At 67.5% G+C, this 57,671-nt stretch carries 53 protein-coding genes and 1 pseudogene (1 of these 54 running past the window's edge); 30 read left to right on the top strand and 24 right to left on the bottom strand.

Annotated elements, in window-relative coordinates; translation table 11 throughout:
* The 5 genes from uvrC to acnA form a co-directional block, all read left to right on the top strand.
* Positions 1-664, top strand: partial view of an excinuclease ABC subunit UvrC gene (gene uvrC, locus U9983_RS02810; RefSeq protein WP_322752510.1) — the 3' end only. The gene continues 1,571 nt to the left of window position 1, outside the view; only the last 664 of its 2,235 coding nucleotides appear in the window; its start codon lies beyond the left edge, outside the window; the stop codon is at positions 662-664.
* Positions 661-1,533, top strand: coding sequence for an RNase adapter RapZ (rapZ, locus tag U9983_RS02805; RefSeq protein WP_322752509.1), 873 nt, complete (start codon positions 661-663; stop codon positions 1,531-1,533). Before uvrC ends, rapZ begins: the two co-directional genes overlap by 4 nt.
* Entirely contained in the window at positions 1,530-2,705 is a 1,176-nt protein-coding gene (locus U9983_RS02800) for a uridine diphosphate-N-acetylglucosamine-binding protein YvcK (protein WP_322752508.1), read from the top strand. Before rapZ ends, U9983_RS02800 begins: the two co-directional genes overlap by 4 nt.
* The gene (gene whiA, locus U9983_RS02795; RefSeq protein ID WP_322752507.1) at positions 2,702-3,697 is read left to right on the top strand and encodes a DNA-binding protein WhiA; all 996 of its coding nucleotides are present in this window, start codon (positions 2,702-2,704) and stop codon (positions 3,695-3,697) included. Before U9983_RS02800 ends, whiA begins: the two co-directional genes overlap by 4 nt.
* Before the next feature lie 217 nt (positions 3,698-3,914).
* A complete protein-coding gene (gene acnA, locus U9983_RS02790) occupies positions 3,915-6,602 on the top strand; it encodes an aconitate hydratase AcnA (RefSeq protein ID WP_322752506.1) in 2,688 nt (895 codons plus the stop codon).
* A gap of 442 nt (positions 6,603-7,044) precedes the next feature.
* Here the strand turns inward: acnA and U9983_RS02785 are convergent, their stop codons facing one another.
* From U9983_RS02785 to U9983_RS02775, 3 genes are all read right to left on the bottom strand, one after another.
* Positions 7,045-7,242 (bottom strand): hypothetical protein, encoded by a 198-nt coding sequence (locus tag U9983_RS02785; protein WP_322752505.1) that lies wholly within the window; start codon positions 7,240-7,242, stop codon positions 7,045-7,047.
* Positions 7,211-7,582, bottom strand: coding sequence for a DUF427 domain-containing protein (locus tag U9983_RS02780; protein WP_322752504.1), 372 nt, complete (start codon positions 7,580-7,582; stop codon positions 7,211-7,213). The genes U9983_RS02785 and U9983_RS02780 overlap by 32 nt, the downstream gene beginning before the upstream one ends.
* A 99-nt stretch (positions 7,583-7,681) precedes the next feature.
* Positions 7,682-8,482 carry an SDR family NAD(P)-dependent oxidoreductase gene (locus U9983_RS02775; RefSeq protein WP_322752503.1) on the bottom strand — a complete coding sequence of 267 codons (801 nt, stop codon included), beginning with the start codon at positions 8,480-8,482 and terminating at the stop codon, positions 7,682-7,684.
* Positions 8,483-8,704: 222 nt separating this feature from the next.
* On the opposite strand from U9983_RS02775, the gene U9983_RS02770 reads away from it, so the two are divergent.
* Positions 8,705-9,634: an AraC family transcriptional regulator gene (locus tag U9983_RS02770; protein WP_322752502.1), complete on the top strand. Its 930-nt coding sequence runs from the start codon at positions 8,705-8,707 to the stop codon at positions 9,632-9,634.
* Here the strand turns inward: U9983_RS02770 and U9983_RS27655 are convergent.
* Positions 9,600-9,848: a hypothetical protein gene (locus U9983_RS27655; RefSeq protein ID WP_416211260.1), complete on the bottom strand. Its 249-nt coding sequence runs from the start codon at positions 9,846-9,848 to the stop codon at positions 9,600-9,602. The two genes, U9983_RS02770 and U9983_RS27655, sit on opposite strands and share 35 nt — an antisense overlap.
* Between U9983_RS27655 and U9983_RS27650 the strand changes: the two genes are divergently transcribed.
* Together U9983_RS27650 and U9983_RS02760 are read left to right on the top strand one after the other, a co-directional pair.
* Positions 9,747-10,004 (top strand): Mu transposase C-terminal domain-containing protein, encoded by a 258-nt coding sequence (locus tag U9983_RS27650; RefSeq protein ID WP_416211258.1) that lies wholly within the window; start codon positions 9,747-9,749, stop codon positions 10,002-10,004. The two genes, U9983_RS27655 and U9983_RS27650, sit on opposite strands and share 102 nt — an antisense overlap.
* Positions 9,932-10,273 carry a hypothetical protein gene (locus U9983_RS02760; RefSeq protein ID WP_322752501.1) on the top strand — a complete coding sequence of 114 codons (342 nt, stop codon included), beginning with the start codon at positions 9,932-9,934 and terminating at the stop codon, positions 10,271-10,273. Before U9983_RS27650 ends, U9983_RS02760 begins: the two co-directional genes overlap by 73 nt.
* 62 nt (positions 10,274-10,335) lie before the next feature.
* Here U9983_RS02760 and U9983_RS02755 read toward each other — a convergent pair whose 3' ends face one another.
* Together U9983_RS02755 and U9983_RS02750 are read right to left on the bottom strand one after the other, a co-directional pair.
* Positions 10,336-10,722: a type II toxin-antitoxin system VapC family toxin gene (locus U9983_RS02755; RefSeq protein WP_322752500.1), complete on the bottom strand. Its 387-nt coding sequence runs from the start codon at positions 10,720-10,722 to the stop codon at positions 10,336-10,338.
* A complete protein-coding gene (locus U9983_RS02750) occupies positions 10,719-10,991 on the bottom strand; it encodes a type II toxin-antitoxin system CcdA family antitoxin (protein ID WP_322752499.1) in 273 nt (90 codons plus the stop codon). The genes U9983_RS02755 and U9983_RS02750 overlap by 4 nt, the downstream gene beginning before the upstream one ends.
* 436 nt (positions 10,992-11,427) lie before the next feature.
* Between U9983_RS02750 and U9983_RS02745 the strand changes: the two genes are divergently transcribed.
* The 13 genes from U9983_RS02745 to U9983_RS02685 all read left to right on the top strand — a co-directional run bounded on the left by U9983_RS02745 (position 11,428) and on the right by U9983_RS02685 (position 26,407).
* Positions 11,428-12,519 (top strand): C40 family peptidase, encoded by a 1,092-nt coding sequence (locus tag U9983_RS02745; RefSeq protein WP_322752498.1) that lies wholly within the window; start codon positions 11,428-11,430, stop codon positions 12,517-12,519.
* Between the two features lie 80 nt (positions 12,520-12,599).
* Entirely contained in the window at positions 12,600-13,253 is a 654-nt protein-coding gene (locus U9983_RS02740; protein ID WP_322752497.1) for a CDP-alcohol phosphatidyltransferase family protein, read from the top strand.
* Positions 13,254-13,264: 11 nt separating this feature from the next.
* A complete protein-coding gene (locus U9983_RS02735) occupies positions 13,265-15,862 on the top strand; it encodes a mannose-1-phosphate guanyltransferase (RefSeq protein WP_322752526.1) in 2,598 nt (865 codons plus the stop codon).
* Positions 15,863-15,905: 43 nt separating this feature from the next.
* Positions 15,906-16,286, top strand: coding sequence for a glycine cleavage system protein GcvH (gene gcvH, locus U9983_RS02730; RefSeq protein WP_322752496.1), 381 nt, complete (start codon positions 15,906-15,908; stop codon positions 16,284-16,286).
* Positions 16,287-16,569: 283 nt separating this feature from the next.
* Complete coding sequence (locus U9983_RS02725) at positions 16,570-17,121, top strand: FHA domain-containing protein (RefSeq protein WP_322750289.1); 552 nt, start codon at positions 16,570-16,572, stop codon at positions 17,119-17,121.
* Positions 17,122-17,137: 16 nt separating this feature from the next.
* Entirely contained in the window at positions 17,138-17,902 is a 765-nt protein-coding gene (locus U9983_RS02720; RefSeq protein WP_322752495.1) for a MerR family transcriptional regulator, read from the top strand.
* A 223-nt stretch (positions 17,903-18,125) separates the two neighbouring features.
* Positions 18,126-18,611 carry a bifunctional nuclease family protein gene (locus tag U9983_RS02715; protein ID WP_322750286.1) on the top strand — a complete coding sequence of 162 codons (486 nt, stop codon included), beginning with the start codon at positions 18,126-18,128 and terminating at the stop codon, positions 18,609-18,611.
* Between the two features lie 311 nt (positions 18,612-18,922).
* Positions 18,923-19,489, top strand: coding sequence for a MerR family transcriptional regulator (locus tag U9983_RS02710; RefSeq protein WP_322750285.1), 567 nt, complete (start codon positions 18,923-18,925; stop codon positions 19,487-19,489).
* Positions 19,490-19,741: 252 nt separating this feature from the next.
* Positions 19,742-22,804 (top strand): FtsK/SpoIIIE domain-containing protein, encoded by a 3,063-nt coding sequence (locus U9983_RS02705; protein ID WP_322752494.1) that lies wholly within the window; start codon positions 19,742-19,744, stop codon positions 22,802-22,804.
* Positions 22,805-22,923: 119 nt separating this feature from the next.
* A complete protein-coding gene (locus tag U9983_RS02700; RefSeq protein WP_322752493.1) occupies positions 22,924-23,847 on the top strand; it encodes a hypothetical protein in 924 nt (307 codons plus the stop codon).
* Between the two features lie 58 nt (positions 23,848-23,905).
* On the top strand, positions 23,906-24,169 hold the full coding sequence (locus tag U9983_RS02695) for a hypothetical protein (RefSeq protein ID WP_322750282.1): 264 nt from the start codon (positions 23,906-23,908) through the stop codon (positions 24,167-24,169).
* A gap of 400 nt (positions 24,170-24,569) precedes the next feature.
* Positions 24,570-26,075: a trehalose-6-phosphate synthase gene (locus tag U9983_RS02690; protein WP_322752525.1), complete on the top strand. Its 1,506-nt coding sequence runs from the start codon at positions 24,570-24,572 to the stop codon at positions 26,073-26,075.
* A 137-nt stretch (positions 26,076-26,212) separates the two neighbouring features.
* On the top strand, positions 26,213-26,407 hold the full coding sequence (locus tag U9983_RS02685) for a hypothetical protein (protein WP_322752492.1): 195 nt from the start codon (positions 26,213-26,215) through the stop codon (positions 26,405-26,407).
* A 21-nt stretch (positions 26,408-26,428) separates the two neighbouring features.
* Here the strand turns inward: U9983_RS02685 and U9983_RS02680 are convergent, their stop codons facing one another.
* The 3 genes from U9983_RS02680 to U9983_RS02670 all read right to left on the bottom strand — a co-directional run bounded on the left by U9983_RS02680 (position 26,429) and on the right by U9983_RS02670 (position 29,237).
* The gene (locus U9983_RS02680) at positions 26,429-26,956 is read right to left on the bottom strand and encodes a histidine phosphatase family protein (RefSeq protein WP_322750288.1); all 528 of its coding nucleotides are present in this window, start codon (positions 26,954-26,956) and stop codon (positions 26,429-26,431) included.
* A gap of 398 nt (positions 26,957-27,354) precedes the next feature.
* On the bottom strand, positions 27,355-27,723 hold the full coding sequence (locus tag U9983_RS02675; RefSeq protein ID WP_322750279.1) for a WhiB family transcriptional regulator: 369 nt from the start codon (positions 27,721-27,723) through the stop codon (positions 27,355-27,357).
* A gap of 605 nt (positions 27,724-28,328) precedes the next feature.
* Positions 28,329-29,237: a C40 family peptidase gene (locus tag U9983_RS02670; RefSeq protein ID WP_322752491.1), complete on the bottom strand. Its 909-nt coding sequence runs from the start codon at positions 29,235-29,237 to the stop codon at positions 28,329-28,331.
* A 764-nt stretch (positions 29,238-30,001) separates the two neighbouring features.
* Here U9983_RS02670 and U9983_RS02665 point away from each other — a divergent pair.
* Positions 30,002-32,209 carry a bifunctional polysaccharide deacetylase/glycosyltransferase family 2 protein gene (locus tag U9983_RS02665; protein ID WP_322752490.1) on the top strand — a complete coding sequence of 736 codons (2,208 nt, stop codon included), beginning with the start codon at positions 30,002-30,004 and terminating at the stop codon, positions 32,207-32,209.
* Between the two features lie 233 nt (positions 32,210-32,442).
* On the opposite strand, the gene U9983_RS02660 is transcribed toward U9983_RS02665, so the two are convergent.
* Positions 32,443-33,315 carry an SAM-dependent methyltransferase gene (locus tag U9983_RS02660; protein ID WP_322752489.1) on the bottom strand — a complete coding sequence of 291 codons (873 nt, stop codon included), beginning with the start codon at positions 33,313-33,315 and terminating at the stop codon, positions 32,443-32,445.
* 175 nt (positions 33,316-33,490) lie between these two features.
* Between U9983_RS02660 and U9983_RS02655 the strand changes: the two genes are divergently transcribed.
* Both U9983_RS02655 and U9983_RS02650 read left to right on the top strand, forming a co-directional pair.
* The gene (locus tag U9983_RS02655; RefSeq protein WP_322752488.1) at positions 33,491-34,243 is read left to right on the top strand and encodes a hypothetical protein; all 753 of its coding nucleotides are present in this window, start codon (positions 33,491-33,493) and stop codon (positions 34,241-34,243) included.
* Between the two features lie 144 nt (positions 34,244-34,387).
* On the top strand, positions 34,388-35,356 hold the full coding sequence (locus U9983_RS02650; protein ID WP_416211257.1) for an alpha/beta hydrolase family esterase: 969 nt from the start codon (positions 34,388-34,390) through the stop codon (positions 35,354-35,356).
* A 92-nt stretch (positions 35,357-35,448) separates the two neighbouring features.
* On the opposite strand, the gene U9983_RS02645 is transcribed toward U9983_RS02650, so the two are convergent.
* A complete protein-coding gene (locus tag U9983_RS02645) occupies positions 35,449-39,282 on the bottom strand; it encodes a HAMP domain-containing protein (protein ID WP_322752524.1) in 3,834 nt (1,277 codons plus the stop codon).
* Positions 39,283-39,645: 363 nt separating this feature from the next.
* Between U9983_RS02645 and U9983_RS02640 the strand changes: the two genes are divergently transcribed.
* On the top strand, positions 39,646-41,943 hold the full coding sequence (locus U9983_RS02640) for a SpoIIE family protein phosphatase (RefSeq protein ID WP_322752486.1): 2,298 nt from the start codon (positions 39,646-39,648) through the stop codon (positions 41,941-41,943).
* Positions 41,944-42,075: 132 nt separating this feature from the next.
* Here the strand turns inward: U9983_RS02640 and U9983_RS02635 are convergent, their stop codons facing one another.
* A complete protein-coding gene (locus U9983_RS02635; RefSeq protein WP_322752485.1) occupies positions 42,076-43,617 on the bottom strand; it encodes a S53 family peptidase in 1,542 nt (513 codons plus the stop codon).
* A gap of 322 nt (positions 43,618-43,939) precedes the next feature.
* Positions 43,940-44,854: a methyltransferase gene (locus U9983_RS02630; protein WP_322752484.1), complete on the bottom strand. Its 915-nt coding sequence runs from the start codon at positions 44,852-44,854 to the stop codon at positions 43,940-43,942.
* A 181-nt stretch (positions 44,855-45,035) separates the two neighbouring features.
* On the opposite strand from U9983_RS02630, the gene U9983_RS02625 reads away from it, so the two are divergent.
* Complete coding sequence (locus U9983_RS02625; protein WP_322752483.1) at positions 45,036-46,136, top strand: helix-turn-helix transcriptional regulator; 1,101 nt, start codon at positions 45,036-45,038, stop codon at positions 46,134-46,136.
* Between the two features lie 504 nt (positions 46,137-46,640).
* Here U9983_RS02625 and U9983_RS02620 read toward each other — a convergent pair.
* From U9983_RS02620 to U9983_RS02610, 3 genes and pseudogenes are all read right to left on the bottom strand, one after another.
* A complete protein-coding gene (locus tag U9983_RS02620; RefSeq protein WP_322752482.1) occupies positions 46,641-46,955 on the bottom strand; it encodes a GlsB/YeaQ/YmgE family stress response membrane protein in 315 nt (104 codons plus the stop codon).
* Positions 46,956-47,059: 104 nt separating this feature from the next.
* Positions 47,060-47,314, bottom strand: a complete 255-nt coding sequence (locus tag U9983_RS02615) for a hypothetical protein (RefSeq protein WP_322752481.1) — start codon at positions 47,312-47,314, stop codon at positions 47,060-47,062.
* Between the two features lie 347 nt (positions 47,315-47,661).
* Positions 47,662-48,000: pseudogene (locus tag U9983_RS02610) on the bottom strand (IS5/IS1182 family transposase); the annotation flags it as partial.
* A 598-nt stretch (positions 48,001-48,598) separates the two neighbouring features.
* Here U9983_RS02610 and U9983_RS02605 point away from each other — a divergent pair.
* Positions 48,599-49,669, top strand: a complete 1,071-nt coding sequence (locus tag U9983_RS02605; protein WP_322752480.1) for a WD40 repeat domain-containing protein — start codon at positions 48,599-48,601, stop codon at positions 49,667-49,669.
* Positions 49,670-49,900: 231 nt separating this feature from the next.
* Here U9983_RS02605 and U9983_RS02600 read toward each other — a convergent pair whose 3' ends face one another.
* The 8 genes from U9983_RS02600 to U9983_RS27645 all read right to left on the bottom strand — a co-directional run bounded on the left by U9983_RS02600 (position 49,901) and on the right by U9983_RS27645 (position 56,062).
* On the bottom strand, positions 49,901-50,026 hold the full coding sequence (locus tag U9983_RS02600) for a hypothetical protein (protein ID WP_322752479.1): 126 nt from the start codon (positions 50,024-50,026) through the stop codon (positions 49,901-49,903).
* 272 nt (positions 50,027-50,298) lie between these two features.
* A complete protein-coding gene (locus tag U9983_RS02590) occupies positions 50,299-50,889 on the bottom strand; it encodes a maleylpyruvate isomerase family mycothiol-dependent enzyme (RefSeq protein WP_322752478.1) in 591 nt (196 codons plus the stop codon).
* On the bottom strand, positions 50,876-51,373 hold the full coding sequence (locus tag U9983_RS02585) for an SRPBCC family protein (RefSeq protein WP_322752477.1): 498 nt from the start codon (positions 51,371-51,373) through the stop codon (positions 50,876-50,878). The genes U9983_RS02590 and U9983_RS02585 overlap by 14 nt, the downstream gene beginning before the upstream one ends.
* On the bottom strand, positions 51,370-51,750 hold the full coding sequence (locus U9983_RS02580; protein WP_322752476.1) for a metalloregulator ArsR/SmtB family transcription factor: 381 nt from the start codon (positions 51,748-51,750) through the stop codon (positions 51,370-51,372). Before U9983_RS02580 ends, U9983_RS02585 begins: the two co-directional genes overlap by 4 nt.
* A 195-nt stretch (positions 51,751-51,945) precedes the next feature.
* Positions 51,946-52,938, bottom strand: coding sequence for a tyrosine-type recombinase/integrase (locus U9983_RS02575; protein ID WP_322752475.1), 993 nt, complete (start codon positions 52,936-52,938; stop codon positions 51,946-51,948).
* A 228-nt stretch (positions 52,939-53,166) separates the two neighbouring features.
* Positions 53,167-53,796, bottom strand: a complete 630-nt coding sequence (locus U9983_RS02570; protein ID WP_322752474.1) for a hypothetical protein — start codon at positions 53,794-53,796, stop codon at positions 53,167-53,169.
* A 293-nt stretch (positions 53,797-54,089) separates the two neighbouring features.
* Complete coding sequence (gene rox / locus U9983_RS02565; protein WP_322752473.1) at positions 54,090-55,517, bottom strand: rifampin monooxygenase; 1,428 nt, start codon at positions 55,515-55,517, stop codon at positions 54,090-54,092.
* Positions 55,518-55,948: 431 nt separating this feature from the next.
* On the bottom strand, positions 55,949-56,062 hold the full coding sequence (locus U9983_RS27645) for a hypothetical protein (protein ID WP_416211256.1): 114 nt from the start codon (positions 56,060-56,062) through the stop codon (positions 55,949-55,951).
* A gap of 446 nt (positions 56,063-56,508) precedes the next feature.
* Between U9983_RS27645 and U9983_RS02555 the strand changes: the two genes are divergently transcribed.
* The 3 genes from U9983_RS02555 to U9983_RS02545 form a co-directional block, all read left to right on the top strand.
* Positions 56,509-56,778, top strand: coding sequence for a hypothetical protein (locus U9983_RS02555; RefSeq protein ID WP_322752471.1), 270 nt, complete (start codon positions 56,509-56,511; stop codon positions 56,776-56,778).
* Complete coding sequence (locus tag U9983_RS02550; protein WP_322752470.1) at positions 56,775-57,134, top strand: type II toxin-antitoxin system PemK/MazF family toxin; 360 nt, start codon at positions 56,775-56,777, stop codon at positions 57,132-57,134. The genes U9983_RS02555 and U9983_RS02550 overlap by 4 nt, the downstream gene beginning before the upstream one ends.
* 164 nt (positions 57,135-57,298) lie before the next feature.
* Positions 57,299-57,671 (top strand): ferredoxin family protein (locus tag U9983_RS02545; RefSeq protein ID WP_322752469.1); only part of this gene is annotated, 373 nt, incomplete at its 3' end.

The raw sequence follows: 57,671 nt of genomic DNA, 5'->3' as shown, positions 1-57,671 counted from the left end.
TACGGGTCGTCCCCGGCGCTTCGCCTACCCGCCCAACCTGGTTGTCGTCGACGGCGGCCCGCCACAGGTCGCCGCAGCCCGCCGGGCCCTGGACGCACTCGGTATCGAGCGCGGCCCCGGCGGCATCGCCCTGTGCGGCCTTGCCAAGCGGCTGGAAGAGGTATGGCTACCCGGTGAGGATGATCCGGTGATTCTGCCCCGGACCAGTGAGGCCCTGTACCTGCTGCAGCGGATCCGGGACGAGGCACACCGGTTCGCGATCGCCTACCACCGCCAGAAGCGCTCCAAAGCGATGGTCCGCTCGCTTCTCGACGACGTGCCGGGGCTCGGCGAGACACGTCGAAAGACGCTGCTGGCGACGTTCGGCTCCGTTGCCCGGATACGGCGGGCGACGGTTGAGCAGATAGCCGAGGTCCCGGGCATCGGCCGGCGGACGGCCCAGGCCGTGGTGGACGCGCTCGCGGCGACCGGCCCGGGAGCGGCAGGCGCCACCCCGCCCGCGGTCGACCCGTCCACGGGGGAGATTCTTGCGGCTGACGAAACCGCGCCGGTGCCGCCACCCGCGGTGTCCGAGCGCGGATCAGGGCCATCGGGTTCCGCCACCGAGGCCGCCACCGGGCAAGCCGGTTCCGACGCCACATCAACCTGGGGTGTTCCCACATGACCACCGCCGCGCCGCTTGACCTCGCCATCATCACCGGACTGTCCGGAGCGGGCCGCAGTACCGCGGCCAAGTGCCTGGAGGATCTCGGCTGGTTCGTCGTCGACAACCTGCCACCGGCGTTGCTGGCCACCATGACCGAACTCGGACTGCGGTCACAGGGGGCGGTCAACCGCATCGCGGTGGTCGTCGACGTCCGCGGCCGGGCGTTCTTCTCCGATCTGCGGGCGACGCTGGACACGCTCAACGCCCGCGGCATGCAGCCACGCGTGCTCTTCCTGGAAGCGGCGGACGAGACGCTGGTCCGCAGGTTCGACCACGTCCGGCGGCCGCATCCGCTGCAGGGCGAGGGCAGGGTGGTCGACGGAATCAGCCGTGAACGCGCCTTGCTCGCGGAGCTGCGCGGCGAGTCGGACCTGGTGCTCGATACCACCGATCTCAACGTCCACGAGTTGCGGGCCAAGATCGACGCCGCCTTCGGCCAACCGGGTGGAAACCGGTTGACCGCGACGGTGGTCTCCTTCGGCTACAAGTACGGCCTGCCGCTGGACGCGGACCTGGTTGCCGACTGTCGGTTCCTGCCGAACCCGCACTGGGTGGAGGCGCTACGACCGTTCACGGGCCGTGATCCAGATGTTCGTGACTACGTCCTCGCCCAGCCCGGGGCGATGGAGTTCATCAACCAGTACGCGGTGTTGCTGCGACTGGTGGGGGAGGGGTATGTGCGTGAGGGCAAGCGGTATCTGACGCTCGCGATCGGATGCACCGGCGGTAAACATCGCAGTGTAGCCATGGCCGAGCAGCTCGCCTCCCGGCTCGCCGGCGACGGCGTCGGCGTCCGGGTCGTTCACCGTGATCTGGGGCGGGAGTGACAGGTACCGGTCCCGCGGTGGTGGCCTTCGGCGGTGGCCACGGCCTGGCCGCCTCGTTGCGGGCGCTGCGGCGCATCACCCGCCACCTCACCGCGGTTGTGACTGTAGGTGACGACGGTGGATCTTCGGGTCGGCTCCGCACGGAGCTGGGAGCGCTGCCCATGGGTGATCTGCGGATGGCGCTGGCCGCGCTCGCCGGTACCGACAGCTGGTCGACCACCTGGGCGGAGCTGTTCCAGCACCGGTTCGGCGGAGGAGGGCCGCTGGCCGGTCATGCCGTCGGCAATCTGGTGCTCAGCGCGCTCGCCGAGCGCCAGAGCTCTGCGGTGGACGCCCTCGATCTTGCTGCCCGGCTGCTGGGAGCCGCCGGGCGGGTGCTGCCGCTGTCGGACACGGGCATCGACATCGTTGCGGAGGTGGCCGGTCTCGACCCCCGTCAGCCGGCGGCCGTCGTCGAGGTCCGCGGCCAGGCTGCGGTGGCCACCACCTCCGGCCGGGTCCGCAGCCTCCGGCTCGAGCCCGTGACGCCCGCGGCGTGCCGGCCTGCGCTCGAAGCCGTCGAGCGGGCCGAATGGGTGGTGTTCGGCCCGGGTTCGCTCTACACCAGCGTGCTGCCTCACCTGCTGGTGCCCGAGATGACCGGCTGCCTTCTCCGTTCACCGGCTCGCCGCGTCATGGTCCTGAACCTGGCGCCGCAACCCGGTGAGACCGCCGGCTATCCGCCCGAAGCGCATCTGCGGGTCATCGAAACGCACGCGCCGGGGCTGCTGTTCGACGTCGTGATCGCTGACCGCGACGCGGTCGGTGAGCCGGGCGTACTCGCCCGTGCCGCCGCCGACCTGGGGGCTCGTCTGTACCTCGTACCGGTCGCCTACCCCGGCGAGCCACATCATGACCCCCGACGGCTCGCCGTCGCGTTCGAGGCGGTGTTCGCGAACATGGCCGGGAACATGGCCGGGAACGTGGCCGGGAACGTGGCCGGGGCCGGGAACGGCCTCAGGCCAGGCGCCCGGTCGGGTCCGGCCACGGGGGCCACGGACGACACGGTGGTTTCAGACGATGCTGCGCGCCGTGATGCTGTGCGCCGCAACGCCGCGACCGCCGGGTCCGCCCGTGAAGGTGTCTTCCCCGCTCATGAAGGTGCCGTCTCCGCTCATGAAGGTGAGGAATGATTCGTGTGGCCGCAATGACCGCCACCGTCAAGGACGAGCTCAGCCGGTTGCGGGTGGCGAAGCCATGTTGTCGCAGGGCGGAAATGGCCGCGCTGTTGCGCTTCGGTGGCGGGCTGCACATTGTGCGTGGCCGTATCGTCGTCGAGGCCGAACTCGACGCGGGTGCCACCGCTCGGCGGCTGCGCCGCGAGATCGCAGAGGTGTTCGGCTTCCCGTCGGGCATCGCGGTGCTCGCCGCGGGTGGGCTGCGCCGTTCCGTGCGGTACATCGTCCGGGTGGAGCGTGACGGCGAACAGCTGGCGCGGTCGACCGGACTGCTCGACCAGCGGGGTCGCCCGGTGCGAGGGTTGCCACCACAAGTGGTGACGGGTGCTTCCTGTGATGCTGCGGCTGCGTGGCGTGGGGCGTTCCTGGCCCATGGCTCACTGACCGAGCCAGGCCGCTCATGCTCCCTGGAGATCACTTCGCCGGGGCCGGAGGCTGCGCTCGCGCTGGTCGGCGCAGCCCGTCGACTCGGTGTCGCGGCCAAGAGCCGCGAGGTGCGCGGGGTGGACCGGGTGGTGATCCGCGATGGCGACGCGATCAGCGTGCTGCTGACGAAGATCGGCGCGCATGACAGCCTGCTGGCCTGGGAGGATCGGCGGATGCGCCGCGAGGTGCGGGCGACCGCGAACCGGCTGGCGAATTTCGACGACGCCAACCTGCGCCGTTCGGCGCGCGCGGCGGTCGCGGCCGGCGCCCGGGTCCAGGCGGCGTTGAGGATCCTGGGAGATGACGCACCCGGGCATCTGCTCGCGGCCGGACGGCTGCGCCTTGAGCATGCCCAGGCATCCCTGGAGGAGCTGGGTGCGCTCGCGGAGCCGCCGCTGACCAAGGATGCGGTCGCCGGTCGCATCCGGCGGCTGCTGGCGTTGGCCGACAAGAGGGCGCATGCGCTCGGGCTGCCGAACACCGAGGCGAGCGTCTCGCCGGATCTCCTTGAGAACGCCTGAGCGATTACGTGACGGTCGCTCTCAGTTATATGGAGCATTCGGGGTGGCGCCGGCCTGTCGCCACACTTCGGGAGCCTCGCGCACGGCGACTGATCTTCTGGTATATCCTTAGCAATACTAAGTAAATAGGATATTACTGGTCCCGGCCCTGGCGGGTCGGGTAATTCCTGGAACGAACACCAGGATGGTCCGCGAGGGAACGCGGCGAGGAGGAGATATGGACAGCTTCGGCAGCACAGGTCATCTCAAGGTGGGTGACCGTAGGTATACAATCCGTCGGCTGGACGCGGTTTCCGGAGCTGACCGGTTGCCGTACAGTCTGCGCATCCTGCTGGAGAACCTGCTGCGGACCGAGGACGGCGCCAACATCACCGCCGACCACGTCACCGCGCTCGCGTCCTGGGACCCGGCCGCCACGCCGAGCCAGGAGATCCAGTTCACGCCGGCCCGCGTGATCATGCAGGATTTCACCGGGGTGCCGTGCGTGGTCGACCTCGCCGCCATGCGCGAGGCCATGGCCGCTCTCGGCGGTGATCCGACAAAGATCAACCCGCTGGCGCCGGCGGAGCTGGTGATCGACCACTCGATCATCGCGGACGTCTTCGGCCGGGCTGACGCCTTCGCCCTCAACACCGAGCTGGAGTTCGCCCGCAACCGCGAGCGCTACCAGTTCCTGCGGTGGGGCCAGGCCGCGTTCGACAACTTCACGGTCGTCCCCCCGAACACCGGGATCGTCCACCAGGTCAACCTGGAGTACCTCGCCCGGGTGATCTTCACCCGGGCGACCGCCGACGGCGTGCTCGCCTACCCCGACACCCTGGTCGGCACGGACAGCCACACCACCATGATCAACGGTCTGGGCGTGCTCGGCTGGGGTGTCGGCGGCATCGAGGCGGAGGCCGCCATGCTCGGCCAGCCGGTGAGCATGCTCATCCCGACGGTCGTCGGGTTCAAGCTCACCGGTGAGCTGCCGCCCGGAACCACCGCGACCGACCTCGTCCTCACCATCACCGAGATGCTGCGCACGCACGGTGTCGTGGGCCGTTTCGTCGAGTTCTACGGCGAGGGCCTGGGCAACGTCCCGCTGGCCAACCGGGCCACGATCGGCAACATGAGCCCCGAGTACGGCTCGACCTGCGCCATCTTCCCGGTGGATGCGGAGACCCTGGCCTACCTGCGGCTGACCGGCCGTCCCAGCGAGCAGGTCGACCTCGTCGAGGCGTACACCAAGGAGCAGGGCCTCTGGCACGACCCGAGTCGCGAGCCGGTCTACACGACCACCCTCACCCTCGATCTCTCCACGATCGAGCCGTCGCTGGCCGGCCCGAAGCGCCCGCAGGACCGGGTCCCCCTGCGCACCGCCAAGGCTGCGTTCCGCACCGCGCTCGCCGACTATGCCGGTCCGGCAAAGGCAGCTGCGGGTACTTCTGGTGATCTCGAAGGACGCCCGTCCAACCCGACCCCGGTGACCCTCGCGGACGGCACCAGCTTCTCACTCGACCACGGCGCGGTCGCGATCGCGGCCATCACCTCGTGCACGAACACGTCCAACCCGCAGGTGATGGTGGGCGCGGCCATCCTCGCCCGCAACGCCGTCGACCGGGGCCTGACCCGCAAGCCCTGGGTCAAGACCACCCTGGCCCCGGGTTCCAAGGTCGTCATGGACTACTACGAGCGCGCCGGGCTCACCCCCTACCTGGACAAGCTCGGGTTCAACCTGGTCGGCTACGGGTGCACCACCTGCATCGGCAACTCCGGCCCCCTCCAGGAGGAGATCAGCCAGGGGGTGAACGCCGGCGACCTGGCGGTGGTCAGCGTGCTGTCGGGTAACCGTAACTTCGAGGGTCGGATCAACCCGGACGTCAAGATGAACTACCTGGCGTCCCCGCCGCTGGTCGTGGCCTACGCCCTCGCCGGCACGATGGACATCGACCTGGTCAACGACCCGCTGGGCACCGACACGGCGGGCAACCCGGTCTACCTGCGCGACATCTGGCCGAGCGAGGCCGAGGTGGCCGCGGTGGTCGGCGACGCGATCCGCTCGGAGATGTTCACCGAGGACTACGGCGACCTGTCCGGCGACAAGCAGTGGCAGTCGCTGCCGACCGGTGACGGAGGCGAAGTGTCCCAGACGTTTCACTGGGCACCTGACTCGACCTACGTGCGTCACCCACCGTACTTCGAGGGGATGGCGGCGACGCCGGCGCCGCGCCCGGACATCGTCGGCGCCCGCGTGCTGGCGCTGCTCGGCGACTCGGTGACCACCGACCACATCTCGCCCGCCGGATCCATCAAGCGGGAGTCACCCGCGGGCCGCTACCTCGTGGAGCACGGGGTGGAGCCGACGGACTTCAACTCCTACGGGTCCCGGCGCGGCAACCACGAGGTGATGATCCGCGGGACGTTCGCCAACATCCGGCTGCGCAACATGCTGGCTCCCGGCACCGAGGGCGGGGTCACCCGGCACCTGCCCGACGGCGAGCAGCTGGCGATCTACGACGCGGCGCAGAAGTACGCCGCCGACGGAGTGCCGCTGGTGGTCCTCGCCGGCAAGGAGTACGGTTCGGGTTCGTCGCGTGACTGGGCGGCCAAGGGTACGGCCCTGCTCGGCGTCCGAGCGGTCATCGCCGAGTCCTACGAGCGGATCCACCGCTCCAACCTGATCGGGATGGGCGTCCTGCCGCTGCAGTTCCCGACCGGGCAGTCCGCGGCGTCGCTCGGCCTGACCGGCGAGGAGACGTTCACCATCGTCGGGCTCGCCGGCGTCGACGAGAAGACCCCGACGCTGCTCGTCCAGGCCGACGACAAGCGGTTCGACGCAGTCGTCCGCATCGACACGCCGGGGGAGGGCGAGTACTACCGCAACGGCGGCATCCTGCCCTACGTCCTGCGGTCACTGCTCTAAATCGAAACGATCTTTCGAGCGACGATCTTTCGAGCTTTGTGCGATCAACAACGGCCGTTTCGGCACACAAAGCTCGAAAGATCGCTATCAACGATCGCCGGACGGCGCACCAGGAGCGCGGTCGGCCGGGGGGCCTAGCGGGACTGGCCGTTCGGATGAGCCCGGTCCGGCGGATCTTGGGTGACCGGGGCGGGGGCGAGCAGGTGAGCCTGGATGACCTGTGGGAGTCGATTCTCCTGCCGGAAATTCCAGGCGGGCTGCGGGAGCTGCGCGATCCCGACGTCCACGACGATGAGGAAGACTGATGGCCGAGCACCCCGCCCAGCCCTACGCCTACGACGTGGCGTTCTCCTAACCGACGACATGCTCCACACCGTCCCACGCCGCCACGCCACCACGCCGCCACGCCGCCGGTGAGCCAGTCGAAGCAATCCAGCCCGACCTAATCATCCCGGCTGGGAATGTCCAGGGCGAGGATCTCCGCGGCCCGACCCGCGGTCTCGTACAGCATCCGCCACAGGGTCTTCTCCCGCAGCGGGACGTCCCGACAGGTCAGCAGCCGTTCGACCGCCGGCCGGGGGCCGCCCCGCGGTGCCCGGTACCCCGTGTCAGCGCCCCTGTTGCAGAACGCCGTCGACATACGTATCCGTCCTGCGGAAGGCGATGAGGCCGGCAATCGGCTGACCGTCGGGCAGTGGCGCCGGGTACGACCACGCATGGTCCCGGTACAGCTGACCGTTGACCCGTACCGACCAGTACTCGGCGGTGCCCTTGTGTGGGCAGTGGGTGATCGTGTCGCTCGGTTCGAGCAGCTCCATCCGTACGTGCGCCTTGGGTAGGTAGTAACGCACCGGCGCACCGGTTTCGAGGAGGAGCCGGGGACCGCTCGACTCGGCGATGGTGACACCGTCGAGGTCGATGCGCAGGTGTCCGGGGTTCGGCAACGGTTCGATCCGGATGTGTTGTCCTTCGTTGTCCATGTCAGACCTCACTGTTCATCGGGGGCTGGTCATGTCGGGTGGCCGGTCCTCGGCTTGGTAGACGGCGGGTCAGTTGACGGCGGGTCAGTTGACGGCGGGTCAGTTGACGGTGGGGGTGAATCCGCCGTCGATACGGAGGTTGGCACCGTTGATGGAGGCGCCGAGCGGGCTGGCGACGATGGCGACCAGGGCAGCGATCTCCTCCGGGCCGGCCAGCCGGGCGGCGGGGCTGGCCAGCGGGCCGTCGATCAGCGTGCGGGTGGCCGCCTCGACGTCGTCGAGTCCGTGGTTCTTGGCGAAGTTCTGGGCGAATTCCCGGAACCCGTCAGTCAGCGTCGGGCCGGGGCTGATGGTGTTCGCGGTGATCCCGGTGCCGGCGAGTTCCTTGGCCAGGCTCACCGTGAGGTTGGCCAGCGCCGCTTTGGCGGCGCTGTAGGCGGCCCGGGTGGGTAGCGGATTGGGGTTGGCTGCGCTGCCAATCTGGATGACGCGGCCCCATGTGCTGTCCCGCATCTGCGGTGTCAGTGCCCGGATCAGGCGTACGGCGGAGACGACGTTGGTGTCGTACAGGGTGAGCCAGTTGGCCGGAGTTGCCCCGGTCCAGCCGGCGTCTTGTGCCGTACCGGCGTTGTTGACCAGGATGTCGATGCCACCGAAGGCAGCGGTGGCATCGGCTGCGGCCTGCGCCGCGGCGGCATCGTCGGACAGGTCGCCCAGCACCACCGCCGCCGTGCCACCGGCGGTGACGACGGCGTCCGCGGTGGCCTGCGCCCGTCCGGCGTCTCGGCCGTGCACGACGACGGCGACCCCTTCCCGGGCCAGGCCCAGCGCGATGGCTCGGCCGATGCCGCTGGAACTGCCGGTGACCAGCGCCCGCTTACCCTGCAACTGCAGGTCCATGACTGTTCAATCCTCTTCATCGGGATGGGTTCGGAGATGGCGACCACCCGGCGGATGCCGGGCAGGTTGGCCAGCAGGTCGCTGACCAGAACGTTCATATTGGATCTCCCTCCGTCCGTGAACTCGACTGTATGAATCCGGTCGCACGACGGACAATGTCCACGAACGCCGAAAACATGTCTGATCGGCTCAGAACAAGTCTCGTCGGGATATGATCAGCGGATGGATGTGCTCACGGACGTGCTCGCGGCCCTGGAGACCGGGCCGACCCTGTGCGCGCGTACCCGGGCACACGCCCCCTGGGGGCTGCGGTTCGGGGGCAACCAAGGGTTCGGGTTCCACGTCATCCTGCAGGGCACGTGCTGGCTGTCGAGCGCCGACGAGCCGCCGCGGGCACTGCGGTCAGGTGACGTGGTGCTGCTGGCCAGCGGCCAGGAGCACACGCTGGCCGACGCCCCGACCACCCCCGCTGTCACCTTCCGCCTGGACCGCGAGTGGCACGCCAAACGGATCGGTCACCAGCACGTGGCCGGGGCAGCGGCCGGAGCGCAGACGGTCCTGCTGTCGGGTGCCTACCGGCTTGAACAGCGCCGGCCGCATCCGCTGCTGGCCACGCTTCCCGACCTGGTGCACCTGCCGAACCGGCGCCGGCACGGGCTGCACGCGGCGGTGGACCTGCTCGGCACCGAGGTCGAGGAGCAGGAGCCGGGCGCGGAGGCGATCGTCTCCTCGCTGGTGGACGCCCTCTTGGTCTACATCCTGCGCGCCTGGCAGGAAGACCATCCGACCGGCTGGAGCCGGGCGGTCGCCGATCCGGCGATCGGCCCCAGCCTCCACCGCATGCACCAGGATCCGGCACGATCGTGGACGGTGCAGCAGTTGGGTGCGCAGGCCGGACTCTCCCGCGCCACGTTCACCCGCCGGTTCACCGCACTGGTCGGTGAGCCACCCCTGACCTACCTCACCCGGTGGCGCCTGACCACCGCGGCCCGGATACTGCGTCAACAGGACGTGCCGCTGTCCGCCGTCGCCCACCGCGTCGGCTACACGTCCGAATTCGCCTTCGCCAAGGCCTTCAAACGGGAGTATGGTCTCGCCCCCGGCAACTACCGCCGCGTCACCGGGATCGAAGAATCCCGGTACGGGAGCTGACGCCGGGTGCCCGACGAGCCTCCGTGTGCCCGAGCTCGTCGAAGATGCGCAGGGCACGCAGCCGGACCTGCTCAGCATTCACTTCCTCGGCCTGCGCTACCTCGATACCACCGTGCTCGGCGACTACGTCGGCGAGCCGGTCACGATCCGCTATGACCCACGCGACGTCGCCGAGATCCGCGTCTTCCACAACGACCGGCTCCTGGCGGTGCACCGGTGGCACCGGACCCGGACCCGGACCCGGACCCGGCCAGGCCCGCCGCGCCGACGCTCAAGCGCTACCGGGAGGAGTGAGCGATGGCGGACACCGACGAGGGCACCGAGGACACGCTCGAACAGTGGGCGGCCAAGGAGGCGGCCGTCGCATTGATGCCGACCCTGCCGGAAATCGAGGACGAACCGCCGGCCGAAGCGCCGTTCGTGGTCACCAAGGAGTACCGACGCTTCGCCGAGTTCGCCGACGCGGTGCGCCGGCATGGGCGAAGCGCAACGCATGCGTCAGGTGCCGGCGGGCCAAGTGGTGCTGATGCACGTCTGGGAACTGTGGGGACGAGGGCCCGCCGGTACCGATTCGGCGACCATCCCCACCTTGTCGCCCCACTTCGACGCCACGCCGAACATCTACTTCACCGGCTGTGACCACTACTCGCCTGCCTCGCCTGGGTGGCGGTCATGCGACCCGCATGCCAGCAAGCGGAGGTCTATACGCCTGAGACCGTGATGGGCTGCGTGCTGTGGCCAGCGAGGGCAGTAAGATCATGCGGGTCGCTCGTCAGCACGACGGGAGCGCGACAGGTGGCGGCGAAGGCGGCCACGATCGCGTCGGTAGCTGTGATCGTCCCAGCGCGTCCGGTCGCGGCACGTAGCCGTGCGCCCTCACGGGCGAGCGGTTCTGTGACGTCCCGGACCTGGCAGCCGCGGAGCAGGCGGTTAGTGTGAAAGTCGCGTCGGTGATCACCGGTCAGAGCCTCCGCCAGTACCACTGCGGGGACCTGCGCCGGCCAGTAACCACGCTGTCGCAGCTCCGCCAGCCGGGCGCGCTGCCCGGCCAAGGCGGACAGGCCGCCCGCATCCAGCACCAGGGTCATGCCGTGCGTGCCCGCCGGGCCACGCCGGTGTCAGCGGGTCGGGTGGGCAGAACTCGGTCGGCCCACTCTCGGGCGGCGGCCGTCTCGCGGGCGGGGACCGGCCCCAACTCCGCCTCCAGGTCAGCCAGGTAGGCGTCCAAATCTGCGATCTTGGCACGTCGATCCAGCTCCTCGGCCAGAGCCGTCGAAGCGAGGCGGGAGACGTTCAGATCGGCGGCCCGGGCCTGCTCCAGCAACTCGTCGGGGACCGTGATATTCACCCTCGCCATGCGCATACTATACACACTCCGGGGTGATCCTCGACGCCAGAGGCGGCCGTTAGGACCGGCAGCGGTCATGATCGTAGCTACCTCATGTCAATGCCCAACACAAGGACTACATAGGACCACTGGTTGGATGTGGCCACGTGTTGGGTTTGGGGGTATTGCCTACCCGTACGGGCTACCCGATATCGTTTGACACAACACGTGTACCCCCTCAGCAAAGATCAACATTCCCCCTCGAACACACGCGTCGGACCGAAACGCCCAGTCCTGCCCCGGTCCGATGTCCCCTCCGAGCAGCCAGGGGGCAGGAGCGAGGTTTCGCAGCCCTGACGGTCGTCGGCCGGGTTCTCCCCCTCAGCCGGCGCCTTGAGGCGTGCCAGCGACATCGGTTCGTGGCATGGCGCCACACTGCCTCGCAGGCGTTCGGGAAGGACGCGCGTTGCATCCACGTGGCGTGATCCGGCTCCCCGTAGACGGAGAGCAGGCCGGTCGTGGTCGCCATCGTGACCAGGCGCCCGAGAGCGCCGGTGACCATGAGCCCAACCCCTGGCATGCCCGTCTCGGCCCGCAGTCCCGGCGGGTCGCCACGATCGCCGCGGTGACGACCGGGACCCTGGCTGCATCGACGGCGGGCTTTGCCGCGACGATGCCCGGCCCGGGCGGAAACGCGACTCTTGGGCCGATGACAACTACCGCAGCCACCGTCGACAACGCCGCGATGATCGGCGGTGGCACCCACGGGGCCGCTCCCGCGGGCGCCACCGTCGACCTGGCCGCCAAGTTGGGCAATCCGGATCCGACCTTCACCACGATGTCGATCGCCGCCGATCAGGCGACGGTCGCGCCGAACGCACCCGTCGTCATCACCGTCCGCGCCATGGAGGTCGGGACCGGACGTCCCGTCGCCGACCAGCGGGTCCGTATCGCGGTGGCCAACGGCCCGCAGTGGACCACCACCGCCCAGCTACGGACCGACAGCACCGGCACCGCGACGATCAGTACCCGGCTGCTGTCGACCACGACGCTCACCGCGGTCTTCGACGGTACGAACGTCCTGCGTCCCTCGCTCGCCGGAGCGACCACTGTGACGGTGCGCAGCCCGACGGGCCCGGGAGGCGGTTCCGCGGGGGGCGCGGGGGGCGCGGCGGCCGGGACCGCGCCCACGGTCGTCCCGGGCAGCTCCATCGGGGAGAAGGCCGTCTACCTCGCATCGCTGCAGCGGGGCAAGCCGTACGTGTACGGGGCCGAGGGGCCCTACGCGTTCGACTGCTCCGGCCTGGTTCAGTATGTCTTCAAACAGCTCGGGCGCTCCTTGCCGCGGACGGCCCAGCAGCAGTTCGCCGCCTCGCTGCGAGTGCCCCAGGCCGGCAAGCAGCCCGGCGACCTGATCTTCTTCGGAACCCCGGGCAATATCACCCATGTCGCGATCTACGCCGGTAACGGATACGTGTGGAGCGCCCCGGAGACCGGGCGAACGGTCTCGCTGGTGCCCATCTGGAGCTCGACGTACTACGTTGGCCGAGTGCTGTAGCGGTTGGCCGAGTGCTGTAGCGGTTGGCCGGGGGCTGCAACGGTTGACCGGGCGGGTCCGGGTGCGAAGGGGTGTCGAGGGTGACCACGGCGATCCATCCGTCCGACCGGGTACTCACGATCCCGAACGTGCTCTCCGCGCTGCGCCTGGCCGGGGTACCCGTGTTCCTGTGGCTGGCGTTGGGTCCCAAGGCTGACGGTGCGGCGCTCGCAGTACTCGCCTTCGCCGGCGTGAGTGACTATCTCGACGGCAAACTTGCCCGGGCGCTGGGGCAGACCAGCCGGCTCGGGATTCTCCTCGACCCGCTGGCGGACCGCCTGTACATCCTGGCGACGATCATTGCGCTGACGCTGCGCGAGATCGTTCCCTGGTGGTTCGCCGCGCTGCTCATCGGCCGGGATGTCGCGATCACCGGCGTCGTGCCGGTGCTGCGCCGCTTGGGCTACGGCCCCACCCTGCCCGTGCATTACCTGGGCAAGGCCGCGACGTTCAACCTGCTCTACGCCTTCCCGCTGCTGCTGCTGTCAGCGGGCGACAACTGGCTCGCCGGCGTCTCCCGTCCGCTCGGGTGGGCGTTCGCCATCTGGGGTACCGCTCTGTACTGGTGGTCCGCGATCCTCTACTGGGTCCAGGTCCGCCAGCTTGCGCGGGCGGGCAGCGGTACCGAACCGCCGGTGTCGCCCGGAGCCGACCGCGGCGAGGCCGGCCGGGCAGACGCGGAGGTGGGTCGGTGAGAGCCGTCGTGATGGCGGGCGGTGAAGGAAGGCGCCTGCGCCCGATGACCGCCAATCAGCCCAAACCGCTACTCCCCGTCGTCAATCGTCCGATCATGGAGCATGTGCTGCGGCTGCTCAAACGGCACGGTTTCGATGAGACCGTGATCACGGTGCAGTTCCTCGCGGCCCACGTCCGGACCTACTTCGGTGACGGCGACGAGCTGGGTATGCACCTGTCGTACGCGACCGAGACCACACCGCTGGGGACGGCCGGCAGCGTCCGCAACGCACAGGACGCGTTGCGCGACGATCCGTTTCTGGTGATCAGTGGGGATGCGCTCACCGACATCGACCTGACCTCGCTGGTCGCCTACCACCGCAAGCAGGGTGCGCTGGTCACGATCGCGCTCAAGGCCGTCCCGAATCCCCTGGAGTTCGGGATCGTCATCACGTCCGACAACGGCCGGATCATCCGCTTCCTGGAGAAACCGACCTGGGGGCAGGTTTTCTCCGACACGGTCAACACCGGCATCTACGTGATGGAACCGGAGGTGCTCGACCACGTTCCGGTCGGGGAGTCGGTGGACTGGTCGGGGGACGTCTTCCCCCAGCTCCTGGCTGCCGGCGCGCCCCTGTTCGGCTACGTCGTGGGTGGCTACTGGGAGGATGTCGGCACCATCCCGAGCTTCCTTCGGGCCCAGGCCGATGTCCTCAACGGCCAGGTCGACGTGGAGATCGGCGGGTTCGAGGTCTCGCCGGGGGTGTGGGTCGGACGGGACGCCGACGTCCATCCGGAGGCGGTGCTCTGCGGTCCGCTGGTGATCGGTGACTACACGAAGATCGAGGCCGGTGCCGAGCTGCGTGAGTTCACCGTCATCGGCAGTAACGTCGTGGTCAAATCGGGCGCCTTCCTGCACCGGGCCGTCGTCCAGGACAACGCTCTGATCGGGTCGCTGACCAACCTGCGGGGCTGCGTGATCGGTAAGAGCACCGACGTGCTGCGGGCCGCGCGGGTCGAGGAGGGCGCGGTGGTCGGCGACGAGTGCGTGCTTGAGGAGGAGTCGTTCGTCTCCCACGACGTCATGGTGTACCCGTTCAAGACCATCGAGGCCGGCGCGGTGGTCAACACCAGCGTCATCTGGGAATCCCGGGGACAGCGCTCGCTGTTCGGCCCCCGGGGGGTGTCGGGGCTGATCAACGTCGAGATCACCCCCGAACTGGTGGTCCGCCTCGCCAGCGCCTATGCCACGACCCTGCGCAAGGGATCCACGGTGACCACGGTCCGGGATGGCTCACGGGCCGCCCGGGCGCTCAAACGGGCGATGATCAGTGCGCTCACCGCGAGCGCGATGGACGTGCGGGATCTGGAGGTCGCGCCGATGCCGGTGGCCCGCTTCGACGTCCGCGCCTCCGATGCCGCCGGCGGAATCATGGTGCGCACGACACCGGGGGACACCGAGCGGGTGGACATCAGCTTCATGGACTCCGAGGGCAGCGATCTTTCGCTTGCCATGCAGCGCACGCTCGATCGGGTCGTCAGCCGCCAGGAATTCCGGCGGGCTTTTCCCGAAGAGATCGGGGAGCTGCGCTTCCCCGCCCGTACCGCCGATATCTACACCCGCGACCTGCTGGACCGGGTGGACACCGCCGGCCTGGCCGAAGCCAACCTCAAAATCGTGATCGATCCGGCCGGGGGAACGACCTCGTTGGTCCTGCCCACCCTGCTGGGCCGGCTCGGGGTGGACGTCCTCACCGTCAACGGCCGGCTGGACGAGACCGTCCCGGCGCAGACGCCGGACGATCGCCGCCGCGCCCTGGACCGCCTCGGCGCGCTCGTCGCCAGCTCGCGGGCTGCCGTCGGCGTCCGTTTCGACAACGTCGGTGACCGCATCACGATCGTGGATGAACGCGGCGACCTGATCGACGACGAGCGGGCGCTGCTGGTGTTCCTCGACCTTGTCGCGGCCGAGAACCGGGGAGCACACGTCGCGCTGCCGGTCACCACCACCCGGGTCGCGGACCAGGTGACCCGCTTCCACGGGCTGACGGTCCGGCGCACCTCACTGTCGGCCGCCGACCTCACCCGGGCCGCGAGCGAGCCGAACGTCGTGTTCGCCGCGGACGGCCGCGGGGGATTCGTGGTACCCGAGTTCGCGCCGGCGATCGACGGCCTGGCCGCGTTCGTCAGACTGGCCGCGCTGGTCGCCCGGACCCGGCTGACCCTGAGCGCGATCGACGCGCGCATCCCGGCCGTGTCCGTGCTCCGCAGATCCGTGCCGACGCCGTGGGCGGCCAAGGGCATGGTGATGCGGCGGGTGATGGAGGCGGTCGACACCGACAGCGGGTGCACCATCGACACCACCGACGGCGTTCGGGTGATCCTGCCGGACGGCTCATGGGTCCTGGTACTCCCGGACCCGGCCGAAGCCGTCACCCATCTGTGGGCCGAGGGCCGCGATGCCACCACGGCAGAGCATCTCCTGGACCACTGGAGCACCCTGTTCGTGACCGGTGACGTCACCGGTGACGTCACCGGCAAGGACCGCTGGAAACCGGATGTGTCGGATCGGGTTCCCGACCCGGGATCCGTCGGGACACCCGGTTCGCTCTCCGCAAAGCGGTACTGATCTGTTCGATGGTTCGGAACCGACGACTGGGAGGCGATACGCAGTGTACCCGGAAGATCTGAAGTACACCACAGAGCACGAGTGGATCCGGGTGAACAGCGGCACTGTGCGGGTGGGTATCACCTCGTTTGCACAGGAAGCGCTCGGGGACATCGTGTTTGTGACGTTGCCGGCGGTCGGTGACCGGGTGCAGGCCGGTGAGCCGTTCGGCGAAGTAGAGTCGACCAAGAGCGTCTCGGACGTCTACGCCCCGGTCTCCGGGGAGGTGATCGCTCGCAACGAGGTGCTCGACAGCACTCCGGAGCTGGTCAACTCCGATCCCTACGGTGAGGGTTGGCTGGTCGAGGTGGCCGTCGACGACGCCGGGACGACCGATTCCCTGCTCGACGCGGGCGCCTACGCCCAGCACGTGAAGCGAACGTGATGATCTGCACATGTAGTCTGGCGTTCAGGTCCACGCCACGCAGGAATAGCTGACCTACTCCCTTTGCGCGGTAGTGGACCTGATGCACTAGCCTCATTGTGCGCCGGGAAGGCGATACGAGGCCGGGATGTCGCGGTCGGTGTCGACCCTTCCGGCTTCGGGGCCGTCCGCGCGGTGGGTGGGTGTCCCCGAGGAGGAATCGAACTTTCGCCACCCCAGGCAGGTGGCCCGAGCGGCCGACCCAACCGCACCCGCGGCGGTCCGGCAGGAAGCAGACGCGACCGTGTTCTGCACGAGGTGCGGACAGCAGAACCCGACTGATGCGTTGTACTGCGCGCGGTGTGGGTCTCCACTGGTACGTCCAGGTGAGCCCGTCGCGCCGGAACGACCTGCCGAGCAGACGTCGACGCTCAACCTTGCCGCAGCCCTTTCGGGTATCGAGGGTGATCACGTCGACGAGTCGACCGAGCGGGATGCCGTCGCCGCCGTTGACGCGTTGCCACCGGGTTCAGGTTTGCTCGTGGTCAAGCGAGGGCCCAACGCGGGCAGCCGCTTCCTGCTGGATGCCGACCTGACGACGGCGGGCCGGCATCCGGAAAGCGATATTTTCCTGGATGATGTGACGGTGTCGCGCCGTCACGCCGAGTTCCATCGGTCTCCGTACACGAAGGGCTTTGCCGTTCGTGACGTAGGTAGCCTCAACGGCACCTATCTCAACCGGGAGCGGATCGACTCAGCCGAACTGTCCAGTGGTGACGAGGTCCAGATCGGCAAATTCCGACTGGTGTTCCTGACTGGATCAATCATGGCGACGGGTGGCGGGGGGCCCCAGTGAGCCGATGGTCCCATCGATGAACGCCGGTCGGGCCACGACATCGTCCGTGCCGATGCCCGCTCGGGCCCCGGCAGGTGGCTCCCCCGCGAAGACGTTCAACATCGGCGAGGTACTCGATCGACTGAGGCTGGACTATCCCGACGTCACGCTGTCCAAGATCCGATATCTGGAGGCGGAAGGTCTGGTGGTCCCGGCCCGGACGAATGCGAACTATCGCAAGTACTCATCCGATGATGTGGGTCGACTCCGTTACATACTCGGCGCACAGCGGGAACGCTTTCTGCCGCTGCGAGTGATCAAAGAGGAACTGGAGTCCATCGACCGCGGCGAGCAGCCGCGTGAGCGGTCCGGCCCTCGCCCGGTCGCACCACCCCCGCCCCGCGTCCTGGACATGATCGTCGATGGCGGCGAGACGGTGCGGATGTCGCGCCGGGAGCTGCTCGCCGCCACCGGCATCGGTGACGATCAACTTGTCGAACTCGAACAGTACGGGCTGCTCGCGCCCCGCCCCGGCGGTAGCTATTTCGACGGGGACGCGCTGGCGGTCGCACGCACGTTCGCCGCGCTGAGCGCCTTTGGCGTCCAGCCTCGTCACCTGCGTTCCTCGCGGGTCGCGGCCGATCGGGAAGCGGGACTGATCGAACAGGTGGCGGCCCCCCTACGGGGGCAGCGCGACCGTCCCGGCGGGCACGCGCAGGACACCGTGGACGAGCTCGCGGGTCTGCTGGTTCGGCTGCACGCCGCCCTGCTGCGCTCACGGTTGCGGGCCGGGCCGAGCTGATGACGCCACCTCGGCATGCCCGTGGATCAGTCTTTCGCAGGCCGATTCGCCCGCGGGCACCTATCGTTGACAGTGGGGTGGAAGATGTCCGCGGTAGTCGATCTTTCCGGATGCACCGGGCACGCTGACGAACTCCAGCGACGGGGATACTGTCACCCGGTGGGCGTCTACAGTTTCCGCTCAGATCATCCCGTCCTGCTCACCTGTGCGAGGAGGTAGATCGGTGCATCGGCTGGACATCGTCGGCGTTCGTGTCGAGCTTCCGTCGAAGCAGCCGATCGTCCTGTTGAAGGAGGTCGGAGGTGAGCGCTATCTGCCCATCTGGATCGGCGCGGTGGAGGCGACAGCCATCGCGTTCGCGCAGGAGGGCATCACGACCGCTCGTCCGATGACCCACGATCTCATGCGTGATGTGCTGCAGGCCCTGCAGACGGAACTCACGAGGGTGACCATCAACGATCTCCAGGACGGAGTGTTCTTCGCGACGCTTGTGTTCGGAAACGGAGTCGAGGTCTCGGCCCGGCCGTCGGACGCCATCGCGCTGGCCATGCGGATGGGGGTACCCGTCTACGGCGAGGAGTCGGTACTCGCCGAGGCTGGCATCACCGTGCCTGAGGATCAGGAACAGGAGCAGGAGAGCGAGCTGGAGAAGTTCCGAGAGTTCCTGGACACGATCTCACCGGAGGACTTCAACACACCAGGCTCCTGATCGTGTATTCCCCGTCACGCGGTGGAGCAGGATCGTCACCGGGCGGCGTCACCAGGTGGCAGCGCCAGGCGGCATTGCGAGCCGTTGCGGCACGTGTGCGGTTGTATCCTCAATAGTTCGGGCTGGGCGTGCTTTCATGCGGTTGCGGGACACGTCAATCCTGATCATTGATCCAACCGTCGAGGGCTCTTACCGTCGAGTCGAGGTTGCGGTCCCGCCACGGCGGCCGCGCACGGCGATGCTGTGGCGGGGCCGGGTGAGCCCGGGAGCCGGTTGGTGGGACGGATGGCGACAGCGATGATCGGACGGCGATGATCGAGCAAGGTCAGCTCTTCCCGGATGATCTTCCTCAACCTCCTGGCGATGATGTCGGCTACCGGGGGCCCACCGCGTGCGCCGCCGCGGGGATCACCTATCGGCAGCTCGACTACTGGGCCCGTACAGGGCTTGTCGTGCCGAGCGTGCGAGGCGCCACCGGGTCGGGTAGCCAGCGGCTGTACTCCTTTCGCGATGTGCTGGTTCTGCGGGTCGTACGCAAACTGCTTGAGGCGGGGGTCTCCCTGCAGAACATCCGTGCCGCCGTGGACTGCCTGCGTGTCCGCGGGATCGACGATCTTGCCAGGGTCACCCTGGTCAGCGACGGGTCGACGGTGTACGAGTGCACCTCCGACGACCAGGTCATCGACCTCGTCCAAGGAGGGCAGGGGGTCTTCGCGATCGCGGTCGGCCGGGCCGTGCGGGACATGCGCGGGCAGCTGTCGCAACTGCCGACCGAGCGGCCCGAACGCCCGGGACCGGTCGGGCACCCGGCGCACGTCGCCGTCGGTCATCCCGGGGACGAGCTGGCCAACCGGCGCGGCCGGCGCAGCTCAGCCTGAACCAGCGGGAAGCCCGGGGGCCGACGCGGCTACCCGACCGTGGTCACGTTGCTGGACCGAACCCGCGGGGACGGGGAGCATGAGGCGCCGGCCCGTCCGGTAGCGTCACATCGGCGCAGGCCCACCCAGTCAAGGGAAAACCCCGCCTTCGTCGGATCTCGTCGTTAGGTTGGTTCTACCGGTAGGTCACGGGTCGGCCAGGACGCCACACCACCATCGTCGTGCCATTTGCTTGATCGCGGGGAGGTCGCGGTGTCGGGCACTCGGCGAGTGCGGACGCTGGTCACTGGCATCCAGACATGCCTCGGTGAGGCGCTGAGCCTCGCCGATCGGCTGGAGGCACTGGCCGACCAGGTCGAGCTGCCCGAACCGGACGCGCCCCTTGCGGGTACCGGTACGCGTCCGACCGACCAGCTCCACTGGCCCGACGACGCCTGGCACACCGGATCCAGCGCTGCGCAGCGGGTGCCCATCGCGCTCAGCGCCGCGGCCTCGATCGCCCGTGAGCAGGCGCCCGCTCTCGCCGGCGCACGGTGGTCGGCGCCGGCGTGGACGCCGGTGCGCCAGGCCGGCCTGGCCGGGCACCCCACGCCTGGCGAGCCGGTGTCCGCACCGGAAGTGTCCGTGCAGGGAGTGTCAGCACCGGGCGTACCCGTGCAGGGAGCCGCGGAACGGCACTACCGGCCAGGCCTGTGGCGGGTGGGGAGAGTGATCGTCCCACCGCTGCTGCCCGGCGGAGTCGCCGCCGAGGTTCCCCTCGCCGTCAGCCTGCTCGACGGCGGCAACCTGCGCATCGTGGTGGACCGTGACCGCCGGGGTGAGGGGGTCGGCGTTGTGCGCGGCCTGCTCACCCGGGTGCTCGCGGCGGCGCCGGCCGGGTCGGTGCGGGTCATCGTCTACGACCCTTATGAGCTGGGGGCCGGGCTTGCAGGTTTCGCCCCGCTGCGGGCCGCCGGCGTCGCCAGCCCCACCCTGACCACCCGAACCCGCCTGGAAGGCGTGCTCGCGGAGCTTTCCGCGGAGGTGGGGCGGATCACGGTCGACCGGCTCGGCGGCCGGTTCGCCTCGTTGCGGGAGCGAGAAGCCGCCGGCCTGCCGCGGGCCGAGCCCTGGCGGCTGCTGGTACTGCTGGCCTGGCCGTCGCTGGCCGACGACGCCGCTCGGGCGCTGGCGGCGGTCGCCGCCCAGGGTCCTGCATGCGGTGTGCACGTCATCGTCCTGGCGGAGGAGGGCGCCGCCGCCCCCGGTGCCCGACGCGGGCATGACACCCTGGCGCACGCCGAGACTCTGTGGCTGACCGACGACGGCGGGAATCGTCCTGCCGGGGACCCGGGCCGGCCCGAGGGCGACCGGCCGAGCTGGCGCTGCTCGCTGTCGGGTCCACTTCGATGCGACCTGGATGAACCCCCGCCCCCCGATCTGGTGGCCGCGGTGGCCCAGATCGTGGCTGCCGCCGCGGCCCACGAGGCCGCCCGGCCGCCGAACGCGCGCGCCCTGCTACCCGAGACGCTGTGGAGTTTTGACGCCGCCGGCGGTCTTGCTGTTCCGGTGGCGTTCGGCCCGGACGGCCCGGTGACGTTGCGGTTCGACGACGACACCGTCCACGCGCTGGTCGGTGGGCAGGCCGGAGCGGGCAAATCGACCTTGCTCCTTGATGTGGTGTATGGCCTGGCTGCCCGCTATGGCCCAGACCAGCTGCGATTTCACCTGCTCGACTTCAAGGAGGGGCTGGAGTTCGCCCAGTTCGCTCCCCGCGGTGACGACCCGTTCGTGCTGCCGCATGCGGACACGATCGGCATGGACAGCGACCGGGAGTTCGGGGTCGCCGTGTTGCGCCACGTCCGTGCCCTGATGCAACGCCGGGCCCTCGCCATGCGGGCCGTCGGGGCCCGGGACCTGCGCGGCCTGCGAGCCGCGCAGGTCGGTACCGGGTGGCCACGGATCATGATAGTGATCGACGAGTTCCAGGTGATGCTCACGCCGCTGGACGCGGTGTCGCGGGAGGCGGTCTCGCACCTGGAGGTGTTGGCGCGCCAGGGGCGCGCCTACGGGATCCACCTGCTGCTGGCCAGCCAGACCCTGTCGGGTATCGACGCTCTGGATGCGACGGCCGGTAAACGTGGATCGATCTTCGGGCAGTTCGCGCTGCGCATCGCGCTGCGTACCTCGATCTCGGAGTCACGGGTGCTGCTGTCGACCACCAACGAGGCGGCCGGAGCACTGGCCGGCGTCGGTGAGGCCATCGTCAACCGGCGCAACGGCCACCCGGCCGGCAACGAGCTCGTCCGGGTCGCCTATCCGGAGCCGGCACTGCTCGCCACGCTGCGTGCGAGCCTGTCCAGCGCGAACGTGTCCCGTACGAACGTGTCCCGCGCCGCGGGGAACCGGCCGCCGAAGGTCTTCGTAGGCCACGCCCCGGCGCTGTTGGACGACAATCCGTTGTTCCGTTCGCTGGCGGGCACGCCCGCACCGCTCGACCGCGGCGGGCCTGACCGCGACGCGCTGGATCCCGGTCACCAGGATCCCGGTCATCAGGACGATGGGGAGGTCGCCGAACCGTTGGCGCTCGTCGGGGTTCCCCTCGATCTGCATCCCGCCGCCGTTGGCGTCCGCTTGTCCCCGCTGCCAGGACGCAACCTGGCGGTTCTCGGACCGCTGCGGCGTGAGGCCGTCGGCGTGCTGCACGCGGCCGTCACGAGCCTGGCAGCCCAGGCCGGGCCGGACGGGCTGGGGGTCGACATCGTCGCCGTCACCGGCGAGATGGCCCCGGTCGCCGACATCCTGGCCGAGCGGGTCCGGGCCTTCGGCCAGGCTGCCGAGGTTCATCCGCCGGCCGCCCTGCGCCGCGTGCTGGCCCAGACCAGTGACGCGGTGCGGGCCAGGGAGGAGTCGGCACTGGCGGTGGGGACGGGCCCGCAGCACGGGCCGGCCCAGCCGCTACGGCTGCTCGTCCTGTTCGCCGCCGATGCGGGGCGCGGGGTCCTTGAGGCCAAGGACCCGGTCAGTCGTCGCTCCGGCCTGGATGATCTGCGTTTCGTGACCCGCCGGGGCCCGGTTCAGCGGGTGCACCTGCTCGGCTGGTGGCGCGGCCCAGGTCGCCTGCTCGATGACCTTGGTCCCACGCATCGGGACGACGTCGGGGCATGGATCGCGGTCGGCGTTCCCGGCAATGATCTGTTCAGCCTCGCCGGAAACCGGTCGGTCACTGCGGTGACAAGCGCGAACCGGGCAGTCCTGTTCGACCGCAACGGTCAGGCGGAAGCACGCACGATCATCCCGTTCGCACCGTTGCAGCGGCAGGTGGACGCACGATGACCGGGCCGGTCATGGGAGTTGACCACAACGGTCACGGGAACCCGCGGTCGACCTCCGATGGAACCCACGGTTACCGGGCGTTGGTTGGTATGCCCGACCAATTGGGTAGATCTCTCCCTGTGCCCGACGGTGAGCCCGATCGTGACGGCGGCGACCTGCGTGATCCCCGTGATCCCGATCTCGACGATCCGAGGATCGCGATCGCGCAGTATCGGGCGCTGCTCGCCGAGCTTGACCAGGCTCGCACGAAAGTGGCGGACCGGGTACTGGCCGGCCGGGAACGGCGCGCTGCGCTGGCGCGCACGCACCGGGAGTCCGCCGATGCCATCCGTTCCAGAGTCGACGAAGTGTGGCGGACGGTGGCCGAACCCCTCGCCCATCACGGCATCAGTGACCTCGACCAGCTTCGCCCCGCTCCGGTGACGGAATTCGATCATGATGATGTGGCTGCGGTGGCCCTGCGCAAACCTACGGACCGCTCAGCCGTTCGGGCCACGCACCGTCGCGGTGCTGGCAGCGGGCGCGGGCGGTCCACCGGCACGGCGCTGGAGCGCACGGCTCGCTCGGGGCGGCCCGCCGTGGGAGCCGATGATCCCGTCGAATTCGACCCGGCCGCAGCGCCGGCCCGCGCTCACGAACTGTGTCTCACCGCGATGGGGCACGCCGCCGAGCTGCGGGCGATCACACGGGCGGGCCCGACGACGTCCGCAGCGATGATCATCGGGTTGGCCTGTCTGCTGGTAGCCGGCACGGTCACCGCGCTGCGGGTGTTCCTCGGCGTCGAGGCGCTCGCGTCCCTGGCCGGTGGCGCGCTGGTCGCCGGCGTGTGCGTGGTGGTCCTCACCGACGCGAGCCGCATCGAGGTGGCCCGGGCAGCGTTGCTCGGAGCGGGTACAGCCGGCGCCGCGGTGCTGGCGACCGCCCGGGTCGCGCCCCTGAACCCACCTGGCTTGATCGCTTCCCTGGTGGCGGTTGTGCTGGCCGTCCGCTTCGGGCTCGGCATCGGAGCACCGCGAGATCCGCGAGATCCGCGGCGCACATGAACCGGCGGTTGTCCGGACCCGATCCCCTCGGCGGCGACAGAAGAAGGGCAGGATCTCTGTGACCAGCACCATCGCCGACGTCAAGTCCCAGCTTGGCGAGGCGTTCAAGCGCACTGATGAGGTCGTCGGCCAGTTGGACGGCGCGTTGACCATGATCGAAGAAGCGCAGGCGATCGTCCTGGCTGCGACCGACGGCAGCGCCCACCGGGCCGTGGAACAGCTGACGAGCGCCCTGATGGAAACCCGCGAGCGCATCCAGGAATCGCTGGCGGCCCTGGGATCCGCTGTCCAGGAGGTCCGGGACTACAGCGACGGACTTTGAAGTGCCCTGCCGGGCGTCATTAGAGTATTGACATAAATCAACCAATTGTGAGAAATAGCACAAATTTTCGTGACCGATGGCCCGCGTTCGGTTGTCAGCGTGTCGCGGATGGAGATCTGGGTAACAATTCCGCGGGTTGTCCGCGACGCGATGCATCCTTTAGCCGGCCTTACTAAAGTCCGAGTTGTCCAGTCGGTCGCCGACGGTATGATCATGGTTTCTTTCGTGCCACCGTCGGCCCGACCAGGACAAGCCGGGCCGACGGTGGCACGATCACGGCTCCTGCCGCACCGTCGGCGGCCCGGGAAAGTACCAACGCGTGGCAGTTCACGGGTCCGGCATCCGTCCGGCGCCGCTGCCACGCGACTGAGGAGGCCGCACCACCGTGCCGGTAAGCAGAATGCTCGACCTTCCGCTTGTACTTCTGTCCAACCGCGGCCCGGTGAGCTTCGACCGTGACGCTTCGGGACGAACGGTCACCCGAGGGGCGGGGGGCCTCGTTTCAGCGCTGTCGGGCCTCGCCGAGCACCTCGACGACGCCGTCTGGGTCTGCGGGGCGGCGACCACGGAGGACACCGTGGTCGCAGGCGAAGCGCTGGGCGGTTCGATCGTCGTCCAGACCTCGCCGTCGCCGCATGTGGTCGAAGGAGACGCCGACGGTCCCACCATCCGGGTACACCTGGTCGTCACCGACCCCGCGGCCTATGCCGACTTCTACAGTGTCTGGTCGAACCCGATCCTGTGGTTCGTCCAGCACGGACTGTACGGTCGGGCACTCTCGCCCAACATCACCCAGGCCGAGCATGACGCGTTCGAGCACGGCTACGCCGCGGTCAACCGGGCATACGCGGACGCCGTCGCCGACGAAGTCCGCGCCCGCGGTGGCAAGGCCCTCGTTCTGCTGCAGGATTACCATTTTTACCTGGTTGCCGAACGGGTCCGGGAACTGTGCCCGGACGTCGTGCTCACCCACTTCGTCCACATCCCGTGGCCGAGCCCGGACGAGTGGCGCGTGCTGCCCGCCGGCATCCGGGAGCGGCTGCTGCGCGGGCTGCTGGGCAGTGACGTCGTCGGCTTTCACACCCGGCGTTACGCCCGTCACTTCGTCCTGTGCGCGCAGGAACTGCTCGGCCTGGACGTCGACCTCGACAACCTGCTGGTCACAGTCGGCGATCGGACGGTCCGGGCCCGGTACTACCCGATCTCGGTGGACCCGGCTGCGCTCGATGCGATCCTGGGCACCGAAGAGGTCGCCGCGCATGTCGCCATGCTGCGTTACGCCTTCCTCGACGGGGACCGCCAGCTCATCCTGCGGGTGGACCGCACCGATCCGAGCAAGAACGTCGTGCGCGGCTTCCTCGCGTTCGGCACGCTGCTCGACCAACATCCGGAGCTGGTCGGAAAGGTCAGTTTCCTCGCGCTGCTCCAGCCGAGCCGCACGGACGTGCCCGAGTACGCCGACTACATCGCATTGATCGGCGCGGTTGTCGCCGAGATCAACGCCCGGCACACCAAAGACGGGCAGCAGCCCATCGACCTGCGGATGGCCGAGGACTTCCCACTCGCGGTGGCCGCCTACTCGATCTGTGATGTGATTATGGTCAACGCCATCGCGGACGGGATGAACCTCGTGACCAAGGAAGTCGCCGTGGTCAACCGCCGCGGCGGCGTGCTGGCGCTGTCGGAGAACGCCGGCGCCCACGAGGAGCTCGGCGAGTACTCGGTGACGCTGCATCCCTTTGACGTACAACAGATGGCCGACGCCCTGTACGAGGCTCTGACCATGCCGGTGGAGGAACGCCACCGGCGTCTGGCCGCGGCTGCCGATCAGGTGCGCACCCATGATGTGGGACGGTGGCTCAGCGAACAGCTGGACGACCTCGCGCGGCTCGCCGGCTACTCGTAAACCCCTCGTAACCCTGCTTAAGCCTGCTGAGCCCGGCTGAACCCGGCTGGAGCCGTCCACCTCGGCGGGTTTCCACCGCGCCTCGCGGGTAGTGTCAGCGTCGACAGAATTTCGTGGACGACATAAGGGGAGCGGACGTGGCGGGTTCGGGCGGTCACCACAAGGCGAACACGGGTTCGTGGGCCGCGGTATTTCTGATCATCGCGGCTTTCTCGATCGGGACCTTCGCGCTCGTGCTCCACTCCGTTCCCCTGTGGATCGTGACCGGCGTGGCGCTGGCCGCCGGCATGATCACCGCGGTCGCCTCCGGCATCATGGAACAGGCTTACTGAACCGACCCCGCCGTCCGGTCGTCAGCGGCTGGACGCGCTCGTCAGCGAGCGCGGGGTGACAAACGACACCAGGCGGGTCGTACTGGGTCCGAGTTCCGCCCAGCGACCCACGGCGAGATCCTCCACCGCAAGCGCGGCCGTGGGAAAGGTCGGAATGCGGGGACGCTCGCCGACCGGCAGCAGACCGGCTGCCAGTGCCTGCATACCGGGGTTGTGGCCCACCAGCAGGACGGTGGGTACGCCGTCATCCAGCTCCCGGAGACGGTCGAGGAGATCGGCGACATCGGCGAGATAGAGCCTGTCCTCGGTCAGTACCGGGACGTCGGGCGGAAGTGCCCCGGCAATGTGCTCAACGGTCTGGCGGGTGCGACGTGCGGATGAACACAGCACCAGGTCGGGGATGAGCTGATCAGCGCGCAAATGCTCCGCGATGAGCTCGCACGCGGCCCGGCCGCGAGGCGACAGCGGCCGCTCGGCGTCCGGGGTCGAGCTGTCGGCCCAGTCCGACTTGCCGTGACGCAACAGCAGGAGACGACGCGGCGGCCTCACCACGCGACCTGCGTGGACGTGGCGGACAACCGGACGCCGTGACCAGGCGCGGAACACCCTGACACGAAGCTCCTCCTCGGACGGCAACGACACGCAGCCTGCCCATCCCGGCCCGGGGCGTCAATGGTTCCTTTCCGCACCGTCGAGGTAGGCGGCCGGATCCGGCAGATTAAGAGCGCCCGGCAACAGGGGCGTGGATCAAGGACCGGTGTTGGGTGTCGACCGACGACAACGCTGCGAGGTGCGTGACCCGGCCCCGCGACGCCGCGTCCCTATTGCCGGTCGCTCCAAGGAAGTCCCGCGGCCGGCTGGCTCGTTGGCCCCGGTGTGGCGTCGACCACGAGCCGGCGGACGCCACACCGGGGGCAACGAGGATGTCGCCGACGGAAGTGATAAGATCAGCTCGTAGCGTAGGTGGACAGTAGGAGGCGATCGGCATAGGCCAGCGCGTCGTCCGCGGTCAGCCGGCCGCGCGGCACGATTGAATTACGTTGATCTGACGTAAGCCCACCCCACACGCCGTGTTCCTCCTGACGGAACAACGCTGTGGCCAGACAGGCCCGTCGTACCGGGCAGCTCGCGCAGATCTTGCGGGCTCGGATTTCGGCAGCGGCGCGGGCCTTGGTGTTACGCCCGTCCGGTGGGAAGAAGGCATCGGGATCCCCGTCCCGACATGCCGCGTCCTGGCGCCAGTATGCGGGCCAGCCGGGGCCGTAGGGCTGTGGCGGGAGGTCTCGTCCGGGCAGGACCGGTACCCCGGCGCTCATGGCCTTCTGCCGATCATGGTTGCATCCGTGCGCAACGTGGACAGGGAGTTGGGAACGGCATCGCTACCGGAGGGTAGCGAACGCGGCTGACTGGGCATACCGTCTCCTGCTGGACATCGCTTGTGGCGGACATAACAGGGACGAGCACCATGTAGATGTGTTGTGACGCACATCTACTCTGCTCGGGTGGGACGACGACTCGGGTGGGACGACGACTGTTACGAAAAGACGACGACACGGTTCACCGGCGTGGAGTGCACCGCATCGCTGGCGCCATGTACACCGGAAACGAACCTGTCTCGTCTCGTTAACCGAGGAACGTAGACGGCTCTCGACCGGATAGCAAGGGTTCCGGAACGGTCACGTCCGCGGTTTGTGTCACAGGTCGCATCGTGATGTCGCCGGTCGCCGCGCGGTCGCAGATGTGAAACTCGCAGTATGCGATGTAGTACATCTTGTGAGTGCCCGGCCCGCCTTGTGGGCGGCGAACCGGGCATTTTGGATATTCTGTGGTCAGCCGATGGCGAGTGCGGTGATCGCAGTGATCACAAGCGTGAGTAGGATCACAACGATGATCGCTGGATCGAAATAGCGGACGAGTACCTTCATACCCGCCCGATACGGTAGTTATCTGTCCAGATCAGCTGATACTGGACGTATGTGCCGGGGCGACGAGAAATGATCATCTGTCCACCGCCGGCATACAGGCCGTCGTGATACGCCTGCCCCTGATCGTCCAAAAAGAAGATCACATCACCTGGGCGGACGTCGGCCCGGCTGACCGGAGGTAGCGCATCGAACTGCTCGTAGGTCGTTCGGGGCACCGATACGCCCAGTTGCGCGTAGACGTACTGGATCAGACCTGAGCAGTCGAAGTCGTTCGGGCCGGCACCGCCATAGCGATAGGGCTTTCCGATCTGCTGTGCGGCGACCGCGACCGCTGCCGCACCCAGTGAACCCGAGCCGGCGGCCGGCTCCGGCGGCTGCGCCGTTGACGTGCCCAAAAGCGCGCCCCAGGTCAACGGGCCGACAATCCCGTCGGTCACCAGACCGGCGCCAGCCTGGAAACTCCGGACGGCGCTCTCGGTCCGTGGTCCGAATTCTCCGTCCGCGGCGATCCCCAACCGGCTCTGGACCGCCGCGACCGTCTCCCCGCGGCTTCCTCGCCTCAACAGTTGGCCCGGGTACTCCAGCGCCACCGCTTGGACGGTACTGGACGGCAAAAATTGTGAGTTGTACCAGAGTGCGTCGGTCAAAGACGGTGCGATAGTCACCGACGGGGTGATAGTCACCGCTGGTCCGACATGCGTGGTTGGCTCGCTCGCGGTGGCCGGACACGGCGCAAGAGCCACCGCGACGGCAACAGCACAGGAGACCGCGGTGACCGTCGGTGAGACTGCGCGGCTTGAGATGGACATTGCCATCGCCCCTCTGCCGCCGTCCGGGCAGTGCACCCGGGTCCCGTCCGCGTGCGTGTCGCCGGCACGGGGATGCGGACGGGCCTCGGCGGTCATCCCCGTTACTCACCGTGACAGTGAGCACCCTTACGCTAAGAGACTGGCGAAGAACTTTCAGTGATACTAGTTACCAAGGGTGACGGTCTCTAGCTGTAACACGATCATGAAGAGCCAGTAGCCCGATAGCGGACGCAAACCACCGAAAGCGGGCCAGAACGGATGAAATCCGGCGATGCTGGTATCGCCAATACCAGCATCGCCGCATGACATTTTTCGCTGCCCGTATACCTGCATTCTGGTTAGCGGACGCCTTATGACGGACTCTTGCCACAGACCGGCGACGAGCCAAACGGTGGAACGGTTCGACCAGCGCCGATGGCGGTTCCTGCAGGCTCGTATCCGAACACATGATGGTTGTTGAAGGAGAATTCCATGGTGACGCCAGTCTTCGTGACCACGTCGGGCACCCGACGTCCAGCGGTCCGCTTCGCCGGCCGAATTCTGGGCCTGCTGGCGGCCGGTTACCTGGGGCTGACAGCAGTCGGGTTGTCCGGAACGCCCTCCGTCGTGGAGCCCTTGCCCTCCGCAGCGACCGTCTCGCATGATCATACATTCGTGGATAGTCCAGCACCAGGCGGGCCGGATACGTCCGGGAAAACTGCCGGAGTCGGTAACCTGGTCACACCAGGTAGCATCAGATAAGGCCGTGGACCGTCATGCGAATCTCACCGAAGAGATCAGCGCGGAACCGCCGTGGCCGATTCCCGGCCCATGCACGACCGAAATCTGTTCGGTCCCACTGGCCGATTTTCGGGCTCATAGTGGTCGCACTCAGTGTGATGCTCGGTTTCCAGGCCTTTCTGTATTTTGGTACCGGTCCATCCGCCACCGCCCGGAGTTATGATCCCGAGAACGCACCGCCGGACACGCCTACCAAGCCCGTGATCGACGTGGTGGACGGTCAGCCGAGAGCGCGCGATACAGCCCCCGGAACCGTCGCGTTGACCTTCGACGACGGGCCGAGCGAGAAGTGGACGCCCGAGGTGCTGAAGGTCCTGCGCCGTCACAGTGTGCATGCGACCTTTTTCGTGGTGGGTGCCCACGTCCTTGAGCATCCCGACCTGGTACGCCAGATCAAACGTGACGGGAACGAGATCGGCATCCACACCTTCAGCCATGTCGACCTCACAAGCGCACCGACCTGGCGGCGGAATCTCGAACTCGGCATGTCACAGGCGGCGCTGGCCGCCGTCACCGGTGAGCGGTACTCGCTGCTGCGCCCTCCATACAGCGCCACTCCCATCGCAATCACAAAGGTCGGGCTGGCACGGTACGAAGAACTGGCCGGGCAGGGTTACGTGACGGTCGTCGCGGACCGCGACACCGAGGACTGGATGCAGCCCGGTGTGGATACGATCGTGCGGGCTGCGGCGCCGAGCGGTGACGCAAGCGGCATTGTTCTCATGCACGACGGCGGCGACCATCGCGCGCAGACGGTCGCGGCCCTCGACAAGATGATCGACCAGCTGACCGCCCGGGGCTACCGTTTCGTCACTGTCTCCGAGGGGCTCGGCCAGACCCCCGCGTCCATGACCGTGCCGGTGGACACCCGTAGCAGAATCGCCGGTAATGCACTGGTTCTGGCGTTCAGGATTTCCGGAATGATCCGTAGCTATCTGGCCCTGTCGTTGATCCCGCTCAGTGCGCTTGCGATTCTCCGGTCGGTGATTACGATCATCGCTGCCCGCCGCTACATTCGGCGGAAGAACAGCCCACAGATGGGCGGCTCGCGGAACAGCGGCCGACAGTCGGAGGATTCTGCCTACCAGCGGACACACGCCGCCGGCCGAACCGGCTCCGCCTTCCTACCGCCGGTCAGTGTGATCGTACCGGCCTACAACGAGTCGATGGGCATCGCGGACGCAGTCCGGTCGCTTGTCGCCAGCGATTATCCGGACTTTGAGGTGATAGTCGTCGACGATGGCTCGACTGACGGCACCGCTGACGTCGTAGAACGGCTCGCGCTACCCGGAGTCCGGATCATCCGACAGCGGAACGCGGGCAAACCCGCCGCGCTCCAGCACGGCATTCGTGTGGCCTGCGCCGACGTGCTCGTACTTGTGGACGCCGACACCGTCTTCGAACCAGATACCATCCGTCGCCTGGTACAACCACTCGCGGACCCTGGTATCGGCGCGGTGGCCGGCAATACGAAAGTCGGAAACCGACGTGGACTGCTTGGTCGCTGGCAGCACATAGAATATGTTCAGGGATTCAGCCTTGACCGCCGGCTGTACGATCTGCTCGGCGCCATGCCCACGGTCCCCGGCGCGATCGGCGCATGGCGCCGGGCGGCCCTCGATGAGGTCGGCGGTATCAAGGACGACACGCTTGCCGAAGACAGCGAGGCCAGCATAGCCCTTTGCCGGGCGGGTTGGCGCATCGCCTACGCAGACGATGCGCGGGCCTGGACCGAGACCCCCGCCACACTCCGCGCGCTCTGGCGGCAGCGCTACCGCTGGTGCTACGGAACCATGCAGGCGATCTGGAAACACCGGCATGCCGTGCTCGAAAGGGGGCCCGGCGGTCGACTCGGGCGGCTCGTACTTCCCCAGCTCGTCCTGTTTCAGGTCGTGCTACCGGTGATCGGACCCGCCGTCGATCTACTGGCTGTCTACGCGCTGTTCAGCGGAGACTGGCGGGTCTACGCCACACTCGGGGTGTTCTACGGCATCCAGTTCGCCACCACCGCCTTTGCGTTCCGCCTCGAACGGGAACCACTACGTCCACTATGGGCGTTGCCCTTCCAGATGTTCGTCTACCGGCAGCTCATGTACCTGGTGGTCATACAGGCCGTGGTGACCGCAGCACGCGGCACCCCACTGCGCTGGCAGCGGATGATCCGGCAGGGCACTGCCACCCAATCACTGGACAGGGAAATGATGCCGAATCAGCGGTACGAGCCGCCGGCTATTCACGGCGTTCCGACGCCTGCCTCCTCGAACGCACCAGCGATGCCGGTCGCCTGATCTGCCTGCTCCCGTGAGAACACCGGCCCCGGGAATCAATGGAACCGTGGTTGGCGCTGATATTGATCTTGCCGGGTACTCGTCCTCTGTGCTCTGGAGGACCTGGGCCTGGAGGCGTTCGCAAAGGTCGGCTTCCTCGGGCGCCAGCGGGCCGTCGGGGCGCCGGATACGGACGGGCTTGGGCCGGATCGGCAGGCCGTCGTCCGCATCGCAGCCGGCGACTGGCCCCGTCCCTATTGCCGGGCGCTCTTGCGTGCGACGCCGGCCCACAGCGCTGTCGGGGTGGGATCGTTCGTGCCCCACTGAGTCGCCGGCACAACACCGGGCTCGAGCAGTTCCCAGCCATCGAAAAAGCGACTTACCTGTGTTTTGCTACGCATTGTAACTTTCATCGGCATCATCTGGTTCATCCGGGCTGCGGCAGCGCCGGCTCCGATCGTGGGGTTCACGTCGTTGGCCGGGTGCGACAGCACCAACGCGCTGCCGGCGGGCAGTGCGGCGGACAGTGCCGCGACGATTGCGTACGGATCGTCCTCATCGGCGACGCAGTGCAGGATGGCGACCAACATCAATGCGATCGGCCGGCGAAAGTCCAGGGTCTCGGCCGCGCCGGCCAGGACGGCGGCCGGGTCCCGAACGTCACCGTGGAGGTAGGCGGTGGCGCCGGCGGGGCCACCGGTCAGCAGCGCCCGTGCGTGCGTCAGCACGATCGGGTCGTTGTCGACGTAGACGACCCGGGCGTCGGAGGCGACCCTTTGCGCGACCTCGTGGGTGTTGTCGGCCGACGGTAGACCGGTGCCGATGTCCAGGAACTGGCGGATGTCGGCCTCGCCGGCCAGGTGGGTCACTGCCCTGCGCAGGAACGCCCGGTTGCTGAGAACGCTGGCGCGCATGTCGGGCATGGCCGTCATGGCCTGCTCCGCCACTGCCCGGTCCGCGGCGAAGTTGTTCTTCCCGCCCAACCAGTAGTCGTAGATCCGCGCGATGTGGGGGATGTCCGGGTTCAGGTCGGCACCCGATTCCCGGCCCGCGCCGGTCACCGCGCCGGCATCGGCGGGATCAGCCACCGACCGGAAATCCCACCTCGATGAGTCACCCTCAGCCACCAGCCCTGCTCCCTTCGCGCGGTCACCCCCAGCAGACACCACCCAGGTTAGCGGCAAACCCGGACCAGAACGGACTTGCCGGCGGGGGACTCTGATACGCCGACGGGTGGGAATATTAACCTGGTTTGATACCGGTAACAGTAGATTGCCGGAGATCTTCATATTAGGGGGACTTGTGGGAGTACTGCGATGGTGTGACGGTCGGGCTCCGGCGCAGGCCCGTGCGGGCGGCGCCGTGGTGGCGGTCGCCCTGTTCGGCCTGGCAGCCTGCGGGGGTACCGGTACCGGTACCGGCGGCAGCACCAGCACGCTGCCCCAGACCACCGCGACATCGCCGGCCCCGACCCTGCACGCCCGCGACTACGTCGTCACCGAAGGCGCCGAGACCACCGGGCTTGTCCGGGACACCTCCACCAACACCTCACCGGACCCGAAGATCTCCGAATCTGAGTTCGCATCGTGCCTTGGCGTGCCGACCGCCGAGATCCAGGACAACTCCATCGACTCGGCGGACGGTCCCGACCTGATGAGCCCCGACGAGCTGGCCCATGTCAGCTCGTCCGCGGAAATCAATCGCCCGGGGGATGTGGCACGTGACGCGGTCATCCTGCGACGTCCGCAGGCGCTCACCTGCATTGGCCGGCTCTTCCTCCGGGGGCTCGAGCAAGAAGCGTCGTCCAACGGCGAGAGCGTCACGCTCGACTCGACGCTGGCGCTGCCCGGGCTGTCCGGGGCCACACAGGCCGTACGCATGGCGATAACCGTCGCCGCCAACGGCGGTAAGATCCACATTACCTTCGACATAATCTTCATCTGGTCCGACCGTGTCGAGAGCACTATCGTGCTTGGTCAGATCAACGGCGTCCCGGACCGGACGCGGGAGCAGAACGTGATAAGCCAGGTCGCCGCGAAGGTCGCCCGCCAGTGACATCCAATGATCATCTGCGGCTCGCGACAGGCACCGGCACGTCGGCTGGTATCGCCGTCGGGCTTACTCACTTCTGACATATATTCTTACCAATTCTTGACATTTAAGAGCCACAATGAGCGTGTGGCCCCACACTCCGCCGTTGTGCATGCTCCGCCGTCCGTCCGCGCACTGGTGTCAGCAGTGGTCGGTCTGCTCGTCGTGGTGACCGGATGCACCCCCGGGCACGGTGCGTCCACGGGGGAGGGCACCGGCCGGCCCACGACGACTGAGACGGTGGCGGTCGGGTCGTCCACCCAGACGATCACCGTCGGCGGGCAGGCGCGGACCTTCCACCTCTACCGGCCGGCATCGCTGCCGTTGTCGGGCGCGGTGCCGCTGGTCGTCATGCTCCACGGCGGTTACGGCAGCGGAACCCAGGCCGAGTCCTCCTACGGCTGGGACGCCGAGGCCGACAGTCAGCACTTCATGGTCGCCTATCCCGACGGCCTCGACCATGCCTGGGATGTGGGCGGCGGCTGTTGCGGTACGCCGGGGCGCACCAACGTCGACGACGTGGCCTTCATCACCCAGCTCGTGGCCATCGTGAGCCTCGCGCTACCCATCGACCCGACCCGGGTCTACGCCACAGGCATATCCAACGGCGGGATGCTCGCCTACCGGCTGGCCTGCGACACCACCGTGTTCGCCGCCATCGGGCCGGACTCGGCCACCCTGCTCGGCCCGTGCCCAGCGCCGGCGCCCGTCGCGGTCATCCATCTTCACGGCACCGCCGATCACAACATCCCCTACAACGGTGGCCAGGGCGACGGCACCGCAAAGATCAACGGGCCTGCGGTTCCGTCCCTGATCGCAACCTGGCGCGAGGTCGATCACTGCCCCGCGCCGACGGTCGATACGGCCGGGTCGGTCACGACGTCGGTGGCCCGCTGCCCTGCCGGTCACGACGTCGAGCTGGTCACCATCGCCGGGGCAGGTCACCAGTGGCCCGGCGGGGAACCCAAGCCCGTGCTGGAGCGCCTGCTACACCTTGATCCCCCGTCCGCCGCGCTGAACGCCACCGACGCCATCTGGCGCTTCTTCGCCACCCATCCCAAACCCGCCGGCGGCTGACCGCGAGACCTGCTGGGAACAACGGCACCGCCCCCCTCTGCGACATGTGACAGGCTCAGACAACGATCAGAATCCCGGTTGACCGCGTCGCCTTACCGCTCCACATGGGTGAGTCGCTCGTGTATGCAGGTAAGCAGTTCTTCGGTGTCGACCGGCTTGGTGATGTAGTCGGTGGCGCCGGCGGCGAGGCACTTCTCCCGATCGCTCTGCATGGCCTTCGCTGTGACTGCGATGATCGGGAGGCTTGCAAAGCGCGGCATGTTCCGGATGACCTCCATGGTCGCGTAGCCGTCCATTTCAGGCATCATGACGTCCATCAGGATGAGATCGACTGCCGTCGCCAACAGGACATCGATGCCCATGCGTCCGTTAGGCGCGTGGATCACCATGAGGTCGTGAAGTTCGAGCATGCTGGTAATAGCAAAGACGTTCCGGATGTCATCATCGATAACCAGAATCGTACGGTCGCGTAGTCCTGGGTACGTCGAGGTGTCGGGCACGGGCAACAGTTCCGCGGGCGCGTTCGGGGCTCCCCGGAGGGGCAGCACATCACCCGGATGATCAGCGGACAGGTACAAGGTGATACGTTCACGAAGATCATCTAGAGAACGCAACGATTCCAGGCGGTGGGTGCGGAAACGGACCTGGGCGAGCCGCTCGTGGGCGGTGCTCCGCGAGGGGTGGGCGAGGACCGGGATGTCCTGCAGATCCGGGCGTTCCCGGATTCTGTCGAGGAAAGCGAACGCGGACGCGTCGGGAAGGGCCAGGTCGAGCACGACACAACGGTAGGCTGTTGCCAGCAGGTGGCCGATGGCGTCGTCAGGGCCGGTGGCGGTGGTGATGTGGACAGCCCCGTGGGTGTCGGCGATGTCGGCTGCCGCACTGCGCGCGAGAAGGGTCAGCAGACCGTTGTCGTCAGGTTCGACGACGAGCAGGCGGTACTCACCGGACGCTATGACAGGCGCCGGCGTCGAGTCGACACCTGCCGGCACTGTGGCACCTTGTTTTTCTTCGGCACCATGGATTTCTTCGACCACGGAGTCGAAGGTGGGCAGCGGCAGGTAGAAGGTAAAAATACTACCATGCTCGAACTCACTTTGGGCGTGGATTTCACCGCCGAGGAGGGTCGCGACCTCACGGGAGATGGACAGGCCAAGGCCGGTTCCGCCGTATCTACGGCTGGTGGTGCCGTCGCCCTGCTGAAAGGCTCCGAACACTTTGTCCAGGTTCTCTTCGGCTATACCGACGCCGGTGTCGATCACGGAGAACATCATGGCCCTACGCCACTCGCGGCCGAGCACGCTGCCATCGGCCATCTGGATCCGAAGTTCCACCCCGCCTTGTTCGGTGAACTTCACCGCATTGGACAGCAGGTTGCGCAATATCTGCTGCAGACGTTGCTGGTCGGTGAAAAGTATATCCGGCAGGTCAGGAGCGACATCGACCGTGAACTGCAGACCCTTCTCCGTGGTCAGGGGACGGAAAGTGGTCTGGACATCCTCGATCAGCTTCGTCAGGGCGAAGCGCTCCAGGTGGATATCGATCTTCCCAGCCTCAACCTTGGAAAGATCCAGGATATCGTTGATGAGCTGGAGAAGGTCGGAGCCGGCAGAGTGGATGACGTTGGCGTACTCGACCTGCTTCGGTGTGAGGTTGCCAGCTGGGTTCTGAGCCAGCAACCGCCCCAGAATCAGCAGGCTGTTCAGCGGCGTACGTAGTTCGTGGGACATGTTGGCGAGAAACTCCGACTTGTACTTCGATGCCAGGGCGAGCTGTCGTGCCCTTTCTTCGATCTCCTGTCGCGCTTGTTCGATCTCGTAGTTCTTGATTTCGATGTCATGATTCTGGCGGGCGAGGAGAGTTGCCTTTTCTTCGAGCTCGGCGTTGGAACGCTGAAGCTCCTCCTGCCGAGCCTGCAGTTCTTCGGAACGTGCTTGCAGCTCGCCGGCGAGGCGCTGCGACTCGTCCAGCAGCGCGTCGGTTCGAGAGTTGGCGATGATGGTGTTGACGTTGACGCTGATTGTTTCCATCAGCTGGTTCAGAAAGTCCCGGTGCACTTGCGTGAACGGGGTGAAGGAGGCGAGCTCAAGAACGCCGAGGACGTGGTCTTCAAAGAGAATCGGCAGTACGATAAGGCTGACGGGCGCGGCTTGGCCGAGGCTGGAGGAAATCCTCACATAGTGGGCGGGCGTCTGCTCGACCACGATCGGTTTTTTCGTCCGGGCCGCCTGTCCGATCAGGGATTGTCCGACGTTGAACTCTCGCGGCACATCGGCGTGGGTCTGGTAGCCGTAGCTGGCGATCAGCTGCAGGGTGGAGCTGTTTGGACCGGATCCGGTCAGGAAAAATGTGCCGTGTTGCGCGCCGACCAGTGGAGTCAGCTCGTCCATGATCAGATGGGCGACCGTAGTGAGATCGCGGCTTCCCTGCATCAGGCTGGAGACGCGGGCCAGGTTGGTCTTCAACCAGTCCTGCTCCTGATTGGCCCGGGTGGTCTCACGTAGTGACTGCACCATGGCGTTGATGTTGTCTTTGAGTTCGGCGACCTCGCCCTGAGCCTCCACGGCGATGGACCGGGTGAGATCGCCGGTGGCGACTGCACTGGTCACCGCGGCGATCGCCCGCACTTGGCGGGTGAGATTTCCGGCGAGATCGTTAACGTTCTCCGTAAGGCGCTTCCACGTCCCGGAGACGCCCTCGACCTTGGCCTGCCCGCCGAGGATCCCCTCGGTGCCGACCTCACGGGCCACCCGGGTCACCTCGGCGGCGAACGATGACAGCTGATCGACCATCGTGTTGATGGTGGTCTTGAGCTCGAGGATCTCCCCGCGCGCATCGACATCGATCTTCTTAGAAAGATCACCTTGGGCTACGGCAGTGGTGACCTGAGCGATGTTACGGACCTGGCTGGTCAGGTTGTTGGCCATTGAGTTGACGTTGTCGGTGAGGTCCTTCCAGGTGCCCGACACACCTTTGACGTCGGCCTGTCCGCCAAGCCGTCCGGCGGTACCGACTTCCCGGGCGACCCGGGTGACCTCGTCGGCAAAGGCCCCGAGGGTGCCCACCATCGTATTGATCGTCTGGGCGAGCGTAGCGACCTCGCCCTTTGTCTCCACCGTGATCTTCTGGGACAGGTCGCCCCTGGCCACAGCTGTTGCCACCTGGGCGATCGAGCGGACTTGCACGGTGAGGTTGGAGGCCATCACGTTGACGTTGTCGGTGAGGTCCTTCCAGGTGCCCGACACACCTCGCACGATCGCCTGCCCGCCGAGATTGCCCTCGGTCCCCACCTCACCGGCCACCCGGGTGACCTCGTCGGCGAAAGCGGACAGCTGGTCGACCATCGTGTTGATGGTGTCCTTCAGCTCGAGGATCTCCCCGCGGGCGTCCACCCGGATCTTCTGTGTCAGGTCACCCTTGGCCACCGCGGTCGTCACCTGGGCGATCGACCGAACCTGGTCGGTCAGATTGGTCGCCATGACGTTGACGGACTCGGTGAGGTCCTTCCAGGTTCCTGACACGCCTTTGACGTCGGCCTGTCCGCCAAGCCGTCCGTCGGTGCCTACCTCGCGGGCCACCCGGGTGACCTCGTCGGCGAACGACGACAGCTGGTCGACCATCGTGTTGATGGTGTCCTTCAGCTCGAGGATCTCCCCGCGGGCATCCACCCGGATCTTCTGTGTCAGGTCGCCCTGGGCCACCGCTGTTGCCACCTGGGCGATCGATCGGACCTGCCCGGTGAGGTTACCGGCCATGGCGTTGACCGAGTCGGTAAGGTCCTTCCAGGTGCCCGACACCCCCGGCACGTCGGCCTGCCCACCGAGCTTTCCGTCGGTGCCGACCTCGCGGGCCACCCGCGTCACTTCAGAGGTGAACAACGCGAGCTGGTCGGTCATACCGTTGAAGACGCTGGCGATCTCGTCCATGAGCGTGTCACCCACCTGGGGCAGACGCGTGCTGAAGTCCCCACCACGCACCGCCGTCAGGCCCGCGAGAAGCTGGCGCAACGCGGGATCCTCCAGCGTCCCCGGCGGTCTGCGATTCGACTTCGCGCCCTCACTCACCAGCACACCCCTGTCGTCGCCTGACCGGTGATGCTCACCGGATGACCTAGAAAGACCTCGTCTAGTCCACCGTAGACACCCTGGAACAGCCAAACCCGGATGGCCCGGACAGAGCACCTTGACTGAGCTTCTTGATATTCATACGTTCAAAGACCAAAGCGAAGAGCCTGCGCCAGGGTGTTCATCCGGCAGTCGACGATATGGACCGAGGGAAGGATCGACTCGGTGGCGACACGACAGGCAGCCAGTCCGGCGGACGACGACCAGATCGCACAGCTGGTGGCGCTGATCGCCTACCAGCAGCGTGAGCTCCAGGCGCTGCGGGCACGGTCGGCGGCCGACGCCATGGTCGAAGTCGCACAGGGTGTCCTGATCGAGCGCCTGCGCTGCTCGCCCGCGCAGGCGGCCCACCAGCTTGCCCGCCTTGCCACCCAGTCCGGGATGCCGTTGGTGGAGCTGGCCGCCGATGTGATCAACAGGCCGGCGGACGACAGCATCGCCCCGGTGGTGCCGGATCCCCACGACCAGCTTCGGGCGCAGTTGGCGCAGATCGCCGTACGACGGGCCACGGACGGGTCGCAGGTCGCCGCGGCGGTGCTGGAAGAAGCCCTCGCCCCGGTGGGAGCCGTTGCGGTCGCACTGTGGATGATCGAACCGGACGGTGCTTTGGATCTCGTCGGTGAGGCGGGACTCGGCGCGCTCGAGGCCAGCCGCTGGCAGCGGATCCCGCCACAGATGGACTCCCTGGCTCAGCGCGTCGTCCAGGATGGACAGCCCGGGTGGTGGCCTGGTGGCTGTTCGACCCACAGGCGGATGCCGCTGGTCGGGTCATGGCTCGGCGCCCGCGCGGTGCTGCCGTTGATGAATGCGGGGGCGCTGCTCGGCGTGATGGAGATCTGCTGGCCAGCGCCGTTGGATGAATTCGCGCCGGCCCTGCGACATCAGTTCCTCGCCTTGGCCGAGGTGTGCGCCCAAAGCCTGGGCACCGCGCAGGGGCGTACCCACCCGAGTCGGGTTGCGTGGCTTCCTGCCCTGCTGGACGGATTACTGACCTCGACCCTCCTCGCCCACACTGTCCGTGACGACGATGGGCGAATCATCGACTTCTACATCAACCATGTCAGCGACGGATTCGTCGATCCGGCAGGTCGCGATCCACACGACCTTCTCGGCTGCCAGCTGCTGCACGTTTATCCGCTGCTGGCAGTGTCCGGCGGACTGTTCAACCGCGCCGTGAATGTGCTCACGACGGGCCGGCCCTACCACGCCGCGGGCGTCGTCGTCCGCGTCCTTGCCGGCGACGCCACTGTTGCGGTCGACATGGACGTGCGCATAGCCCGGCTCTACGACGGTATCGTGATCACATGGCGTCCAACGGACGGCACCGACGGACTCGCGGCTCTCCTGCAGCACGCGCAGCGGCTCGGTCAGCTGGGTGGCTGGCAGCAAGACCTTCGCACCGGCGACGTGCGTTGGACTGACCACACCTTCGCGCTGTTCCGGCTGGCACCCACAGCCACGCCCATCGCGTTACAGGACCTGGACTCCCACGTCCTCCCCGAGGACATCGGCGCAGTCGATCGCTTCCGGAAGACGCTGCTGACAATGCGACGACCAGCCTCCGTCGCTTTCCGGCTTGTCCGCGTGGATGGTGTGACACGGCACATACGCGCGTTTGGCGAACCGGTGACGGATTCAGCCGGAGCCCTCATCGCCGTTAGTGGCGCCTACCAGGACCTGTCGACCCAATATCACACACAAGTAGCGCTTGCCGCCACCCGTGAGCAACTTGCTGACACCGAACAGCGAGCCGAGGATCGGCACCGTCTCGCCCTGCAGCTGCAGCATGCCATCACGCCGTCTTCGGCGGACCCCATCCAGGCCGCCAGCCTGGATGTCGCCGTCCGCTACCGCCCGGCAGAGCAGGATCACCTGGTCGGTGGCGACTGGTATGACGTCGTGGTTCTACCCTCCCAGGATGTTTTCCTCGTCATCGGCGACATCGCCGGACATGGTATCACCGCTGTCACAGGTATGGTTACACTACGCAACAGCCTGCGCGGCCTCGCCATGACGGGAGCCGGCCCCGCCCAGCTCCTCACCTGGCTGAACAGTGTCGCCTACCACCTCACCGACAACATCACCGGAACCGTCATCTGCGGCTTGTACAAGCCAACCACCCACATGCTGCGCTGGGCGCAAGCCGGCCACCTCCCGCCCGTTCTCGTCCGCCGTGGCGCTGCGCGGACACTGTGCCCACCCCAGGGCACGCTCCTTGGCGCGGACGTCCGCAGCTGCTACGAGGAGGCCACCGTATCCCTCCAGGTCGACGACGGCCTCCTGCTGTTTACCGACGGTCTTGTCGAACGCCGTGCGACCGCCCTCAGCGACACCCTTGAAGCGCTGTTGTCTCTCGCCGGCCAGCCCATTGGCGACCTCCAGCATTACGCCGACAATATCCTCCAGGGCACTACCCCCGATACCGACGATGACGCATGTCTGATTGCCGTCCGCCTCCGCTGACTGCCTTGGACGCCGCAGGCCCCGCGGCAATCCCTGAAGGGGAGTTCGCCACCCGCCATATTCATGTCGGCAATCGACATAGAGCAGCCGTGGCGGCACACCGCCACGGCTGCTCTCATCCTGAAACCCCGATCAGGCGGTGGCGAACGCTTGGATGATCTTCATGCCGTCCGGGGTGCCGAGCCCGGTGCAGGCATCCCAGCCTTGGCGGGCGTCGTAGCCGTCGATGCCGCCGGTGACAATGTCGCGGAAAGCGCCGTTGCTGTTAGCCAGATCGTAGAGGGTACTGTGCGGTGCACCAATCGGTTTGCCGAGCTTCTGGTTGGCGATGGCGGTGAGGGCGGCCCACAGGGGCGCGACGGCGCTGGTGCCGGCGGCCACGGCGTCCTGTCCGTCGACCCGCACCTCGTAGCCGGTGAGCGGGTCGGCGTCGCCTGCCACGTCGGGTACGCCGCGGCCGGGCTTGTTCAGTGGATTCAGCGGCACCTGCGCATTCTGCTGATAGGCAGGCAGGGCGAAGTGCCGGCTGACCCCACCCCCGGTGGCACCGTGACCGACGGCGAGTTCGTTCCAGACCGTCTCGTCGGAGGCGGTGAGTTTGGTGCCACCGCAAGCGACGACATGGGGGCTGGAGGCCGGGAAGTCGACATGCAGGCCACTGGGCAGGCCGGCGGTGGCACCGTTGTCGCCGGCGGCGCAGAAGACCGTGACGCCGAGCGCCGCGGCGTCGGCGAACAGCGCGTCGTAGCTGTCCATCGCCTGGACGGTCCAGCTGTTCTCGGGATTTCCCCAGCTGATGGAGATCACTGTGGGCCGGCGGAGCTGGTCATGCAGGGCCGCGGCGATCGCGTTGTAGAAGCCGCGGGTGGTGTTCGGGGCAAAGTAGACCGCCATGGTGGCGCCTTGGGCGATGGCCCCGACCATCTCGATGTCCAGGGCGACCTTGCCGTCGTCCTTGCCGCCGGGGCTGTTGCGGGCCCCGTCCACCGATATGGCGGTGATCCTCGGCGTGCGCAGCTTCTGGTTCGTGAAGTACCTCTTGAGATCGTGGATGTGGTAGCCGCCGCCGAGCTCGATGAGGGCGACGGTCTGGCCTGATCCGTCGGCGTCCGTGGGGAAGCCGTAGCGCCGGGCCACCTGCTGGGGCGGGTAGCTGATCTCCAGTGTGTCCGGCATGACACCGTTGGCCTGGGCCATGCGGAAGTGTGGGCGGGCTTGGCGGCGGTCATCGAGCCCGAGGACGGCTTGGACCACAGGTGCGAGTCCGGCCGGCACGTAGATCTCGCCCTCGCGGCCCCGGTACGTCGTGTCCTGGTATTTGTACTCGCCCAGGTCGACCTGGAAGGCCTGGTTCATCTGGCCGACGGTCCCGGCCAACCCCACCGACCGTGCTGGCAGATCGATCGAGGTGATGGAGAGTCCGTGCGTGTGTGCGAACTCCTCCAGTCGGGCAACGTCCCGCCGGTCCGCTCCACGGCTGGCCGCGAACGCGGCGCGGTCCATCCGCGCCAAAGCCGTCTGCCCGTCCCGCAGGGAGGCATTGGAACGCCGGTGCAATACAATGGTGATCTCGGCCGGCGCGGTGGCAGCGGCCGATCGGATGCGACGGCTGCCGGCGGGGGCCTCGCGCAGACTGCCCGGTACCGCGTGGAACCTCTGCTTACTGGGGGACATGATTTCCTCGCTTCCTGAGTTCGGCAACTTCTGTTGGTTCTAGCGCTGTTCTTTTGCCAATTGACGCGAGCTATCGCAAGGCCCTGACCTGCATGGCTCAGGGTGAGTTCCGCACGCAGCATGGTGTCGATGATCTGGCGGACCGGGTCCAGCGCGAAGGCCTGGCGGATTGCCGAGAACAGGACGGTCTTCCTTGCTACCGCTGCGACGAGGGAAAATCCGCGGCCTGGCTACCGTGTAACAACAGATCTTGTCGACCGACGACAACACGGCGAGGTGCGTGTCCGGCCCCGCGACGCCGCGTCTCTATTGCCGGTCGCTCTTAGGCGGCTTCGGCCACGATGAGACTCTGGGGGCCGGCGAGGGAAGCATAATCGACAAATCGCCAACCCGTTTGCGGCAGCCAGCCGCGAACCTCATCAACGCTGTAGGCATCGCCGTCGCGTAGATGCAACGCGAACTCGCCGGCTATCAGTGCGCCATGGAGTGGCTCGGTACGAGGGGCGTTCGTCCAGAAGTCGGCGAGCAGGAGGCGTGCGTCCGGGCCGGCCGCGCGGCGCACACGTTCCAGTAGGGCACGGTTGTCCCGCGGAGCCCAGTAGTGGATGAGGTTGGCCACCAGGAACACGTCGTAGCCCGTGGGAAGATGTCCGGTCATGACATCGCCTTCCTGCACGGCGATGCGTGATGTGAGGTCTGCCTCGGCGATGCACGCGCGGGTCATGGAGATGACGCTTGGAAGCTCCAGGACAGTCGCTTCCAGGTGCGGGTAGAACTGGGCGACGGCGATCGTCCACGAGCCCGTTCCGCCGCCGACATCGAGTAGGCGTCTGTGCGCGGAGAAGTCGAAACTCTCCGGGATGGCTCTGCAGGCCGGATAGTTGATCTTTTCCCGGAAGTGCAGGAACGGGCGCAGGTCAGCGGGCATGCGCCCGGTGAGGAACGCCGCGGCGCCGTTGCGGTAGGTGTCACCGTCGCGTTCGAGCAGGTCCAGCGCCACCATGGCGTCGGCGCTGAGTTGCACGGCCCTGCGGGTCAGTCCCGTGTGAGCGGCCAGAGCGTCGATGGTCGCGGGCGAGTCGGCAAGTGCCTCGAAGATCCCAGTTTCGTTCGCCGCGAAGACGTGCTTGGCGGCCATGGGGCCCGACACGAGCCGGATGATCGGCTTAGGGGTGACGGTGCTCGTCGCCCGGTCGGCCCGGCCGGGTGATCTGTGTACGAACGTTCCTGTCGTCACAGGCATCTCCTGCTGAGTTGGGGTCCTATTGCGCCCTGGAGGGCAGACATGCTGGACGGGCAAGACCGATCGTGGGCTATGACGGCCCGCCGGCCAATCCCACATCAGTGGGGGAGTTGGTGCCGAGGCATCCCAGAATCGTGGGGTGGCTGCCCCTTGGGCCGGAAATTACGATTCAGTGATGAACCGGGACCGTTTGCGCCGTACCCGCGCCGACATCGTACGGCTGGCGGATGATGGGCTCGACTGGGTCACGTTCTCGACACAGACGAGCGAGATTCTCAGCCGGCTCGTCCCTTTTCAGCGCAGTTGCTGGCATACGGTCGACCCGTGGACGATGTTGCTTACCGGCAGCCTCAACCAGAACATCGACTACTCTGGGTCCTGGCTGGCAACGCACGAGTACGTCCTTGACGATGTGAACAAGTGGTGGTTTCTTGCTCGGAGCGGACGGCAAGCGGGTGCAACGAGTCTCGCGACCCATGGTGACCTGTCTCGTAGCGCCCGGCACCGCTCCCACGAAGCGAGCGGCATCGGTGACGAACTACGCGGGTCGTTCGTCGCAGACGGCACCTACTGGGCGGCTGCGAGTTTTCTCCGTGACGAGAGCGAACCATGGTTCACCGAAGCAGACGTGCGCTTGCTGGCCTCACTGTGCGAGCCGATCGCCGTCGGCTTCCGGCGGGCTCTGCTCGCGACGGCAGTGACGACGGAGCATCCTCGGGATGACGGCCCGGGGGTGGTCATGTTCGATGAGTACGGCGACCCCGAGTCGATCTCGCCCGCCGCGGAGCGGTGGATCGAGGAAATGATCGAGGTTCCTCCACCGTCCGTCCCCGCCACGTCGAAGATGGTTCAAGTCGTCGCTGCCCGGGCCCGCGCGTTTGGCACCGGCCACGACTCGGTTGAGGTCTCGGCGCGGTCTCGGGTGCAGACGAGATCCGGGTCATGGCTGCTCCTGTACGGCACTCGGCTCTCCGGTGGCGCCGACGGCCGCACCGCGGTCATCATCCAGCCCGCCACACCCAACGAGGTCGCCCCGCTGGTCGCTCTCGCCTACGGGCTCTCTGATCGAGAGTGCCAGGTCACGCAGCTCTGCCTGCAGGGCCAGTCAACCAAACAGATGGCCCAGATGCTCGGAGTTTCGCCGTACACGGTACAGGACCATCTCAAGTCAATCTTCGACAAGACGGGCGTACGAAGCCGGGGCGAACTGGTAGGCCGGGTTTTCCTCGAAGATTACGCGCCACGCTGGGAGGAACTACCCGGTGCGCCTGGCTGATGCCCGGCCCGTTGACCCCGGCTCCCGATCCGCCTCACCAATGGCTGGCGGGAGGAACAACCGCAGGATCTCCACCGGCCGTCGGACGTTAATCCACGCGTCCAGGCCGTGCTCGCCGCAGGGGGACTGCGCTGCCATGAAGATCGCCGATGGGCTTGCGGACGCAAGCTTCCTCGGCGACGCACCAGCCGGCCAGCAGCGGCACGCGGCGAAGAAGCGACCACGTTGCTTGATCTCCTGATCAGTACGCATCGTCCACGGCAGATCCTCAGGGATTCATGACCGGTGACAACCTGGCGTATAGGTTGGTGAGACACAGGGGCTGGACGGCGACAGCGGTTCGACAGCAGTTCGAACTCGCTCCAGAAAGCGCCAAGCAGAAATACTGCTACGGCAGGCACGGAATCCTCGGTCAGGTACAGCGCGTCGAGAACTTCATGATTGACCGGGATCGTGCTTGTCCGCCGTCCGGCCCCTTAGTGTCACACCTGTTTCCGGTACCTCTTACCGGCGTACGTAGCGCCGAGACCGCCGAGACCGGCGGAAGCGGCTGGTGCTACGGCCGTCGACGGCATGCCACGCCAGCAATACCAGAATGGCACCGATGATGGAGCCGACGATGCCGGAAGATTGTAATGGACCCGCACCGGCGTCCTTGCTGAAAAGGACGTAACCGAGGAACCCGCCGACGAAGGATCCGACGACGCCGACGGCTATGGTGCCCCCGATACCAATGTGGTCCGGACCGGGCACCACCAGGCGTGCGACGGCACCGGAGGCGAGGCCGAGCAGCAACATAACGACGATGAACTCAAGCATTGTCGTTTCTCCTTCTCGAGGTGATTACCGATGTGCTCCCTCCACCCAAACCACCGAACTCCTTTTCTCAGCTAATTTCAGGTCACCTTCGCAGCCGACCGCGGTCAGTCCGCGGCACGGTGACGGAGCCGGGCTGCCCGCCGCATGAGCAGCAGGACGACACCGCCGGCAACCACCCCGCTAGTGGCTCGGGGGTGACGACGGGCCTGCTGACCTGCGACGCGAGCGGCCTTGCCGCTGGTGACCACGGTCTTCTCGGCGGCGTCGCGGGTCCGGTCGGCAGCTGCCGCGACGTGCGGCGTAAGCCCACTTGTCGCGTCGGTGACCTTCCGCCCAAGGTCGACGGCACTCGTGGCCACCCTCTCCTTAGCCGCGAGAAGCACACTGTGACCGTTTTCATCCATTTTATCTGTATGGATGATATCTGTCCCTGTATCGGCAGTGAGTGGATGTGCGTCCGCGAGATCCGGTCGGGGGGGGATGGACTGTTCGATCATCGAAGATCCTCCTCGTGCACCAGCGATCTGTGTAGTCGTCGGACGTAACGAAGGGTGGGTCTTGTTATCTACTACCCAGGTTCCGCCATCAATAATCGGATGATTCCAGCTATGCGATGACGTCCCTTGCACGTCCACTTATCGGGTGTGACAGTGGATGGTTCTGTCCGTGAGTGTTGACCGCATCTGCCGGCGGCCCTGTCGCACCGGGCGGTGGTGTCGTGTTCGCGGCCGGGGCGCATGTCGGAGGTCCACGGAGGCCAGCCGGCCGGGGCGGTGACGACCTGGACGTTCCTGCCGTGGTTGTCGTGTTTGCCGGACCGCCACAGGTCCACGCCCGGGGTGGGGCCGGGGGTGCGGTTGCGGTCGCCATCGATCAGGGTGCCGTCGACGCTGAGGAACCAGCGCAGCACCAGGACGGCCTGGTGGCGGCAGGTCAGCGCGCGGATATCGGGGCGGGTGCCGCACCGGCTGCGTTCCGCAGCGAGTAAACCCTCCAGAAGCACAACGGTTTCCTCCCGCGATGGCAACACGGCCGTATATGTCACACTCGCCGGTACGCGGGACCTTTCTTAGGCTGATCTTTGGTCGGACCAGTCTTCCTGGCGGGATCCCGTGTTTTCTTGTTTAATCGTCGGTTTTCGGGCGTGTCGACTGCGGAGAGTGTCAGTCATGTACGGTCATGAGTCATTACATGGAAATGCTCATTGGACGGATGCAGGATACATGGACTATTCTCCCCAGAAATCCGAAGCCACTATCGTCCTGAACAAATGCTGCCGACGGCGCCGAAAGGATGATCCACGAATGAACGGTTCAACACGGCGCCGAATTTCCAGCCGATCAGGCTGCGGAATCGTCGTGTTCGGCGTGTTGGCAATGCTGTTGGGCGGTTGCGGCGGAGGAATGACGACATGGCCTCATGGTCGTCGTCGCCGAGCGGCTGCGTGGACGGCAGCGGTGGTTGCGCGCAGGGGCGGGCCTTCGTCCAACGGGACCATACGGTCTCAGAATTGGATTGCTTGGTCGATGGTTCCCGCTGTCGGATTAAGTGTTGGCAGGCGTAGTGCATCATTCTGTGCTCTTGCAGCGGTCTTCCTGTTCGTTGCCGGATGTGGCGGCGGCGCTCCTTCCGCCGCGGGCCTGGTGACACCGACCGGTACCGCACCGGAGGTCAGCCAGGCCCCGACGGCCTCGCCATCCGCCGCTGCGACGGGCCTGCGGCAGGTTGCCAGCTTCGCCGGCGCCACCCTGCACGTGGACCCGCTGGCATTCAGCCCGGACGGCCGGACTCTGGCCGGCAACGAGGGCAGCGAGAAGCGGGTGCGATTGTGGGACGTGGAGACGGGAAAGGCCACGGCCACCATCACCGCACCCGGTAATGTGTCGGTGGGTTTCACCCCTGACGGACAGGCACTCGCCACCGGCTACGCCGGTTATGGGGCACAACTGTGGGACGTCGGTACCGGAACCTCCACCGCCACCTTTCCGAACCCGGTGACGACCGGGGCGAACCCGTTGGGTGGCAGCGGAGCCGTGGCGGTCAGCCCGGACGGTAAGACGCTCGCGAGCATCGGGAATGGGGGCGGGGTGACCTCGGTGCTGCTCTGGGACGTCGCTACCGGCAAAAACATTACGAAGCTCACGCCCCGTAGTTCCGTCCTGTTGTGCCTCGCCTTCAGTCCCGACGGCAAGACCATCGCCGCCGGCGGCAACGGCGGTGGCGTCACCAATCAAGGAAACGTGTACACGTGGCAGGTGGCTACCGGAACCCCCGGGCCGACGCTACGGCTCGCCACCACAGATCCGGTGAAGGTCATCGGCAACAAGGTCAGTTCGCTGGCCTTCAGCCCGGACGGTAAGACCATAGCCGGTGCCGGGTTCGCTGGCCCGTCGTACCTGCAGAACGGCGCCTACACCGGTACGCAGATCTGGGATGTCACCACCGGCACGGTCGTCTCCACCGTCACCGACACCGGCGGCGGCTCGGTCGCGTTCAGCCCGGACGGTGCGACTCTGGCCACCACGCTCACCGGCGGTACTGGCGTCGAACTGTGGGATGTTGCCGCGGGGAAGGCGACGGGCACCATCACCCTACCCACCAACTCCGCCATGACCGCGGCGGGCACATCCGGGGCGCCGCTGGCCTTCAACCCGGACGGGAAGACTCTGGCCGTCGGGGTCGGCGGAACAGTTCAACTCTGGGCGCTGCGCTGATCCCGGCACTGTTGCGTTATCGAAAGCGGTGGAGGTCCCAGTAGAGGTCCTGGTAGGCACCCTCGAAACGGCCCAGCGCCTCCCGCAGTCCGCCCTCCGTGCTCAGGTCCGCCTCGTGACCGCTGCTCGCCACAGGATCAGTTAGGTGCCGGCCATGCTCATCATGCGTGGAGGTGACGATGGAGTGCCGCGTTCGGATATGACAACGACAGCGTCGGCCTCGGCAGGGTTCTATGAGCGAGTCGCCTCGTAGTCGGGGAGTGCGGCCGGGGTGGTCCGGGGTGCCGGGCGCATGATCATGATCAGTATGGCCAGCCCGGCGAAGATGCACGCACCGCCGTACGCGATCCTGGACATGCGGGTCCGCGACTCCACGATCGGCCTCCACCGGCACATAGACATGGTGTACGTGCTGGGCGCTGTCCGGCGATCTCACCGCGCAGCTGGCGGAGGTCAGCGCAGCCCAGTCGGTACCGATCGCCGACATTGTCGGACTGACGGGAGTTCTCGTGTATTTCTGCGATCCGCGCTCGCCATGGTGGCGAGGCTCGAACGAGAACACGAACGGCCTTCTTCGGCGCTTGTGACCGCGGCGGGCGGCGGGTTTTCGCCACCGCCCGCTCGCCTGTCTACGCCTCGGCGGCCGTCCCGGCCGGCGCCCAGTACGGGTCGCGGCCGATGAAGCCCAGCAGCCGGGCCTGGACGTCGGCGTCGCCCGGCACCGCGATCCGGGGGCCGTACTGGCCGGAGCCCCGCAGCACGTCCTCCATCGGCTCCATCCCGGCCAGCAGGCCGGCGCAGAAGTCCGGGTCGAGCCGATCGTCCTGGCCGGTGGCGCGGGCCAGGTCCCATGTGTGCATGAACACGTCGGCCGTGTAGAACCGGTCGATCGCGACGTCCAGGGGCGCTTCGCCGATGTGCGGGTTGGTCAGCACCAGGCCGGCCGTCGTCGGGTCGTCCAGCAGCGCCTGGACGGCGTCGTGGTGCACCCGCCACGTGGCGACCGGGTCGTCGTCCACCGAGGGTCCGCGGGCCAGCTCGACGCCGGTGCCGGCGGCGAGGAAGGCGGGGAACCAGTCCGTCAGGTGGCGCACGACGTCGCGGGCGGTCCAGGCTGCGACCGGTGACGGCCCGTCCCACGCCCGGGTCGCCTCGACCCGGGCGGTGAACGTCCCGGCGATCTGGCGGTGACGCTCGGCGGGCGCCTCAGACAGCGCCATCGGCCAGCGTCCCGTCGGACAGCATCTCGTCCAGCTTGGCGTAGCCCTCGTCGACCCCGGTCTCCATGCCGCTCGACAGCCAGGCGTCGCGGCCTTCGAAGCTGTCGACCAGCGACTGGGTGCGCAGCCGGGTCCGGCCGTCACCGAGGTCGTCGAACCACAGCGTCTCCAGCGCGACGCTGTCCGGCTCGCCCTCGAACGTGAAGGTCTGCACGATGCGGTCCGGCCGCACCTCGTGGAAGCAGCCGTGGAAACCGAACTCAACCCCGTCGCGGGTGGCGACGTAGCGCCAGCGACCGCCGGTGCGGGCTTCCCAGTAGTCGATGCGGGTGGTGAGCGAACGCGGCCCGACCCACTGCGCGAACAGGACGGGATCGGTGTGGGCCCGCAGCAACTGTTCGGGCGTGGCCCGGAACTCCCGGGTCATCCGGATGATCGGTACCTTCGGGTCTGCCTCGATCGTGGTTTCGCTGGTGATGTTCATGCCGCGCTCCCGTTCTTCTCGGTGTTGTCGCGTCCGTCGTGGTTGCGTTCGGTGCTGTCGCGCATGGCGTCCAGGACGGCGTCGAGGCGGCGGTACCGCTCCTCGGCCCGGCGCCGGTAGCGCTCGATCCAGGTGTCCATCAGGTCGAAGACCTCCGCCTCGAGGTGCACCGAGCGAGGCTGCGGCCCCTCCGGGCGGGTGACCACGCCGGCCTGCTCCAGCACCCGCAGATGCTTGTAGACGGCCTGCAGGCTCATCGGGTACGGCTCGGCGAGCTGGTTCACCGTCGCGTCGGCCTGGGCGAGCCGGGCCACCATGTCGCGCCGGGTCGGATCGGCGAGGGCCGAGAAGATCCGGGACAGCGAGTCAGCCACCATCGAGCCTCACTTCGTTTCAACCTTCTGGTTGAAATAAACATTAAGCGGTGGCAGCCTTGGTGTCAACCGCTTGGTTGAAACGCTCCGGTCCCGCGGGGTGACAGCAGCCGCCGCGCGTCCGCCACCCCGACGACCACCGGCACGCCCAGTTCCCGGGCGGGGGAAAAGCGCCCTGACCCAACCGAGTGATGGGTGCTACAGGCCGACCTTGCCCGAGGGGTTGTCCCGGTCGAACAGGCGGCCGGCTCGGACGTAGCTGTCCAGCGAGGTGGGCGACCGCCAGCGGCCCTGGCGCATGATCGACCGGTCCGTGACGCCGGCGCGGGCGGCGGCGGTGGCGAATCCCGACCGCAGCGAATGGCCGGCGAAGTCGGCGGGGGACAGGCCCGCCGCGGCGACCCGGCGCTGGACGATCCGGGCCACCGAACCCGGGTCGAGCCGGCCGGCGCTCACCCCGCCATGGCGGTTCACCGCCCGAAACGCCGGCCCCTCGACCAGGCCCGCGGCCTCCCGCCACGCAATCCATGATCGGACCGGGCAGGTCGGCCGGTAGGAGCCGTAGGCGAGGCCGACGAGTGTACCCGCCCGCTCCTGGTCGGTCTTGGAGCCGCGGATGGCAAGAACCAGACCATCGGCGGTCTCGGCGATGTCAGCGACGTCGAGGGCCACGAGTTCGCTGCGGCGCAGGCATCCGGCGAAGCCGACCAGCAGCAGCGCCCGGTCCCGGACGTCGGTGAGGCGGTCGCCGTCCACCGCTTCGAGCACACGGGTCAGCAGACCGGTTTCCAACGCGTGCTTGCGCGCGGGCGCCACGCCGTGGGTGCGGCGGATGCCGTCCCAGACCGTTGCCACCTCGACCGAGGTTGTCGGGTTGAGGTGGCGGCCGAGCTGATGCGCCACGGAGATCGCCGCCATTCGCCGGCGGATGGTCGCCGGCTTGTAGCCGTTGTCGGCGAGCGCCGTCAGATAGCCCGCCACGGTCGCCGGTGCCGCTGGCACCGCGCTTAGCGCCGGAGAGTGTTCAGCACACCACGTGGCGAAGTGCCGTAGGTCGCTGTCGTAGGCCCGCCACGTCGAGGAGGCCCGCGCGGCGCGGGCGTAGTCGGCCATCCGTTCGACCAAGGCAGGCGACAGCGCAGAGTGTTCGCCATCATCATGGATTGCAACCTCTGAGCTGCCTTCGCTCATGTCTGAGCCCTCCTTTTCGAAGCCGTTCTGACGCCTGAGAAGTGAAGCTTATCGGGCGTCAGAATCTAGAACGTTTCATCTCAAAATTTGGAAACGATACGTAACTAAACTTCAAAACGATACTCAACGAAGCGAATGCTGGACCGGCGGGCAGGCTGGTCCTGTGTGGGAAGGGCAGCGCCGCGGTGGCCGTATCGAGACCACCACCGGACAGCCACCAGCGGCTGATCAGCGCTGGGTCGAGCGGCCCGATAGACCTGATGAGGTGTTGCGGGCAGGGTGCGCTCGATACGGCACGGTCGAGCACCCGGTAGACCATTGCCCGGGAGACATTGCCCGGGAGACGGTGAACAGCTCAGCGAGTTCGGCGATGGTGTGGATGCCTGCGTCGTGCAGTTCCACGAGGTGAGCCTGCTGGCGGGCGCTGAGCTTGGGCTGCTTGCCGCGTAGCTTGCCCTTGGCTTTCGCGATGGCCATGTGCGGCGCCCACGCCTGCCACACGTCGCGCCCCCACTTCCAGACAAGGCGTTCGTGTTCGGCAGCCCCGCGAGCTGGGAGGTCTAGGGTAGGATCGTGGCCGCCGGAAGCGAGGACGACGTCGCGGCCAGTCAGTATCCCGAGCTGGATCGGATCCTTCGCCTTATCAGTCAGCACGAAATCGAACGTGGGTTCGCGGAACTGCACGCCCTCGTGGCGTCCGCTGATGAGGATGTCGCGCCGCGGGCCGCGCTCCTGCTTGCCCGCTTCGGGGAAGTGCGGGGCAGGCTTGATGAGGTACTGGGCGCCTATCGGATCGCCGCACGCTCCGGTCACCCTGATGTGGCCCCGTTCGCGGCCCTCTTGCTGGGGCAGACGCACGTGGATCGTGCGGAGTACGAGGCCGCTTGGACGGCGTTCACCCAGGCGGCGACGGCCTCCGACCAGAAAGTCCGCGATGCTGCACAGCTCGCGCTTCGAGCACTGCCCAGGCAACGCCGCAAGTGGCGTGGGGTCGGTTGGCTGAAGGTGGGCGCGGGCAGGGAAGGGGACAGATCCGCGCGAAGGAGCCCGCAGACAGATCGATGAGACGTGACATCGATGCCCTGGTCCGCCCCCTACCCTCCCAGGTGATCATCTTCTGCGGCGCGCCCTTTCGAGCCACAACTGCGCGCTCAGCTGACGGCGGCGCCGAACCATGTGGGCAGCTGGCCGAGCAGCTCCTGCTGATCGTCACCGACCCACGCCACATGGCCGTCCGGCCGCAGCAGCGCCGCGGGCACGTCCAGTTCCTCGCTGACGTCGACGACGTGGTCAACCCGATCTGCCCAGCCCGCCACCGAGAGCCCGCCGGTCTGGTCGAATAGCAGTCCGCGGCCGCCGTGCATCAGCTCGTAGAGGCGCCCCCGCTTCAGCCCCACGTCCCGCATCCGCCGGCCGAGCAGTGCATGCCCCGCGCCGAAATCGTAGCGGACCCCGATCGCAGTGATCTTCTCGATCAGGTACCGGTTCACGTCCTCGAAGTCCATCAGTTCCGACAGCAGCCGGCGCACTGACCGGGGACCCGGCTCGGGGGACAGCAACTCCATCTGCGCGCGGGTGTTGTCCAGCACGTCGGCGGCCACGGGGTGCCGTTCGGTATGGTAGCTGTCCAGCAGCCCCTCCGGTGCCCAGCCGTTGACCTCGGCGGCCAGTTTCCAGCCGAGGTTGAACGCATCCTGGACACCGAGGTTGAGCCCCTGCCCGCCGGTCGGCGGGTGGATGTGCGCCGCGTCGCCGGCCAGCAGCACCCGGCCGACCCGGTAGCGCTCGGCCAGCCGAGTGGCGTCGCCGAAGCGGGAGAGCCAGCGCGGTGCGTGCGCGCCGAAGTCGGTGCCGGCGAACACCCGCAGCCGCTGCCTGAACTCCTCTAGGGTCGGCGCCGTCGCACGGTCCTCGGCCACCCCGTCGGCGGGCACGATAATGCGGTACACCCCGTCCCTCATCGGAATGGCGCCGAACCGCAGCTGGGTCTTGCGGACGTCGGCCATCACGGCGGCCAGTGTCTCCGGCGGCACGGCCACCTCCATCTCGCCCAGCAGCGTCTCGACCCTGCTGGGCTCACCGGGGAAACCGACGCCGAGCAGCTTGCGCACCGTGCTGCGGCCGCCGTCGCAACCCACGAGGTAGCGCGAGCGCAGCCGGGTGCCGTCGGCCAGCTCGGCGGTCACCCCGTGTTCGTCCTGGCTCAGTCCGACCAGTTCACAGCCGCGCCGGATCTCGGCACCGAGCTCGGTGGCGTGCTCGGTCAACAGGCGCTCGGTGACCGCCTGCGGGATGGCGAGGACGTACGAATGTGCGGTGTCCAACTGCTCCGGCCACGACTTGACGATGCCGGCGAAGAAACCGCCGACCGCGAGCTGCTTGCCGAGCGCGAGGAACCGCTCCAGCAGACCACGCTGGTCCATCACCTCGACGCTGCGCGCGTGCAGGCCGAGCGCGCGGGACTGCCCGGTCGGCTCCGCCTCCTTCTCCAGCACGAGCGCGTGCACACCGTGCAGCCGCAACTCGCTGGCCAGCATCAAGCCGGTCGGTCCACCGCCGGCAACGATCACGTCAATCATGAAAACCCCCCATTCAACAAGGTTGCATTTCGGCCAGCTGATCCGCGCAGTCCGGCGGCGCGCACACCCGCACCTCCGCGCCGAGTGCCCGCAACCGCACCGCGAATCCCACCGACGGTTCGCGTCCCACGAGACCCATCCGGTTCCAAAAGCGCATGTACTTCGCGAATCCCTGATTTCCGCAGGTTCTGGCTTCAGCTGGTGATTCTGCGGCACGACCCGGGTCTTGCCGCAAGGCCCCCGGTGCGCTATACGTTGAGAGTGGCAAGGAGCGGGTAACCCGCGTACGCGTCGCGGTCCACCGCCCCCGCGGGCAGCTCCGGGTTGGAGTACCGCCCGCTTCCACGCCGGCGGCACCAGCTTCTGGTCGATCTCGCGCGGCAGCAGCGGCTTGACCTTCACCTTCCGCCGGGCCAGCGCAGGCAGCCGCTTCACCCCGGCGGGTCCTCGATCCGCAGCTGCGCGGACAGATGCTCGACGACCGACCACGGCACGTTCAGCGGATCGTCCACCAGGAACCGTCCGACGTACCGGACGGTGCACATCTGCATGCGAACCCCAACTGGTCGGCCTTCGTCCGCCGCAGCCTGCTCATCAGGCAAAAATGCCACCGGCTCGGCGATGGACGCTGCCGACACGCGCGTCCCGTCCGCCGGGGTGGTCGGGGCGCGGGTTGCTGCCTATACCGGCACATCGGCCGCATAGCTTCGCGGACTTCGTCCGCTGGTACCCCGGCCCCCGATCCACGCGAGCGAACCGGCTTCGCTCGCGGAGCGCAGCCTCCCGCAGTTTGTCCCAGTCTCCGACCAGGACCGGCCCCGACACCTTGATCACGTACAGCAAGATCAAGTGCTTAGCGTTAACGGCTGTACCGCTGGCCCCCAAGGCCGGTCGCAATCTCTGCCGATCGATCGTCGGTCATCGGCGCTGTGCGTGATCTCCGCTCGACACTGCCGCAGCTCGATCTATAGAAGATGCCATACTTGATGCTATGGCCACGACATCTATGCAGCTTGACAGCGGGCTACGCGACGAACTGGCGGAAATCGCCGAGCGGGACTTCCATGGCGTGCCGCTGGGCGAGGCAGTCCGGCGTCTGGTCAAGGAATACAAGATCAACCGCATCATACGGCGGTACGAGGAGCTGCGCGCCGACGCCGAGGAACGGGCCAGCTACCAGGCCGAGGCGCGGCTGACCGACGATGCGGCCGGTGACGGCCTGCCGGATACGCGCGAAGAGTACCCGGAGTACAACCGGTGAGCCGGGCGCTGAGGCTCGCGCCCTGGCAGGTGTGGCTGGTGGACTTCGCCCAGCCGATCGGGCACGAGCAGGGCGGCCCGCGCCCGGCCGTGGTGGTCGGCTCGGCGACGCACTGCCGGTTTCCGATCGACAGGGCCCTCGTGGTGCCCCTGACCGCACGGAACCGGGGCCTGGATCATCACGTGCGCATCGACTCGCCCGAGTCCGGCCTGCACCGGCCGAGCTGGGCACGCACCGAGGAGATCACGGCGGTATCCACCCAGCGATTCACCCGGTCCACACCGCTGGGCATCGCCTCGGCCACCGAGATCGCCAAACTGGACGAGTGGCTACGCGAGATGGTCGCCTTCTGCTGACCCGCCGCGGCGTCAACCGCCCCGCATCCCACACCCGCCGCGGCCGCGTGAACCCGGGGTGAAGGATGCCCACGTCCAAGATTGCCGGGAAGACGTCACCGGCGAGCCCGCGGCGTAATCGGTGCGTCGGTCGCAGGTAACGTCGAACCGGAAAGCTCGCCGACGTGTCGAGTTGGGACAACACCATTGTCGAATCAGGCCACTGGGGTGCGACGCACCGACTGGAGGACAACCGAACGGTGCCACAACAACGATCAACACCGTCAGACTGCACGTCCAAGTCGCCGGCCGGCGTCGCACTTCCGATCATCGACCGCAATCGGTGCGAAGGTAAGGAGGACTGCGTCGTCGTCTGCCCCTACGATGTGTTCGAGGTGCGCAAGCTGACCGAACAGGAACGCGAGGGCATGTCCCTGCTGGGCTCGTTGAAATACCTGGCGCACGGCCGGCGCCAGGCCGTCGTGGCCAAGCCGATGGACTGTCACGCGTGCGGCCTGTGCGTGACGGCCTGCCCCGAGGAGGCGATCACCCTTCGCC

The sequence above is a fragment of the Protofrankia sp. Cas3 genome (assembly GCF_963555955.1).
Taxonomy (GTDB): domain Bacteria; phylum Actinomycetota; class Actinomycetes; order Frankiales; family Frankiaceae; genus Protofrankia.
This window is presented reverse-complemented; position numbering and strand designations above follow the sequence as displayed.

What these genes read in the sequence shown, in the direction of transcription:
- U9983_RS02735 (WP_322752526.1), top strand. Translation starts at nt 13,265, where the DNA reads ATGGCGGGCGGTGAAGGAAGGCGCCTGCGCCCGATGACCGCCAATCAG.
- U9983_RS02670 (WP_322752491.1), bottom strand. Translation starts at nt 29,237, where the DNA reads ATGACCGCCGAGGCCCGTCCGCATCCCCGTGCCGGCGACACGCACGCG.
- U9983_RS02755 (WP_322752500.1), bottom strand. Translation starts at nt 10,722, where the DNA reads ATGACCCTGGTGCTGGATGCGGGCGGCCTGTCCGCCTTGGCCGGGCAG.
- U9983_RS02585 (WP_322752477.1), bottom strand. Translation starts at nt 51,373, where the DNA reads ATGAACATCACCAGCGAAACCACGATCGAGGCAGACCCGAAGGTACCG.
- whiA (WP_322752507.1), top strand. Translation starts at nt 2,702, where the DNA reads ATGATTCGTGTGGCCGCAATGACCGCCACCGTCAAGGACGAGCTCAGC.
- U9983_RS02710 (WP_322750285.1), top strand. Translation starts at nt 18,923, where the DNA reads ATGATCGAGCAAGGTCAGCTCTTCCCGGATGATCTTCCTCAACCTCCT.
- rox (WP_322752473.1), bottom strand. Translation starts at nt 55,517, where the DNA reads ATGATTGACGTGATCGTTGCCGGCGGTGGACCGACCGGCTTGATGCTG.
- U9983_RS02645 (WP_322752524.1), bottom strand. Translation starts at nt 39,282, where the DNA reads ATGGACGAGATCGCCAGCGTCTTCAACGGTATGACCGACCAGCTCGCG.
- U9983_RS02770 (WP_322752502.1), top strand. Translation starts at nt 8,705, where the DNA reads ATGGATGTGCTCACGGACGTGCTCGCGGCCCTGGAGACCGGGCCGACC.
- U9983_RS02785 (WP_322752505.1), bottom strand. Translation starts at nt 7,242, where the DNA reads ATGTCGACGGCGTTCTGCAACAGGGGCGCTGACACGGGGTACCGGGCA.
- U9983_RS02625 (WP_322752483.1), top strand. Translation starts at nt 45,036, where the DNA reads ATGAACCGGGACCGTTTGCGCCGTACCCGCGCCGACATCGTACGGCTG.
- U9983_RS02675 (WP_322750279.1), bottom strand. Translation starts at nt 27,723, where the DNA reads ATGAGCGCCGGGGTACCGGTCCTGCCCGGACGAGACCTCCCGCCACAG.
- U9983_RS02690 (WP_322752525.1), top strand. Translation starts at nt 24,570, where the DNA reads ATGCTCGACCTTCCGCTTGTACTTCTGTCCAACCGCGGCCCGGTGAGC.
- U9983_RS02780 (WP_322752504.1), bottom strand. Translation starts at nt 7,582, where the DNA reads ATGGACAACGAAGGACAACACATCCGGATCGAACCGTTGCCGAACCCC.
- U9983_RS27645 (WP_416211256.1), bottom strand. Translation starts at nt 56,062, where the DNA reads ATGTGCACCGTCCGGTACGTCGGACGGTTCCTGGTGGACGATCCGCTG.
- U9983_RS02760 (WP_322752501.1), top strand. Translation starts at nt 9,932, where the DNA reads ATGGCGGACACCGACGAGGGCACCGAGGACACGCTCGAACAGTGGGCG.
- U9983_RS02555 (WP_322752471.1), top strand. Translation starts at nt 56,509, where the DNA reads ATGGCCACGACATCTATGCAGCTTGACAGCGGGCTACGCGACGAACTG.
- U9983_RS02750 (WP_322752499.1), bottom strand. Translation starts at nt 10,991, where the DNA reads ATGGCGAGGGTGAATATCACGGTCCCCGACGAGTTGCTGGAGCAGGCC.
- U9983_RS02720 (WP_322752495.1), top strand. Translation starts at nt 17,138, where the DNA reads ATGAACGCCGGTCGGGCCACGACATCGTCCGTGCCGATGCCCGCTCGG.
- U9983_RS02580 (WP_322752476.1), bottom strand. Translation starts at nt 51,750, where the DNA reads ATGGTGGCTGACTCGCTGTCCCGGATCTTCTCGGCCCTCGCCGATCCG.
- rapZ (WP_322752509.1), top strand. Translation starts at nt 661, where the DNA reads ATGACCACCGCCGCGCCGCTTGACCTCGCCATCATCACCGGACTGTCC.
- U9983_RS02590 (WP_322752478.1), bottom strand. Translation starts at nt 50,889, where the DNA reads ATGGCGCTGTCTGAGGCGCCCGCCGAGCGTCACCGCCAGATCGCCGGG.
- U9983_RS02600 (WP_322752479.1), bottom strand. Translation starts at nt 50,026, where the DNA reads ATGTCCAGGATCGCGTACGGCGGTGCGTGCATCTTCGCCGGGCTGGCC.
- U9983_RS02620 (WP_322752482.1), bottom strand. Translation starts at nt 46,955, where the DNA reads ATGCTTGAGTTCATCGTCGTTATGTTGCTGCTCGGCCTCGCCTCCGGT.
- U9983_RS02775 (WP_322752503.1), bottom strand. Translation starts at nt 8,482, where the DNA reads ATGGACCTGCAGTTGCAGGGTAAGCGGGCGCTGGTCACCGGCAGTTCC.
- U9983_RS02575 (WP_322752475.1), bottom strand. Translation starts at nt 52,938, where the DNA reads ATGAGCGAAGGCAGCTCAGAGGTTGCAATCCATGATGATGGCGAACAC.
- U9983_RS02635 (WP_322752485.1), bottom strand. Translation starts at nt 43,617, where the DNA reads ATGTCCCCCAGTAAGCAGAGGTTCCACGCGGTACCGGGCAGTCTGCGC.
- acnA (WP_322752506.1), top strand. Translation starts at nt 3,915, where the DNA reads ATGGACAGCTTCGGCAGCACAGGTCATCTCAAGGTGGGTGACCGTAGG.